The organism is Micromonospora orduensis (genome assembly GCF_006228125.1).
GTDB lineage: Bacteria > Actinomycetota > Actinomycetes > Mycobacteriales > Micromonosporaceae > Micromonospora > Micromonospora orduensis.
In genome coordinates, this window is record NZ_VDFY01000159.1 from 1 (window position 1) to 41,384 (window position 41,384).

General features: G+C 70.8%; 39 protein-coding genes. 32 read left to right on the forward strand and 7 right to left on the reverse strand.

What is annotated here, in order from left to right; all coding sequences use genetic code 11:
* Positions 1–476: hypothetical protein (locus FHG89_RS32995; protein WP_167517438.1), on the forward strand; the 476-nt coding region annotated here is incomplete at its 5' end.
* A gap of 2 nt (positions 477–478) precedes the next feature.
* Here the strand turns inward: FHG89_RS32995 and FHG89_RS15890 are convergent.
* Together FHG89_RS15890 and FHG89_RS15895 are read right to left on the reverse strand one after the other, a co-directional pair.
* Complete coding sequence (locus FHG89_RS15890) at positions 479–2,584, reverse strand: HelD family protein (RefSeq protein ID WP_139585169.1); 2,106 nt, start codon at positions 2,582–2,584, stop codon at positions 479–481.
* A gap of 388 nt (positions 2,585–2,972) precedes the next feature.
* The gene (locus FHG89_RS15895) at positions 2,973–4,223 is read right to left on the reverse strand and encodes an HNH endonuclease signature motif containing protein (RefSeq protein WP_139585170.1); all 1,251 of its coding nucleotides are present in this window, start codon (positions 4,221–4,223) and stop codon (positions 2,973–2,975) included.
* Positions 4,224–4,617: 394 nt separating this feature from the next.
* Between FHG89_RS15895 and FHG89_RS15905 the strand changes: the two genes are divergently transcribed.
* Positions 4,618–5,469 (forward strand): menaquinone biosynthetic enzyme MqnA/MqnD family protein, encoded by an 852-nt coding sequence (locus FHG89_RS15905; protein ID WP_139585171.1) that lies wholly within the window; start codon positions 4,618–4,620, stop codon positions 5,467–5,469.
* Positions 5,470–5,522: 53 nt separating this feature from the next.
* On the opposite strand, the gene FHG89_RS15910 is transcribed toward FHG89_RS15905, so the two are convergent.
* Both FHG89_RS15910 and FHG89_RS15915 read right to left on the reverse strand, forming a co-directional pair.
* Entirely contained in the window at positions 5,523–6,479 is a 957-nt protein-coding gene (locus tag FHG89_RS15910) for a serine hydrolase (protein ID WP_139585172.1), read from the reverse strand.
* Positions 6,479–7,468 carry a serine hydrolase gene (locus FHG89_RS15915; protein WP_139585173.1) on the reverse strand — a complete coding sequence of 330 codons (990 nt, stop codon included), beginning with the start codon at positions 7,466–7,468 and terminating at the stop codon, positions 6,479–6,481. The genes FHG89_RS15910 and FHG89_RS15915 overlap by 1 nt, the downstream gene beginning before the upstream one ends.
* 372 nt (positions 7,469–7,840) lie before the next feature.
* Between FHG89_RS15915 and paaA the strand changes: the two genes are divergently transcribed.
* From paaA to FHG89_RS15945, 7 genes are read left to right on the forward strand one after another with little or no spacing between them, the layout of a single operon-like run.
* On the forward strand, positions 7,841–8,920 hold the full coding sequence (gene paaA / locus FHG89_RS15920) for a 1,2-phenylacetyl-CoA epoxidase subunit PaaA (protein WP_139585174.1): 1,080 nt from the start codon (positions 7,841–7,843) through the stop codon (positions 8,918–8,920).
* Entirely contained in the window at positions 8,917–9,204 is a 288-nt protein-coding gene (gene paaB, locus FHG89_RS15925; protein ID WP_139585175.1) for a 1,2-phenylacetyl-CoA epoxidase subunit PaaB, read from the forward strand. The genes paaA and paaB overlap by 4 nt, the downstream gene beginning before the upstream one ends.
* Positions 9,201–9,365, forward strand: a complete 165-nt coding sequence (locus FHG89_RS33000) for a hypothetical protein (protein WP_167517439.1) — start codon at positions 9,201–9,203, stop codon at positions 9,363–9,365. The genes paaB and FHG89_RS33000 overlap by 4 nt, the downstream gene beginning before the upstream one ends.
* A complete protein-coding gene (gene paaC, locus FHG89_RS15930; RefSeq protein WP_139585176.1) occupies positions 9,362–10,087 on the forward strand; it encodes a 1,2-phenylacetyl-CoA epoxidase subunit PaaC in 726 nt (241 codons plus the stop codon). The genes FHG89_RS33000 and paaC overlap by 4 nt, the downstream gene beginning before the upstream one ends.
* On the forward strand, positions 10,081–10,557 hold the full coding sequence (gene paaD, locus FHG89_RS15935) for a 1,2-phenylacetyl-CoA epoxidase subunit PaaD (RefSeq protein ID WP_139585177.1): 477 nt from the start codon (positions 10,081–10,083) through the stop codon (positions 10,555–10,557). The genes paaC and paaD overlap by 7 nt, the downstream gene beginning before the upstream one ends.
* Positions 10,554–11,663 (forward strand): 1,2-phenylacetyl-CoA epoxidase subunit PaaE, encoded by a 1,110-nt coding sequence (gene paaE / locus FHG89_RS15940; RefSeq protein ID WP_139585178.1) that lies wholly within the window; start codon positions 10,554–10,556, stop codon positions 11,661–11,663. The genes paaD and paaE overlap by 4 nt, the downstream gene beginning before the upstream one ends.
* Positions 11,660–11,923 carry a hypothetical protein gene (locus tag FHG89_RS15945; RefSeq protein ID WP_139585179.1) on the forward strand — a complete coding sequence of 88 codons (264 nt, stop codon included), beginning with the start codon at positions 11,660–11,662 and terminating at the stop codon, positions 11,921–11,923. The genes paaE and FHG89_RS15945 overlap by 4 nt, the downstream gene beginning before the upstream one ends.
* Here FHG89_RS15945 and FHG89_RS15950 read toward each other — a convergent pair.
* Positions 11,913–12,308: a hypothetical protein gene (locus FHG89_RS15950; protein ID WP_139585180.1), complete on the reverse strand. Its 396-nt coding sequence runs from the start codon at positions 12,306–12,308 to the stop codon at positions 11,913–11,915. The two genes, FHG89_RS15945 and FHG89_RS15950, sit on opposite strands and share 11 nt — an antisense overlap.
* A 174-nt stretch (positions 12,309–12,482) precedes the next feature.
* Between FHG89_RS15950 and mqnC the strand changes: the two genes are divergently transcribed.
* The 20 genes from mqnC (at position 12,483) to FHG89_RS16050 (ending at position 35,572) form a co-directional block, all read left to right on the forward strand.
* Positions 12,483–13,673, forward strand: coding sequence for a cyclic dehypoxanthinyl futalosine synthase (mqnC, locus tag FHG89_RS15955; RefSeq protein WP_139585181.1), 1,191 nt, complete (start codon positions 12,483–12,485; stop codon positions 13,671–13,673).
* A 414-nt stretch (positions 13,674–14,087) separates the two neighbouring features.
* Positions 14,088–15,326 carry an LPXTG cell wall anchor domain-containing protein gene (locus FHG89_RS15960; RefSeq protein WP_139585182.1) on the forward strand — a complete coding sequence of 413 codons (1,239 nt, stop codon included), beginning with the start codon at positions 14,088–14,090 and terminating at the stop codon, positions 15,324–15,326.
* A 137-nt stretch (positions 15,327–15,463) separates the two neighbouring features.
* Positions 15,464–16,174: a demethylmenaquinone methyltransferase gene (locus FHG89_RS15965; RefSeq protein ID WP_139585183.1), complete on the forward strand. Its 711-nt coding sequence runs from the start codon at positions 15,464–15,466 to the stop codon at positions 16,172–16,174.
* 73 nt (positions 16,175–16,247) lie between these two features.
* Entirely contained in the window at positions 16,248–16,472 is a 225-nt protein-coding gene (locus FHG89_RS15970; protein ID WP_139585184.1) for a hypothetical protein, read from the forward strand.
* Between the two features lie 139 nt (positions 16,473–16,611).
* The gene (locus FHG89_RS15975) at positions 16,612–17,889 is read left to right on the forward strand and encodes a geranylgeranyl reductase family protein (protein WP_139585185.1); all 1,278 of its coding nucleotides are present in this window, start codon (positions 16,612–16,614) and stop codon (positions 17,887–17,889) included.
* A 135-nt stretch (positions 17,890–18,024) separates the two neighbouring features.
* On the forward strand, positions 18,025–18,390 hold the full coding sequence (locus FHG89_RS15980; RefSeq protein WP_007454588.1) for an NADH-quinone oxidoreductase subunit A: 366 nt from the start codon (positions 18,025–18,027) through the stop codon (positions 18,388–18,390).
* Between the two features lie 14 nt (positions 18,391–18,404).
* On the forward strand, positions 18,405–19,082 hold the full coding sequence (locus FHG89_RS15985; RefSeq protein WP_124772371.1) for a NuoB/complex I 20 kDa subunit family protein: 678 nt from the start codon (positions 18,405–18,407) through the stop codon (positions 19,080–19,082).
* Positions 19,079–19,816: an NADH-quinone oxidoreductase subunit C gene (locus FHG89_RS15990; RefSeq protein ID WP_139585186.1), complete on the forward strand. Its 738-nt coding sequence runs from the start codon at positions 19,079–19,081 to the stop codon at positions 19,814–19,816. Before FHG89_RS15985 ends, FHG89_RS15990 begins: the two co-directional genes overlap by 4 nt.
* A 55-nt stretch (positions 19,817–19,871) precedes the next feature.
* Complete coding sequence (locus FHG89_RS15995; protein WP_139585187.1) at positions 19,872–21,197, forward strand: NADH-quinone oxidoreductase subunit D; 1,326 nt, start codon at positions 19,872–19,874, stop codon at positions 21,195–21,197.
* Positions 21,194–22,372 carry an NADH-quinone oxidoreductase subunit NuoE gene (gene nuoE / locus FHG89_RS16000; RefSeq protein ID WP_139585188.1) on the forward strand — a complete coding sequence of 393 codons (1,179 nt, stop codon included), beginning with the start codon at positions 21,194–21,196 and terminating at the stop codon, positions 22,370–22,372. Before FHG89_RS15995 ends, nuoE begins: the two co-directional genes overlap by 4 nt.
* Positions 22,369–23,685: an NADH-quinone oxidoreductase subunit NuoF gene (gene nuoF / locus FHG89_RS16005; protein ID WP_139585189.1), complete on the forward strand. Its 1,317-nt coding sequence runs from the start codon at positions 22,369–22,371 to the stop codon at positions 23,683–23,685. The genes nuoE and nuoF overlap by 4 nt, the downstream gene beginning before the upstream one ends.
* Positions 23,685–26,192, forward strand: coding sequence for an NADH-quinone oxidoreductase subunit G (locus FHG89_RS16010; protein ID WP_139585190.1), 2,508 nt, complete (start codon positions 23,685–23,687; stop codon positions 26,190–26,192). The genes nuoF and FHG89_RS16010 overlap by 1 nt, the downstream gene beginning before the upstream one ends.
* Before the next feature lie 61 nt (positions 26,193–26,253).
* A complete protein-coding gene (gene nuoH, locus FHG89_RS16015; RefSeq protein WP_425280182.1) occupies positions 26,254–27,603 on the forward strand; it encodes an NADH-quinone oxidoreductase subunit NuoH in 1,350 nt (449 codons plus the stop codon).
* Between the two features lies 1 nt (position 27,604).
* Positions 27,605–28,246, forward strand: coding sequence for an NADH-quinone oxidoreductase subunit NuoI (gene nuoI, locus FHG89_RS16020; protein ID WP_007454597.1), 642 nt, complete (start codon positions 27,605–27,607; stop codon positions 28,244–28,246).
* Positions 28,243–29,013: an NADH-quinone oxidoreductase subunit J gene (locus FHG89_RS16025; protein ID WP_139585191.1), complete on the forward strand. Its 771-nt coding sequence runs from the start codon at positions 28,243–28,245 to the stop codon at positions 29,011–29,013. Before nuoI ends, FHG89_RS16025 begins: the two co-directional genes overlap by 4 nt.
* Positions 29,010–29,309 carry an NADH-quinone oxidoreductase subunit NuoK gene (nuoK, locus tag FHG89_RS16030; protein ID WP_030486270.1) on the forward strand — a complete coding sequence of 100 codons (300 nt, stop codon included), beginning with the start codon at positions 29,010–29,012 and terminating at the stop codon, positions 29,307–29,309. The genes FHG89_RS16025 and nuoK overlap by 4 nt, the downstream gene beginning before the upstream one ends.
* A gap of 11 nt (positions 29,310–29,320) precedes the next feature.
* Complete coding sequence (gene nuoL / locus FHG89_RS16035) at positions 29,321–31,246, forward strand: NADH-quinone oxidoreductase subunit L (protein WP_139585192.1); 1,926 nt, start codon at positions 29,321–29,323, stop codon at positions 31,244–31,246.
* Positions 31,247–31,310: 64 nt separating this feature from the next.
* A complete protein-coding gene (locus FHG89_RS16040; RefSeq protein WP_139585193.1) occupies positions 31,311–32,846 on the forward strand; it encodes an NADH-quinone oxidoreductase subunit M in 1,536 nt (511 codons plus the stop codon).
* On the forward strand, positions 32,843–34,396 hold the full coding sequence (gene nuoN, locus FHG89_RS16045; protein ID WP_139585194.1) for an NADH-quinone oxidoreductase subunit NuoN: 1,554 nt from the start codon (positions 32,843–32,845) through the stop codon (positions 34,394–34,396). Before FHG89_RS16040 ends, nuoN begins: the two co-directional genes overlap by 4 nt.
* Positions 34,397–34,486: 90 nt before the next feature.
* Entirely contained in the window at positions 34,487–35,572 is a 1,086-nt protein-coding gene (locus tag FHG89_RS16050) for a polyprenyl synthetase family protein (RefSeq protein ID WP_139585195.1), read from the forward strand.
* On the opposite strand, the gene FHG89_RS16055 is transcribed toward FHG89_RS16050, so the two are convergent.
* Positions 35,548–36,765, reverse strand: a complete 1,218-nt coding sequence (locus FHG89_RS16055) for an MFS transporter (RefSeq protein ID WP_139585196.1) — start codon at positions 36,763–36,765, stop codon at positions 35,548–35,550. The two genes, FHG89_RS16050 and FHG89_RS16055, sit on opposite strands and share 25 nt — an antisense overlap.
* Before the next feature lie 154 nt (positions 36,766–36,919).
* Here FHG89_RS16055 and FHG89_RS16060 point away from each other — a divergent pair, with 154 nt between their 5' ends.
* On the forward strand, positions 36,920–37,702 hold the full coding sequence (locus FHG89_RS16060) for an IclR family transcriptional regulator (protein ID WP_139585197.1): 783 nt from the start codon (positions 36,920–36,922) through the stop codon (positions 37,700–37,702).
* An 81-nt stretch (positions 37,703–37,783) separates the two neighbouring features.
* On the opposite strand, the gene FHG89_RS16065 is transcribed toward FHG89_RS16060, so the two are convergent.
* Positions 37,784–39,910, reverse strand: coding sequence for a PhoX family protein (locus tag FHG89_RS16065; protein WP_139585198.1), 2,127 nt, complete (start codon positions 39,908–39,910; stop codon positions 37,784–37,786).
* A gap of 225 nt (positions 39,911–40,135) precedes the next feature.
* Between FHG89_RS16065 and FHG89_RS16070 the strand changes: the two genes are divergently transcribed.
* Positions 40,136–40,651, forward strand: coding sequence for a sigma-70 family RNA polymerase sigma factor (locus FHG89_RS16070; protein WP_139585199.1), 516 nt, complete (start codon positions 40,136–40,138; stop codon positions 40,649–40,651).
* Positions 40,648–41,364 (forward strand): anti-sigma factor family protein, encoded by a 717-nt coding sequence (locus tag FHG89_RS16075; protein ID WP_139585200.1) that lies wholly within the window; start codon positions 40,648–40,650, stop codon positions 41,362–41,364. Before FHG89_RS16070 ends, FHG89_RS16075 begins: the two co-directional genes overlap by 4 nt.
* Positions 41,365–41,384: the final 20 nt, after the last annotated feature.

Here is a 41,384-nt window from a genome sequence, read left to right on the forward strand (position 1 = left end):
CACCCACCCGCCCCGGAGGCGTCGTCGCCAGTGCGCTGCTCAACCTGATCTCGCCGCTGGTCTCCTTCCCGGCGGGGGACCGGCTCGTCGACCGCATCACCCACGGCGTGGCCGGTCGTGGCGCTCCCGGCTCGGCGGCGTCCACTCTCCAGTACGCCCGCCGGCCGGTGCCGCCCGCGACCTCGATCAAGGACACCATCCTCGCTGTCACCGACAAGCGGTTCCTCGTCTGCGCGTCCGGGCCGGTCAAGCTCTGGTCGAGCCGGGCCGACGACGAGCGGGCGGCAGCCGAGACGACGATCGTCTGGTCGGCGCCCCGGGCCGAGGTCGCCGCCGCCCGGGTCGGTTGGCACCGGCTCAACCCGAAGCGACTCCGGGTCGATTTCACTGACGGCTCGTGGTTGGCCTTCACCGTGCCGATCGCCGACTCCGGCACGCCACTGCGCGAGATCGCCGCCGCTCTGAGCGCCCGCTGACCTCAGCCGTCACGGGGCTCGGCGAGCAGTGGCGCGGGCAGGGGCTCCTGGTGCAGCACCGACAGCCGCGAGACGGCGCGGGTGAGCACCACGTACAGGCGGTGCAGCCCGCGCGGTTCGGCCGCGACGATCGCGGCCGGCTCGACCACCACCACGTGGTCGTACTCCAGGCCCTTGACCAGCGTCGCGGGCACCACCGTGACGCGCTCCGCGGCCGTCACGTCGTCGGCGGTCGCGGTCACGACCCCGGCGGCGGCCAGCGCCGCGCGCAGCCCGTCGACGGCGTCGTCCGCGGCGATCACGCCGACCGAGCCGTCGTGCGCCAGGGCCGCGTGCACCTCGGCCACCGTCGCCGAGGTCAGGTCGGTCACCGTACGCACGGCCAGGCCGCCGTCGCGGCGCAGCGACTCGGCAGGCGGTACGTCCACGGCGAGCGCCGGCAGCAGGAGGTTGGCGAACGCGACAACCGCCGCGGGCACCCGGAATCCGACAGTCAGCGGAACCACCACGGCGTCCGGCTTGCCCAGGTGGGCAAGGGATTGCGCCCAGTCCGTGGCGGCCCACGGCGCGGTGCCCTGGGCCAGGTCACCGAGGAGGGTGATCGAGCCGTGCTCGCTGCGGCGGGCGATGGCCCGACACTGCATCGGGGAGAGGTCCTGCGCCTCGTCCACCACGACGTGCCCGAACCCGGAGGGTCGTTCGAGCAGCCCGGCCGCCTCGTCGAGCAGCACCGTGTCGGCGGCGGTCCAGCGGGTCGCCTTGGGGGTGCGTGCCGGCTTCGCCCAGATGAGCAGCGCCTGCTCGTCGTCGGTGAGCAGGCCGTCCGCCGCGGCGGCGAGCCGGGCCGGGTCGGAGAGCAGGCCGTGCGCCAAGCCTTCCGGGGTGAGCGCCGGCCAGACCGCGTCCAGGAAGTCGAGCACCGGCCGGCACCGGCCCATCCGGCGCAGCCAGGCGTCGCTTGGCGACTCCGCCCGCCGCGCCTCGGCCTGCCGTTGCAGCAGGCTCACCACCCGCGCCCGGACCCGCTCCCGGCCGGTGCCGTACGGCAGCCCCTCCCGGCGGGTCTCCTGGACGATTCGGTGCAGCGGCTCCACGCCGATCCGCCACCGGAACGAGCCGTCCGACACGGTGATCGAGTCCGTCGGCGTACCGATGTGTGCCTGCGCCGCGCGGTGCAGCACGCTCGCCATCCGCGCGTCGTGCTTGAGTGCGGCGACCGCCGGCGGCTCCACCGCCCGGACCGGCACCCGCGCGATCAGCTCCTCCACCGTCGCCTGCTCGACCTCGACCTCGCCGAGCGCCGGCAGCACCGCCGCGATGTACGACAGGAACGCCCGGTTGGGTCCCACGATCAGCACGCCGGCCCGCCGCAGCCGCTCCCGGTGCAGGTAGAGCAGGTACGCGGCCCGGTGCAGACCAACCGCCGTCTTCCCGGTGCCCGGCGCCCCCTGCACACAGATCGAGTCGGCCAGGTCGGCCCGGACCAGCTCGTCCTGCTCCGGCTGGATGGTCGCGACGATGTCCCGCATCGGCCCGACGCGCGGCCGCTCGATTTCGGCGGTGAGGATCCGACTGGTCGTACCCAGCTCCTCGCCCCGATCCAGCCGCTCATCCTCGAAGCTGGTCAGCACCCCGTTGCTGAACCCGAACCGCCGCCGGACCGCCACCCCCTGCGGATCCCGGGCGCTGGCCCGGTAGAACGACCGGGAGACCGGCGCCCGCCAGTCCAGCACCAACGGTTCGCCGAGCTCGTCGGTGACGTGCCGCCGCCCCACGTGGTACCGCCGACCGTCGTGATCGCTGGTGCTGGTGCTGTCATCGCCCGTCTCCTCCGCCCGCGGTGTCCCGGCGAAGTCGAGGCGGCCGAAGAACAGCGGCGTGGTCGGGTCGTCGGCTAGTTCGGCGACCCGGCGGGCCAGCGTGCGGCCGAGGGTCTCCGCGGCGTACGCGTCGCCGGCGACCTGGTCACCTGTCGAGAACAGGGCTTCGGCCCGCTCCCGCATCCGCCGCAGCGCCGCCCGCGACGTGTCCAGGTGTGCGCGCTCGGCGGCCAGGTCCGCGTCGAGGGGGGTGCCGTCCAGGTGGGTGTCAAGGTCAAGTGCGGGCATGCTGACGTCCCATCGTTCACATCTGCTGCTCGCTCGCGTGTCCGGGGGCGGATGGCCGGCCGCCCGGCGCGGGGACGTCCGTTCCGGTGCAGCTCACCTCGGCCGTCAAGCAAGCCTGCAACCCTACGCCCTTTCGGCCGCCCCTTCCATCGAATTACCGAAGCAACCACCCCTTCGTGATGGCGTGGCGCGGCCGTGGGCGGGCGGGCCCCGGGCGTGGGGTGGTCTTGGGCGGGCAGGCCCGGGCGTGGCGGGCCGGACCCTCGGGCGCGGCTCGTTCCGGTCGCGGCTCGTTCTGGGGGCGCGGCTCGTTTCGGGCGTGGCGTGGCGCTGGGTGGAGGCGTGCCCGGCCCGGCTCGCGCTCCGAGGAGAAGGCAGCTTCGTGAGCTCAGCAGCGCCGGTGGTAGAGGTTGCGGCGTGGGGTGCGGAGCGGGTCGAGCCAGCCGGGTGGGAGGAATTCGGGCTGGCCGTCCGGTGCGATGCGGACCGTCCAGTCGCCCTGGTGGAGAAGCCGGTGGTGATGCCCGCAGAGCAGGACGGCGTTGCCGAGCGCCGTCGCGCCACCGTCGGCCCAGTGTCGGACGTGGTGACCGTCGCACCACCGGGGTGGTCGGTCGCAGCCGGGGAAGGCGCAACCGCCGTCGCGCAGCACCAGCGCGCGTCGCAGGGGACCGGTGAAGAGTCGGCGCTGACGCCCGACGTCCAGGATCTGACTGTTGTCGCCCAGCACTGCCGGGAGCACCGAGGCGTCGCAGGCGAGGCGGCGGACCGCGCCCGGTGTGAGGCGCGCGCCGGTCTCCAGGGTGCCCGGGTGTACGCCGTTGAGCAGCGCGTCCAGCGACATGGTGACCACCAGTTGCGGCCGGTCGCCGCCGTTGTCGGGCAGAGTGCCGGTGCGTAGTGCCAGCCGGCAGATCTCACCGAGCGCGTCCGCCCGACGCTGGCCGGGACTGCGGTCGTCGTGCTCACCCGTCGGGGCGCAGAACGGATCGATCGCCTCGCGCAGCAGGCTCGCGGTTTCGGTGTCGAGGTTGCCGCTGAGGCGTACCTGCCCGTCCTTGGGCTCGGAGAGGGTGACGTGCCGGCGGGCCTCGGCCCGCTCGGTGGCCCGTTCGAGGGCGGTCAGCTCGGCCCGGTCGGCCAGCTCGGGTGCGACGTGCGTGAGGATGCGCTCGCCGAGACGGCTCAGGATGGTCGGGTCGAAGCGGTCGGCCCAAGCGATCAACAGCTCGGTGGCCTTGTCCGCCACCTCCGGGCCGACCTCGACCGGCAGGGCCGCGATCGTCTCCGCCACGACCCGGCCCTGCTCGACGGTGATGGTGCCGTTGAGCAGGGCCGCGCGGACCGGTGGTGGCGCGGCGTCGATCGTGGTGGCGAGCTGAACCATCTGGCGGGCCGATCGGCCCGAGAGTCGGAGCCGTTCCCGCAGCCAGACGGCGGTCGACGCGGCACCCCGGGAGACCGCGAGGCCACGGGCGTCCAGCTCACGCACGAGACCGAGCTGAACGGTCGCCAGCCGCTGCGCCACCGCGTGTGCCGCGTCGATCGATGCGAGCAACTCGTCGTCGGAAAGCGCCCACGAAGCGGCTTCGGCGCAGTCGTCGACGGCACCGCCCGCCTGCGCCAACGCCCCCAACATGGACCGACAATAGAACAGGTGTACGACACTTTTGCCCTGAAGATCAGGGCGCTGTCGAGAGTGCCGTCCAGGTCACCAGGGGACGACGCCCTCGTCGTCGAAGAAGCCGCCGCGCGGCCCGTCATCCGGGCAGGATGGCGAGCTTGATCGCGATCGCGGCACCCTGCTCGGGCGTCCGGGGCGCGTTGAACCCGGTGAAGTCGGTCGCGACGTAGCCGGGCAGGCGGCGTTCACGATGACGTTCATGTCGGTGAGTCGGCGGCCGGGCTGCACAGCGAAGCGTTGGCTGCGCCGACGGGCTGAGGACTCGGGCTGGTGGCGGCGCGGATGCGGGCTTGGCCACTCCGGGGCGGCCCGCCGAGCCCCGCCGGAACGCCGGGGATACGGTCGGGTCATGGCTGAGCGCATCGCACGCCCGCGAGTAGGGCACATCCAGTTCCTGAACTGCCTGCCGATCTACTGGGGCCTGATGCGCTCGGGTGCCCTTCTCGACGTCGACCTGCACAAGGACTCGCCGGACCGGTTGAGCGCGGCGCTTGTCGCCGGTGACCTCGACATCGGCCCGATCACGCTGATGGAGTATCTGCGGCACGCCGACGAGCTGCTCCTCCTGCCGGACCTGGCGGTGGGCAGCGACGGGCCGGTGCTCTCGGTCAACCTGGTCTCGACCAGGCCCCTCGCCGAGCTGGACGGTGCGAAGGTGGCGCTCGGCTCGACGTCCCGCACCGGCGTGATGCTGGCCCAGCTGCTGCTCGCCGAGCGGTACAACGTGCGGCCCGACTACTTCCGCTGCCCACCGGACCTGACCCAGATGCTGCTGGAGGCCGACGCCGGTGTGCTGATCGGGGACGTGGCGCTGCGGGCGCTCTACGACGCGCCGAAGCGCGGCCTCACGGTGACCGACCTCGGTCAGGCGTGGCGGGAGTGGAGCGGGCTGCCGATGGTCTTCGCCGTCTGGGCGGTTCGCCGCGATTTCGCCGCCGCCCATCCGGGCCTGGTCAAGGAGGTCCACGAGGCTTTCCTGCGCTCGCGTGACCTGTGCCTGGCCGAGCTGGACCAGGTCGCCGAGGCGGCGGCGCGTTGGGAGACGTTCGACGCCGCGACGCTTGCCACGTACTTCCGGACCCTTGACTTCTCGCTGGGCGACCGGCAGGTCGCCGGGCTGCGAGAGTTCGCCCGGCGGGTCGCGGCGCTCGGGGAGGTCCCGGAGCTGCCGGACGGCGGCCCCGAGTTCTTCGCCGGCTGAACCGGCGGGCACGCCAGCCGGCGCAGCCGGCCCGGCTGGCGCTGAGCTGCGGGTCAGGTGCTGGGGCGGAGCAGCGCCTCGGTGATCTTCTCGCAGTTCTTCATGCCGTAGTCGTAGCCCATGTTGATCGGGTACTTGACCATCACGCCCATCGTCCAGGTATCGCCGATGGCCAGGCAGTTGATGTGCATCTCCTGCTCCCTGGTCCGGTCGATCCACCCGTTCTTGATGGCGATCTGCTTCTGCTCGGCGGCCGGGAACGCCTTGCGGATGCCGAAGTCACCCGCGCCGCGCACCAGCTTCATCTCGTTGAGCAGCCACTTGGTCCACTTCGGGCCGGCGGCCGTGCCGGTGGCGATGCAGTTGCCCAGACGGGCGGTGTCGCGCGGGGAGAGCGCGGTCCGGGACCAGCCCTTGTCGGGGGCGACGCTGCTGTCGGTCAGCTTGCACATGGAGATCAGTCGTTCGATCGAGGCGTCCCGGCCAACCGTGTTGTAGAACTGCTCGGCGCGGGTGTTGTCGCTGTCCCGGATGATCCGCGTCGCGTCGGCGAGCTTCGCATCGCTCGGCGTCTGACCGCTGTCGGCCGCGCGGCGCAGGTAGTCGGCGACGATCCAGGACTTGATCATCGAGGCGGTGGTGCTGGTCTCGCCCATGTTCTTCGAACCGATGATCTTTCCGGTCCGGCGGTCGAGCACACTCCAGGAGTACCAGCCCTCGATGTCGAGCTTGAGGTCCTTCGCCACGAACGGCAGCGGCTCCAGCGACGGGCTGGGGCTGGGCGACGGCGCGGCCGGCTGGCGGGCGCTGCGGTCGGTGGCCGTACCGGTGGACCGGCCGGCTGGCGTACCGGAATCACCCCACCGGGCGGCGGCGGACGACTCGAACGGCGACCCGGGCAGCAGCCGCAGCGACACCAGCACCAGCCCGATCAGGATGATCGCGATGGCGATCAACCGAAGCGGAGACGCCTCGCCACCCCGCCGGTCGGCCCGACGGTTGCCGGCCATCAGAGCTTCCCGACCGGCTGCTGCGGCACCTTCAGCGCGGCGCCCGGCTGCGGGGTGACCAACTGGGTGGCGACGCTGGCGCAGACCTGCGCGCCGTAGTCCAGTCCACTCCTGATCGGGTAGCGCAGCATCACCGCGAGGCTCCACTTGCCGTTGACGGCCAGGCAGTTGACATGCCAGTTGCCGTCGTAGTTGATCGGGGTCCAGCCGTTCTTCATGCTGACCGGGCCCTGGGCGGTGATCGACTTGGGTAGGCCGTCGATGATCCCCCATCGGCCTCCGCCCGAGCTGGCCTTCTGGTCCTTGGCCGCGGTGGTGCCTCTGACCTTGCTCATCTGATCGAGCACCCACTTGGTCCACTTCGGGCCGGCGGCCTTGCCGTCGGCGATGCAGTCGCCGAGACGGACGGCGTCCCGGGGGGACATCCGGGTGAAGCTCCAGTAGCCGGTGTACGGCTTGATGTTGCCGCGCTTGGTGTCGGTCAGCCCACAGATCTTGATCGCCCGCTGGATCACCGCGTCGGGCGTGCTGCTGGTCGAGGCCCGGTACGAGCCACCGGCGGCGGCGTGGACCTTGTTGGCCGCGCCGTCGTTGCTGTCGATGATGGCGAGCCGGGACGCCTCCTTCAGCGCCGCGGGCGGCTCCTTGTCACCGAGCTGCCGTAGGTAGTCGGAGACGATCCACGCCTTGATCATCGACTCGGTGGAGCTGGTCGAGGTCATGTTGGGCGATCCGGAGATCTTGCCGGTCTGCCGGTCCATCAGCGCCCATGAGAAGAATTCGCCCTTGAAGCTCACCGATACCGGACCGGCCGCCAGGGTGGGCGGCGGTGGCGGGGTGGGTGCGGGCGCGGCGACGGTCGAGGCGGCGCCGCCGCCTCCGCCTCCGCTGGTGCCGTCGGCCAGTCGGGCGTACGCGGTGGGGACCAGAAGGACGCCACCGAGCAGGACCGCCGCGACGGCGAGCACCATGGTCACGCGAGATCGCATGAGTTGGGTGAGCTCCAGATGTCAGGGCCGGGGGACCGGCTTGTTGTCCGGGGCGATCGGTGCGATCGCCGAGGCCGGGGGAGGTGGCCTCTGTGGAGACGGCGATTCTGGGCAGCCGATCGATGTGACCGGCAGAAGTCTACGTCCGGACCGGCGGCTCGCCAGAACCCGACACCTGGCAACTTGCAATGAAGACGGAATATCGGGACGGTATGCGGCTTCTGCGAGGGCTCTTCTCTTCGTCGTGAGCTAGCTCATAGCGTGGTGGGTCGCGCAACGTGAGGAAATACCGCCTGTTCGTGACCGAAGGTGACTCCGGTTTCCTGTTACACCCCCTGGTGCATCAAGGCGCAAGCTGTAACACTTGTCCTCATGTATGGCAACGACTTCTCCGCGCCGGCGGACGCCCCGGACGACCCGCCCGGCGGCGGCCTGCTGGGTGAGGTCGAGGCGGCCGAGGCGGACCTACGCGCGGCCGCCGCGCGCGAGCGGCGCGGCGGGCCCGCGCCGGACGAGGACCTGGCCGCGTACTTCGCCGACGTGGTGGGGGCCGAGCAGAAGATCGAGCCGCGCGACTGGATGCCCGAGGCGTACCGCCGCACGCTGATCCGGCAGATCGCCCAGCACGCCCACTCCGAGATCATCGGCATGCAGCCGGAGGGCAACTGGATCAGCCGGGCGCCGTCGCTCAAGCGCAAGGCGATCCTGCTGGCCAAGGTGCAGGACGAGGCGGGCCACGGGCTCTACCTGTACGCCGCCGCCGAGACCCTGGGCATCAGCCGCGACGAGCTGGTCCAACTGCTCCTCGACGGGAAGCAGAAGTACAGCTCCATCTTCAACTACCCCACCCTGACCTGGGCCGACGTGGGCGCGATCGGTTGGCTGGTGGACGGCGCGGCGATCGTCAACCAGGTGCCGCTGTGCCGCTGCTCCTACGGCCCGTACGCGCGGGCGATGATCCGGGTCTGCAAGGAGGAGTCGTTCCACCAGCGCCAGGGCTACGAGATCCTGCACACCCTCGCGCACGGCACCCCGGCGCAGCAGGCCATGGCCCAGGACTCGGTGGACCGCTGGTGGTATCCGTCGCTGGCCATGTTCGGCCCGCCGGACGGCGACTCCACGCACTCCGCCCAGTCGATGGCCTGGAAGATCAAGCGTTTCTCGAACGACGACCTGCGACAGCGCTTCGTCGACATGTGCGTCGGGCAGGCCGAGGTGCTCGGGTTGCGCATTCCCGATGACGACCTGCGCTGGAACGAGGAGCGGCAGGCGTACGACTACACCCAGCCGGACTACGACGAGCTGATGCGGGTGATCTCCGGCAACGGGCCGTGCAACCGGGAGCGGATGGCGCATCGGCGGGCCGCCCACGCCGACGGCGCATGGGTACGCGAGGCCGCCGCGGCGTACGCCGCGAAGCGGGCGCAGAACAGGGAGAAGGTTGCCGCGTGAGTACCGAACACTCGCCGCTGTGGGAGGTCTTCGTGCGCGCCCGGCGCGGGCTGTCGCACACCCACGTCGGCAGTCTGCACGCCCCCGACGCCGAGCTGGCCCTGCGCAACGCCCGGGACCTCTACACCCGACGGCAGGAGGGCGTGTCGATCTGGGTGGTGCCGGCCGGCGCGATCACCGCGTCCAGCCCGGACGAGAAGGACGCCTTCTTCGACCCGGCCGCCGACAAGGTCTACCGCCACCCCACGTTCTACGAGGTGCCGGACGGGGTGGCCCACCTGTGAGCGAGCGGAGCGAGCGAACCAGCCAGCTCAGCAGCGGGGCGCTTCGCGTCGCCGCCGAGCGTAGCGAGGTGGTGGCGGGAAGCGAGCGGAGCGAGCGAACCAGCCAGCTCAGCAACGCGGCGCTTCGCGCCGCCGCCGAGCGCAGCGAGGTGGCGGCGTGAACGGGCCCTTCGACTTCGCTCTCGGCCTCGGTGACGACGCGTTGGTCGCCGCGCAGCGGCTGGCCGAGTGGACCACCAGGGCACCGGAGATGGAAGAGGACATCGCGCTTGCCAACATCGCCCTCGACCAGCTCGGCGCGGCGCGCCTGCTGCTGTCGTACGCGGGTGAGCTGGAGGGCGCCGGCCGCGACGAGGACGCCCTGGCGTACCTGCGCGACGACCGCGAGTTCCGCAACGCGCTAGTGGTCGAGCTGCCCAACGGCGACTTCGCGGTGACGATGGCGAAGCTGTTCTTCCTGGCCGCGTACCAGCTCCCGCTCTACACGGCGCTGGCCGGCTGTTCGGACGAGCGGCTGGCCGCGATCGGCGCGAAGGCACGCAAGGAGTCGGCGTACCACCTGGACCACGGCGCGCTGTGGGTGAAGCGGCTCGGCGACGGCACCGAGGAGTCGCACCGCCGGATGCAGTCGGCCGTCGACGAGGTGTGGCCGTACACCCATGAGCTGTTCACCGCGGACCCGGCGGCGCCTGTCGACCCGGCGAGCCTGCGGCCGGCGTTCGACGAGACCGTCGACCCGGTGCTGGCCGAGGCGACGCTCACCCGGCCGCAGAGCGCCTGGGCGCCGGCCGGCGGCCGGACCGGCGTGCACACCGAGCACCTGTCCTACCTGCTGGCCGAGATGCAGGTGCTGCACCGCGCCCATCCCGGGGCGACGTGGTGAACCCCAGGGACGCGGCCGCGTTGGTGGTGGACCCGGAGATTCGGGTGATCACCATCGACGAGCTGGGCATCCTGCGGGCGGTCGAGGAGGACCCGGCCAGTGGCCGGGTCACCGTCACCATCACCCCGACCTACACCGGCTGCCCGGCGATGGACGTGATCCGGGCCGACATCCGGCGGGCGCTCGCCGCCGCCGGCCACGCCGACGCGGAGGTCCGGACCGTCTACAGCCCACCGTGGAGCACCGACTGGATCTCCGAGGGTGGGCGGGCCAAGCTCGCCGCCGCCGGGATCGCCCCGCCGGAACCGGTACGCGCTCCCGGCGTCGTGTCGTTGACCCTCGCGGTCCGGTGCCCGCAGTGCGGCTCGCCGGAGACCGAGCAGGTCAGCCGGTTCGGCTCGACCGCCTGCAAGGCGCTGTGGCGTTGCCGCTCCTGCTCCGAACCCTTCGACCACCTGAAGGCACTGTGACAGTCACCATCACCCGGCCGGTCCGCCGCCGGCCGGTCTTCCACCCGCTGTCCGTCGCCGCCGTCGACCGGCTCACCGACGACTCCGTGGCGGTCACCTTCGCCGTACCCGAGGAACTGCGGGAGACCTTCGCGTTCCGTGCGGGCCAGCACCTCACCGTGCGGCGCGTGACCGACGACGGCGAGGACGTGCGCCGGTCGTACTCGATCTGCTCCACCCCGGACGACCTGACCCGGCACGGCCGGTTGCGGATCGGGGTGCGGGAGGTCCCCGGCGGCGCCTTCTCGGCGTTCGCCTGCGGGGCGCTGCGTGGCGGCGACACGGTCGAGGTGCTGCCGCCGCTGGGCACCTTCACCACGGCGTTCGCGCCGGACCGGGTGCGGCACTACGGCGCGGTCGTCGCCGGCTCCGGCATCACGCCGGTGCTCGGGCTGGTCGCGACCGCCCTGGCCGTCGAGCCGGCCAGCACCTTCACAGTGGTGTACGGCAACCGCACGGCGAACACGGTGATGTTCGCCGAGGAACTGGCCGACCTGAAGGACCGCTACCCCACCCGGCTGCACCTGGTGCACGTGCTGTCCCGGGAGCAGGGCGAGTCGCCGCTGCTCTCCGGTCGGATCGACGCCGAGCGGCTGAGCCGTCTGCTGGACACGATCGTGCCGGGCGACCTGATCGAGGAGTGGTTCCTCTGCGGCCCGTACGGCATGGTGGTCGACGTCCGGGACGTGCTGACCGCACGCGGGCTGCCCGAGTCGGCGGTGCGCACCGAGCTGTTCCACGTCGACACGCCGCCGGAGCCGGTGCGCCGACCCGTCGACCAGGCGGGCGCCGGGGCCGAGGTGACCATCGTGTTGGACGGAAGGTCGTCGAGCTTCACCATGGGCCGCGAGGAGCGGGTGCTGGACGCCGCGCTGAAGGTGCGCGGCGAGCTGCCGTACGCCTGCAAGGGCGGCGTCTGCTCGACCTGTAAGGCGAAGGTCGTCGACGGGGCGGTCACGATGGCCCGCAACTACGCCCTGGAGCCCGACGAGCTGGCCGCCGGCTACGTCCTGACCTGCCAGTCCAGCCCGACCACCGACAAGCTCACGGTCGACTACGACGCATGACGACCGTCGGCACGGCCTGGCGACCTGCCGACAGCCGCGATTATCTGCCGGCGCCTGTCGTCCTTCTCCTTGTGGAAGTGGATACGGCGCTGTCCAGGAAGAATCAGGTCGCGAATGGCTCGGCGGGCCGCGCCCACGTCCGCCGGGAGCACGACGGCGGCCGCGACGAGAGGCCCTCGCTCCTTTGTCTCGTCCACGAAGACGTGCGCACCCATGGAACGTGGACCTTCCTGTGCATGGTGAGCTCGGTCACGCGGTGACGATGTCCCGGATCCGATCGAGTCTCTGCTGGGGCGTCAATGCGGCCAGATTCTTGGTGCCGATGGTGTCCAGCTCCGCTCGAACGTCGCAGCCGTCGGGTTGGAGCACGGCGTCTATCACTCGTGCCCGCGGCCCACCGTCCCGAACGTAGATCCAGACCGTCTGCCACTGGCGTGGCTCGGTGTTGTGCTCAGCGTCGAGTCGCTCCGGAGGGAAGAAGCCGAGGCCCGTCGCCCTGAGCGTTTCGCCGATCTCCGCCAACACCCACCGGCCGAGCTTCCGGTAGCCCAACTCGTCCCGTAACTCACCGAGGGTTGCTTCCGTTAGCCCGCCGTCGGCCCTGCATCGCGCCGCAATACCCGGAGCAGTGTCGGGTTCGCTCATGTCCCGCCTCCCTCAAGCCACAGGCCCGAAACAGAATTTTCGCGCTCGTAATCTAACTTGTCAATGAGGGCAGAATCTTTTATTCTGATCTTGAAGATATGGTGGGCCTCCGGTGAGGTCACACCGGCCTCCCCGGCCCGGCGGGACCGATCCGGCGCGACGTACGCTCGGGGTGTGACGGTGAGCCGGGAGATCGACGACATCCTGCAGCGCGGCGCGGACGGCGGGCGGATCACGCCCGAGGAGGCCCTGCTGCTCTACACCGAGGCGCCCTTCCACGCGCTGGGCGAGGCGGCGGACGCGGTGCGCCGGCGGCGCTACCCGGACAACGTCGTCACCTACCTGATCGATCGCAACATCAACTACACGAACGTCTGCGTGACGGCGTGCAAGTTCTGCGCCTTCTACCGCGCGCCCAAGCACAAGGAAGGGTGGACCCACCCGACCGAGGAGATCCTGCGCCGGTGCGGCGAGGCGGTCGAGCTGGGCGCGACCCAGGTGATGCTCCAGGGCGGGCACCACCCGGACTACGGCGTGGAGTACTACGAGGAGCTGTTCTCCTCGGTCAAGCAGGCGTACCCGCAGCTGGTCATCCACTCGATCGGCCCGAGCGAGATCCTGCACATGGCCAAGGTGTCCGGGGTCAGCCTGGACGAGGCCATCGCGCGCATCAAGGCCGCCGGTCTGGACTCGATCGCGGGCGCCGGCGCGGAGATGCTGCCGGAGCGGCCGCGTAGGGCCATCGCGCCGCTCAAGGAGTCGGGCGAGCGCTGGCTGGAGGTCATGGAGCTGGCCCACCGGCAGGGCATCGAATCGACCGCCACCATGATGATGGGCACCGGCGAGACGCACGCCGAGCGGATCGAGCACCTGCGCATGATCCGTGACGTGCAGGACCGCACCCGCGGTTTCCGGTCGTTCATCCCGTGGACGTACCAGCCGGAGAACAACCACCTCAAGGGCCGCACCCAGGCGACCACGCTTGAGTACCTGCGCCTCGTCGCGGTGGCCCGACTGTTCTTCGAGACCGTCCCGCACCTGCAGGCGTCCTGGCTGACCACCGGCAAGGACGTCGGGCAGCTCTCCCTGCACATGGGCGTGGACGACCTCGGCTCGATCATGCTGGAGGAGAACGTGATCTCCTCCGCCGGTGCGCGGCACCGCTCCAACCTGCACGAGCTGATCGGCATGATCCGCTCGGCGGACCGGATCCCCGCGCAGCGGGACACGCTCTACAACCGGCTCGCCGTGCACCACACGCCGGCCGACGACCCGACCGACGAGCGGGTGGTCTCGCACTTCTCCTCGATCGCCCTGCCGGGTGGTGGGGCGGGCAGGTCGCTGCCGCTGGTGGAGGTCAACTGACCCGGCCGTTCGGCTGACCAAGGCTCGTGCTCCCGCCCGACCACGGTGGCCGGTACGGGTGGTCCCGGCCGTCGCAAGTCCGGCTGTCCCGTCCGGGGCTGGTGGAGATGATCGTCGGCGGCTAGCGTCCCGGCTCGTATCCGTCGCCACCGTGGATCGGCGAAATCGGCATGGTCCTGCTGCTGGCGGATGGTCTGATGGTCCTGGTCGGGGCTGTCCTCCATCGGCCCGTGAGGGTCGTCCACATAACGCACGGCGGTACGGGCGGGATGGGTGACCATCCCGCCCGAACCGTCTCCTCGGTCCGGACCGGACGGACGAAAGTGGCGTCCGCCGCTGGCGTGGGAGATCGACCTCCGATAACGTCCGCTCGGTTCCGCAACCACCCGATCTTCCCTATCCCCCGGGGGACTGATGACAGCGTTCCACCGCTCGGCGCTGGCTCGTGCCGGCGTCGTGGCCCTGCTGGCGGCCGGTGGCCTGGCCACCGTCGCCGCCCCGGCGCACGCCGCCGAAACGGCCGAGATCAGCCTGATTCCGATCAGTACGACCCTTGCCAAGGGTGTCGACGCAGCGCGCGCGAAGCCGTTCAAGTTCACCGTGACCAACTCCGGCTCCGCCGACGCCAAGGACGTCGTCGTCCGGGTGGACACCCGTGAGTTGAAGCGCAAGCGGGTCGGCCTGGTCCCTCCCGCCGACTGCGTGCTGAGCACCCCTGGCATCTACAGCTGTCCCCTCGGCGATCTGCCGGCCGGCACCAGCGAGGACTTCGGTATCCCGCTCCTCAGCACGGGCGGCCGTGGCAACGGCGGGGTGCTGGGCGTCGAGGTCAGCACGGTGACGCCGCAGAACAACGTCGAGGACGACACCGTCGAGGTGCCGATCACCGTCGCGAAACCCGGTTACGACCTGACCGCCTGGGTGCAGGATGTGCAGGCCAACGTCGTGGTCAACGGCGCGGTCATCGACGAGCCCAATCTCAAGCCGGTCCCCCGTGGGGCGACGGTGCCGCTCGACTGGGCCGTCTACAACGACGGCAGCCGCAAGGCGACAGGCGTCTTCTTCGGCCTGACCCTGCCGGTGGGCGTCACCTTCGCGAAGAAGCCACAGGGCTGCCTCGAGCAGGTGTACCTGGGCAAGCAGCAACTGTTCTGCGAGGACGCCGGCGCGGTCGTCAAGCCCGGGCAGTACTACACCGCTGACGTCCAGGTGAAGGTCGGCGACGGCGTGACCGAGCCGGTGCTGCACGAGGGTGATCTCTTCGCGTACGGGTTGGACGCCGCCGAGGGGCAGCCGGAGGAGGAGCCGAAGGTGGCCACCTCCGCGCAGCGCAAGACCTTCACGGAGGTCGACGTGCTGGACAACCACACGACCTTCGAGGCGTTCGTCGACCTCCGCGCCCAGCCGACCCCGACGCCCACGCCGACCGCGACGCCGACCCCCGGCGGGACGACGACGCCGGGCGCTACCACCTCGCCGACCACGGGCGGCGGCGGTGCCGGCGGCGGAGGACTGCCGGTGACCGGTGTGCAGGCTGGCCTGATCGGCGGCATCGGCGGTCTGATCCTGCTCGTGGGTGGGGCGCTGCTGGTGCTCTCCCGCCGGCGCAAGGTCGTCCTGGTCACCCCGGGCGACGAGAAGTCGACCGACTGACGTAGCAGCGACGCGAGGGCGGGGTGGACGACCACCCCGCCCTTTCGCGTCCCCGAACGGGCCGCGCCGGTCCCGCGCCCGCGGGGGTACGCGGACCCAGCGGCCGACGGTCCGAGCGTGGCTGGCAGAGTGGAGGGGTGAGCCGTACCCCGCAGGGCCAGCGAGCCAGCCTGGACAAGCAGCCGCACGAGGTCGCCGCGATGTTCGACGGCGTGGCGGAGCGTTACGACCTGACCAACACCGTGCTCTCCTTCGGCCAGGATCGTTCCTGGCGTCGGTCCACCCGGGCGGCGCTCGGGTTGCGACCGGGCGAGCGGGTGCTGGACGTGGGCGCGGGCACCGGCGTCTCGACGCAGGAGCTGGCGCAGTCCGGGGCGTACGCGGTGGGCGCGGACCTGTCGCTGGGCATGCTGTACGCGGGCAAGCGCGCCCGCCCCCAGGTGCCGTTGCTGGCCGGTGACGCGCTCCGGCTGCCGTTCGCGGATGCCAGCTTCGACGCGGTGACCATCTCGTTCGCGCTGCGCAACGTCAACGACACCGACGCGGCCCTGCGCGAGCTGGCCCGGGTGACCCGGCCCGGTGGGCGGCTGGTGGTGTGCGAGTTCAGCACTCCGGTCAACCCGGCCTTCCGGACGGTGTACCTGTCGTACCTGATGCGGTCCCTGCCCGCGGTGGCCCGCACGGTCTCCAGCAACCCGGAGGCGTACGTGTACCTGGCCGAGTCGATCCGAGCCTGGCCGGACCAGGCCGCCCTCGCCGGGCGGGTCGCCGCGGCCGGCTGGGGTCGGGTGGCGTGGCGCAACCTGACCGGCGGCGTGGTCGCCCTGCACCGGGGCATCCGCGAGTAGGGGTCCGCCACTCGGGCTTGGATAATTCGTGAATATCCGGCTTTAGTCCACTTTGCCCCGTACGCTCGTCCGCATGACCGGAGCAGACCGGGCCGACCCGGTGGCCGCGACCGACGACGACGCTGCCGAACTCATCGCGCAGCTCCGCGCGCTGGCCGGCGCCGACCCGGCGGAGGTCCGGCAGGTGGTCGCCGAGGTGCTGGCCGCGCTGGACCGGGCGGCCGGAGGCGCGCTGCGCGAGCACCTGCCGGAGGCCATCCGCGTCGACGCGGGCCTGGACGCGCCCAGCCCGGCCTGACACCCGACTGCTGTGGACGGTCCTCGACTGTCACATCGGCGAGTTAGGTACCCCTGATCCTGCGCAGGTATGACGCCGGTCATACACTCGTCCCGTCTGGCTTGTGAAGCATTTCACGAGCGTGCGGGAGGAGGCGCGAATGACCGCGGTGGAACATGACGCCGACGTCATCGTCGTGGGCGCCGGTCCCGGTGGATCGGCGACGGCGTACCACCTGGCCCGGCACGGCGTACGGGTGCTGCTGTTGGAGAAGACCGAGTTCCCCCGGGAGAAGGTCTGCGGCGACGGGTTGACCCCGCGCGCCGTGCGCCAGCTCATCCGGATGGGTGTGGACACCTCACCCGAGGCTGGCTGGCTGCACAACCGGGGCCTGCGGGTCATCGGCGGCGGCGTACGCCTGGAACTGGACTGGCCGGAGCTGGCGAGCTTCCCCAACTACGGGCTGGTGCGCACCCGACTGGACTTCGACGACCTGCTCGCCCAGCGGGCGGTGGCCGCCGGCGCCAAGCTGCGCACCAACGTCAACGTGCTGGGCCCCGTGCTCGACGGCGACGGCCGGGTGACCGGGGTCGAGGCGGAGGTGGGGCCCGGCAAGGAGCCGGCGACCTTCCACGCGCCGCTGGTCGTGGCGGCCGACGGGGTCTCCGGTCGGTTCCCGCTCGCGCTCGGGCTGGCCAAGCGGGAGGACCGGCCGATCGGCGTGGCCGTCCGCCGCTACTACCGCTCCCCGGTCAAGCACGACGACAACTACCTGGAGTCGTGGCTGGAGCTGCGCAGCAAGGACAGCGGCGACAACCTGCTGCCCGGGTACGGCTGGATCTTCGGGCTCGGTGACGGGCGGGTGAACGTCGGCCTCGGCGTGCTCAACTCGTCCTCCGCGTTCGGCAAGACCAACTACCGCCGGCTGCTCACCGACTGGCTCGCCAACACCCCCGCCGACTGGGGGATGACCGACGAGACAAACGCCGACGGCCCGATCCTCGGCGCCGCTCTGCCGATGGGCTTCAACCGGGTGCCGCACTACACCCGCGGCGTCATGCTGGTCGGTGACTCCGGCGGCATGGTCAACCCGTTCAACGGTGAGGGCATCGCGTACGCGATGGAGTCCGGTGAACTGGCGGCGGAGGTCGCGGTGCAGGCTCTCGCGCGGCCGGCCGGGCCGGAGCGCGAACGGGCGCTGATGGCGTACCCGAACGAGCTGAAGGCCCGCCTCGGCGGCTACTACCGACTCGGTGGCATTTTCGTAAAGCTGATCGGCCGTCCGGAGATCATGCGGATCGCCACGAAGCACGGTATGCCGCACCCCACGCTGATGCGTTTCGTACTCAAGCTGCTGGCCAATCTGACCGACCCCCGTGGCGGGGACGCGATGGACCGGGTCATCAATGCGATGACGAAGGCCGCGCCAGCTGTGTAAGTAGGACGGCGTCGGTGCTGGTCACAGCCCCGACGCCGACAAAGATCGACCCCCGCCGGCAGCCACCGCGAGGGACGTGAATAGTGTGATTTTCGTCAAGCACCGAGGGCAGGGAAGGACGAGCAGGAGAAAACGATGTCGCTCTCGCCTTACGCACCGATCATCGGGCTGTTCGCCCTCGCCGCGGCGTTCTCGCTGTTCTCCGTTGGCGCCGCCCGCTTCGCCGGTCCACGTCGTTACAACAAGGCCAAACTCGAGGCTTACGAGTGCGGCATCGAGCCCAGCCCCCAGCCGGTCGGCGGCGGGCGGTTCCCGATCAAGTTCTACCTGACGGCGATGCTCTTCATCGTCTTCGACATCGAGATCATCTTCCTCTACCCCTGGGCGGTCTCGTTCGACGCCCTGCCGATCTTCGGCTTCGTGGAGATGGTCCTGTTCATCGTCGCGGTCTTCGTCGCGTACGCCTACGTGTGGCGTCGCGGCGGCCTGGACTGGGACTGAGGAAGGAACGTCAGATGGGCATCGAGGAGAAGCTTCCCGCCGGCGTCCTGCTCACCTCGGTGGAGAAGCTGGTCAACTGGTCCCGGAAGTCGTCCGTGTGGGGCGCCACCTTCGGCCTGGCCTGCTGCGCCATCGAGATGATGGCCGCCGGTGGTCCGCACTACGACATGGGTCGCTGGGGTATGGAGGTCTTCCGGGCCTCGCCCCGGCAGGCCGACCTGATGATCGTCGCCGGCCGGGTGAGTCAGAAGATGGCCCCGGTGCTGCGGCAGATCTACGACCAGATGGCCGAGCCCCGCTGGGTGCTCTCGATGGGCGTCTGCGCCAGCAGCGGCGGCATGTTCAACAACTACGCGATCGTGCAGGGCGTCGACCACGTGGTGCCTGTCGACATGTACCTGCCCGGCTGCCCGCCCCGGCCCGAGATGCTCATCGACGCGATCCTCAAGCTCCGCGAGAAGATCATGTACGAGCCGCTCGGCCCGAACGGCCGCAAGATGCTGGCGGCCCGGCAGGAGCGCGGCGACGTCCCGGTCGTCCCCTACGGCTCCATGCCGTCCTCGTACCGCAACGACAAGGCCCGGCGTGCCGAGTGGACCAAGGCGGTCCGCGAGGGGCGCGAGGAGCAGTTGCGGATCGAGAACTGGATGAACGCCCAGAACCACCTCCACCCGCAGGTAGGCCCCAAATGACGTCACCCACCGACAGGAACAACGACGGCGGGGTGCCGCTGCCGGTGGTGCCGGCCGGCGCCAGCGGCACCGCCCCTGCCGAGTACCCGCCGGCCAGCCCGGCCGGCCGGGGGATGTTCGGCAACCAGGGCTCCGGTGACGTGTCCGGCTACGGCGGCCTGGTCCGCCAGCGCCAGCCCATCGAGGAGGCCGCCCGCCCGTACGGCGGCTACTTCGACGAGGTGCGCGACGCGCTGGAGGAGGCGTACCCGGCCTTCGGCGACGCGATCGAGAAGGTCGTGGTCGACCGGGGCGAGCTGACCCTGCACGTACGCCCGGAGCGGATCGCCGAGGTCTGCCAGGTGATGCGCGACGACATGGCGCTGCGCTTCGAGCTGTGCTCCTCGGTGTCCGGGGTGGACTACCTGGGCGCCGACGAGCGCCGGCTGCACGTGGTCTACCAGCTCACCTCGATGACCTACCGGCGTCGGGTGCGACTGGAGGCCGCGGTCTCCGTCGAAGCCCCGCACCTGCCCAGCGTGACGGCGGTCTACCCGACGGCGGACTGGCAGGAGCGGGAGGCGTACGACATGTTCGGCATCGTCTTCGACGGCCACCCCAACCTGACCCGGGTCCTCATGCCGGACGACTGGGAGGGCCACCCGCAGCGCAAGGACTACCCGCTCGGCGGCGTTCCCGTCGAGTACAAGGGCGCGGAGATCCCCCCGCCGGACCGTAGGAGGTCCTACCAGTGAGCGCGAGGAGTGCAGCGGAGCGGAGCCCCGCAGTCGCGAACGGAGGGCTGGCACTGTGACCACGTCGAACTACGCGACCGAGCGCGAGACCACCGAGGGTCGCGTCTTCACCGTCACCGGCGGTGACTGGGACACGATCGTGTCGGGCACCGACCCGATCAACGACGAGCGCATCGTCGTCAACATGGGTCCGCAGCACCCGTCCACGCACGGGGTGCTGCGACTGATCCTGGAGCTGGAGGGCGAGACGGTCCGCGAGGCCCGTTCCGTCGTCGGCTACCTGCACACCGGCATCGAGAAGAACCTCGAGTACCGCAACTGGGTGCAGGGTTCGACGTTCGTGACCCGGATGGACTACCTCGCGCCGATCTTCAACGAGACGGCGTACGCCCTCGCGGTCGAGAAGCTGCTCGGGATCACCGACGACATCACCGAGCGGGCCACCACCATCCGCGTGCTGATGATGGAGCTCAACCGGATCTCGTCGCACCTGGTCTGGCTGGCCACCACCGGCATGGAGCTGGGCGCCATCTCGATCATGCTCTACGGCTTCCGCGAGCGGGAGTACATCCTCGACATCTTCGAGACCATCACCGGCCTGCGGATGAACCACGCGTACGTCCGCCCGGGCGGTGTGGCGCAGGACGTGCCGGACGAGGCGATCGTCAAGATCCGCGAGTTCCTCAAGATGATGCCGAAGAAGCTCAAGGAGTACGAGGACCTGCTCTCCGGCCAGCCGATCTGGCTGGAGCGTACGAAGAACGTGGCGGTTCTCGACGTGACCGGCTGCGTGGCGCTCGGCGTCACCGGCCCGGTGCTGCGCTCCGCCGGCCTCGCCTGGGACCTGCGCAAGACGATGCCGTACTGCGGCTACGAGACGTACGAGTTCGACGTGCCTACCCACCCCGACGGTGACGTGTGGGGCCGCTACCAGGTGCGCCTCGCCGAGATCCGCGAGTCGATGAAGCTGGTCGAGCAGGCACTGGACCGGCTGAAGCCGGGGCCGGTGATGGTCGCCGATCGCAAGATCGCGTGGCCGGCGCAGCTGGCCATCGGCGTGGACGGCATGGGCAACTCGCTGGAACACGTCGCGAAGATCATGGGTCAGTCGATGGAGTCGCTGATCCACCACTTCAAGCTCGTCACCGAGGGCTTCCGGGTCCCGCCCGGCCAGGTGTACGTGGGCATCGAGTCCCCGCGCGGGGAGTTGGGCGTGCACGCGGTCTCCGACGGCGGCACGCGGCCGTACCGGGTGCACTACCGGGAGCCGAGCTTCGTCAATCTCCAGGCCCTACCGGCGATGGCCGAGGGCGGCCTGATCGCCGACGTGATCGCCGGTGGCGCCTCGTTGGACCCGGTGATGGGTGGTTGTGACCGATGAGTGTTGTTTTCACCGATGAGACCCGCGAGCGGGCGCGCGAGATCATCGCCCGCTACCCGGCGGACCGGTCCCGCTCGGCGCTGCTGCCGCTGCTGCACCTGGTCCAGGCGGAGGAGGGGTACGTCTCCCCGGCTGGTGTCGCGTTCTGCGCCGAGGTGCTCGGGCTGAACAAGGCCCAGGTCGGCGCGGTGGCCACCTTCTACACCATGTACAAGCGCAAGCCGACCGGTGACTTCCTGGTCAGCGTCTGCACCAACACCATGTGCAACGTGCTCGGTGGGCAGGAGGTCTACGACACCCTCTCCGAGCACCTGGGCGTCGGGCACGACGAGACGACCGCGGACGGCACGATCACGCTGGAGCACGCCGAGTGCCTGGCGGCGTGCGACTACGGCCCGGTGATGACCGTCAACTACGACTTCTTCGACGGGGTCGACCCGTCGACGGCGGTAGGCGTGGTCGACGAGCTGCGCGCGGGCGGTCGGCCGATGCCGACCCGTGGCGCCCGGCTCTGCACGCTCAAGGAGATGGCGGTGCAGCTCGCCGGTTTCGCCGACGAGCGGGACGGCGCGGTCGCCGACGGCGGCCCGGGCGAGCCCACCCTGCGCGGGCTGCGGCTGGCCCAGCAGCACGGCGTCTCGGTGCCGGGCTTCGACCCGAACACTCCGATCCGCAGCAAGGCGGAGGCGGACAAGGCCGCCGCCGAGGCCAAGGCGAAGGCGGAGGCCGCCAGGCCGGCGCCCGTCGAGGCCAGCGCGGCCCCGGTCAAGGGCGGCGACGGGGCGTCCGCCCCGACGGGCGCGACCGGCGTGGCGAAGCCGGCCGAGGCCACCGAGCCGGCGAAGCCGGTCGAGGCCACCGGCAGCACCGCCCCGGACGTGAAGGCGCCGGACGACAAGTCGCCGCAGGTGCGTACCGCCGAGACCCGGCAACCGGACGCGGACACCGCCGTGCCGGACGCACCCGGCACCAAGGTTCCGACGGAGACCTCGCCGCCGGCCTCGCGCGACGCGCAGGACGCGGAGGCCGCCGGCGTGGCGGCCAACGCGCCGGCCGGCGACGGGAAGCCCGCCGGTGACTCCACCGGTGCGCAGGAGCGCAACCTCAACGAAGCGTCGGCGGGCGCCGGTGACGCGAACCCCGCCGCCGCGAACGAAACGGGGGCCCAGAAGTGACCACTCCCCGCCCGGAGACGTTGGCCAAGCTGACGCCGGTGCTGACCAAGCGCTGGCTGTCGCCGGACGCCTGGCGGATCGGCACCTACGAGCAGCTCGACGGCTATGCCGCGCTGCGCAAGGCGCTCAAGGCCCACCCGGACGACCTGATCCAGCTGATCAAGGACTCCGGGCTGCGCGGTCGTGGCGGCGCGGGCTTCCCCACCGGACTCAAGTGGGGCTTCATCCCGCAGGGCGACGGCAAGCCGCACTACCTGGTGGTCAACGCCGACGAGGGCGAGCCGGGCACCTGCAAGGACCTGCCGCTGATGACCCACGACCCGCACGCGCTGGTCGAGGGCGTCATCATCGCCTCGTACGCGATCCGGGCCAGCCGCGCCTACATCTACATCCGGGGCGAGGCGGTGCACGCCGCTCGCCGGCTGCGCAACGCGGTCCAGGAGGCGTACGACAAGGGCTACCTCGGTCGGAACATCCTGCGTAGCGGCTACGACCTGGAGCTGGTGGTGCACTCCGGCGCCGGGGCGTACATCTGCGGCGAGGAGACGGCGCTGCTGGACTCCCTGGAGGGGTTCCGGGGTCAGCCCCGGCTGCGTCCGCCGTTCCCGGCCACCCACGGCCTGTACGCCAGCCCGACGGTGGTGAACAACGTCGGCACCATCGCCAGCGTGCCGCCGATCGTGCTCGGCGGCGCCGACTGGTGGAAGAGCATGGGCACCGAGAAGTCCTCCGGGCCGATGATCTACTCGCTCTCCGGCCGGGTCGCCAACCCCGGCCAGTACGAGTGCTCGATGGGTGTCACGCTGCGCGAGCTGCTGGAGCTGGCCGGCGGCATGCAGCCCGGTCACAACCTGCGGTTCTGGACGCCGGGCGGCTCGTCCACCCCGCTGCTCGCCGCCGAGCACCTGGACGTGCCACTGGACTTCGAGGGGGTGGCGGCGGCCGGCTCGATCCTCGGCACCACTGCCACCCAGATCTTCTCCGACCAGGACTGCCCGGTCTACGCGACGTACCGGTGGCTGGAGTTCTACCACCACGAGTCGTGCGGCAAGTGCACCCCGTGCCGTGAGGGCAACTACTGGATGGTCCGGGTCTACCGGCGGATCCTCGCCGGTCAGGGCACCCACGAAGACCTGGACACCCTGCTGGACACCTGCGACAACATCCTCGGCCGTTCGTTCTGCGGTCTGGGTGACGGCGCCACCAGCTCGGTGACCTCCTCGCTGAAGTACTTCAAGCAGGACTACCTCGACTACATCGAGGGACGTACCGCTCCCAAGCTGTCGGAGAAGACCCTGGTAGGGGCGCACTGATGACCGACGTAGCAAAGCAGACCGAAACCGTCACCCTCACCATCGACGGCGTCGAGGTCACCGCCCCCAAGGGGACGCTGCTGATCCGGGTCGCCGAGCAGATGGGCACCGAGATCCCCCGGTTCTGCGACCACCCGCTGCTGGCCCCGGCCGGCGCATGCCGGCAGTGCCTGGTCGAGGTGGAGGGGCAGCGCAAGCCGGTCGCCTCCTGCACCCAGACCGTCGCCGACGGCATGGTCGTGCGTACCCAGCTCACCTCCCCGGTCGCCAAGAAGGCGCAGGAGGGGGTGATGGAGCTGCTGCTGCTCAACCACCCGCTGGACTGCCCGATGTGTGACAAGGGCGGCGAGTGCCCGCTCCAGAACCAGGCGATGTCCACCGGCCGCACCGACTCGCGCTTCCATGAGCACAAGCGGGAGTACGAGAAGCCGATGGCGATCAGCAGCCAGGTGCTGCTGGACCGCGAGCGGTGCGTGCTCTGCCAGCGGTGCACCCGGTTCTCGGAGGAGATCGCCGGCGACAAGTTCATCGACCTGATGGGCCGGTCGTCCGCCGAGGAGATCAACATCTACCGGGACGACGCGTACGGCGAGGAGGGCGACGCCGGGGACGTGCCGTTCAACTCCTACTTCTCCGGCAACACAGTCCAGATCTGCCCGGTGGGTGCGCTGACCGGTGCCCAGTACCGCTTCCGGGCCCGCCCGTTCGACCTGGTGTCCAGCCCGAGCGTCTGCGAGCACTGCTCGGCCGGCTGCGGGCAGCGCACCGACTGGCGGCGCGGCAAGGTGCTGCGCCGGCTGGCCGGTGACGAGCCGGAGGTCAACGAGGAGTGGAACTGCGACAAGGGCCGCTGGGGCTTCCAGTACACCCGCGCCACCGACCGGCTGACCAACCCGCTGGTCCGCGACGAGCGCACCGGCGAGCTGCGGGAGGCGTCCTGGAGTGAGGCGCTCACCGTGGCCGCCGAGGGGCTGCACGCGGCCCGGGAGGGCGGGCAGGGCGCGGCGGTGCTCACCGGCGGCCGGCTGACCGTCGAGGACGCCTACGCGTACGCGAAGTTCGCCCGGGTGGCACTGAACACCAACGACATCGACTTCCGGGCCCGACCGGTCTCCCGCGAGGAAGCCGACTTCCTGGCCAGCTCGGTCGCCGGGGTCACCGACGTGACCTACACCGACGTGGAGAACGCGCCGGCGGTGGTGCTGGTCGGCCTGGAGCCGGAGGAGGAGTGCCCGATCCTCTTCCTGCGGCTGCGCAAGGCGTACCTGAAGAAGACCCTGACGGTGTACGCGCTGGCGCCCTTCGCCACCCGCGGCCTGGAGAAGCTCGGTGCCAAGCTGGCCCGGGTGGTGCCGGGCGAGGAGGCAAGCGTGCTCGCCGAGCACGCCACGGTCACCGAGGCGCTGAGCGCACCGGGCGCGATCCTGATCGTCGGCGAGCGGCTGGCCACCGTGCCGGGCGGGCTCTCCGCCGCGGCCGACGTGGCCCGGCGTACCGGCGCGAAGCTGGCCTGGGTGCCGCGGCGCGCGGGTGACCGCGGCGCGGTCGACGCGGGCTGCCTGCCCAACCTGCTGCCCGGTGGCCGGCTGGTCACCGAGCCGGCCGCGCGGGCCGAGCTGGGTGAGGCGTGGGACATCCCGGCCGGGGTGATCCCGAGCCAGGCCGGCCGGGACACCGACCAGATCCTGGCGGCTGCGGCCAACGGGCAGCTCGGCGCCCTGGTGGTGGGTGGTGTCGACCCGGCCGACCTGGCCGATCCGCGACTCGCCGAGGCCGCCCTGGACGCGGTGCCGTTCCTGGTCAGCCTCGAGCTGCGCGCCAGCGCGGTGACCCGGCGGGCGAACGTGGTGCTGCCGGTCGCGCCGGTGGTCGAGAAGGCCGGCAGTTTCCTGGACTGGGAGGGCCGGCTGCGTCCGTTCGAGGCGGTGCTGAACACCGCGGCGATGACCGACGGCCGGGTGCTCGACGCGCTGGCCGCGCTGCTCGACGTGCAGCTCGGCACCGCCGACGTGCCGAGTGTGCGTCGGGAGCTGGGCTCGCTGCCGGCCACCCGTACGACCCGGCCGGCTGCCCCGTCGGTGTCGCCGGGCACGGTGCCCCATCCGGGCGCCGGGGAGGCCGTGCTGGCCACCTGGCACCAGCTGGTCGACCTGGGCACCCTCACCGACGGCGACGAGCACCTCGCCGGCACCGCCCGCCCGCCGGTCGTCCGGCTGGGCAAGGGCACCGCCGAGGCGCTCGGTGTGGCCGACGGCGACGCGGTCACGGTCGGTACCGACCGGGGCGCGCTGACCCTGCCGGCCGAGCTCACCGAGATGCCGGACGGCGTGGTCTGGTTGCCGACCAACTCACCCGGTTCGACCGTGCGACGCAGCCTCGGGGCGACGTCCGGCACGGTCGTTCGGATCTCCGTTCCCGCACCGAGCGCGACCGTTCCGGCCGGGCGGGTCGCGGCGGACGAGGCCGGTCTCCCGGGTCCGCTGCTCAACACTGGGGGTAACCAGTGAGCGCGAGGAGTGAACGAGCGCAGCGAGTGAGCCCCGCAGTCGCGAACGAAAGGTGGGCATTGTGACTCTCCGCCTCGCCCAGGACCCGACGCTTGCCGACTTCGGTCGGGATCCGTGGTGGCTGGTCCTTGGCAAGATCGTCTTTGCGTTCGCCTTCGGTCTGCTGGCCACCCTGCTCGGCGTCTGGTTCGAGCGGCGCGTGGTGGGCTACATGCAGGTGCGGCCCGGCCCCAACCAGGTCGGCCCGTTCGGTCTGCTGCAGACCCTCGCCGACGGCCTCAAGATGGCCTTCAAGGAGGACATCCTGCCGAAGGCGGCCGACAAGGTCGTCTACTTCTTCGCCCCGACCATCTCGGTGATCTGCGCGGTCACCGCGCTGTCGGTGGTGCCGTTCGGCCCGATGGTGAGCATCGCCGGCCACCACACGCCGTTGCAGGTCACCGACGTGCCGGTGGCGGTGCTGCTGCTGCTGGCCTGCTCCTCGATGGGCGTCTACGGCATCGTGCTGGGCGGCTGGGCCTCCGGCTCGACGTACCCGCTGCTCGGCGGTCTGCGGTCCAGCGCCCAGATGATCTCGTACGAGGTCGCGATGGGTCTGAGCATCGTGGCGGTCTTCATGACCGCCGGCACGATGAGCACCAGCGGGATCGTCGCCAAGCAGGCCCACGGGACGCAGCTCAGCATCGGCGGGTTCGACCTGCCGGCGCCGGGCTGGTACGCGATCCTGCTGCTGCCCAGCTTCATCATCTTCTTCATCGCCACCGTGGGTGAGACCAACCGGGCGCCGTTCGACCTGCCCGAGGCCGAGTCCGAGCTGGTCGCCGGCTTCATGACCGAGTACAGCTCGCTGAAGTTCGCGCTCTTCATGCTCAGCGAGTACGTCGCGATGGTGACCATGTCCGCGGTCACCACCACGCTGTTCCTCGGCGGTTGGCGGGCGCCCTGGCCGATCACCCTGTGGGAGGGCGCCAACTCCGGTTGGTGGCCGATGCTGTGGTTCTTCGGCAAGGTGATCGCGCTGGTCTTCGTGTTCGTGTGGCTGCGGGGCACGCTGCCCCGGCTGCGCTACGACCAGTTCATGCGCTTCGGCTGGAAGGTGCTGCTGCCGATCAACCTGGTGTGGATCCTGGTCCTGTCGGGCCTGCGCTCCATCGAGGACTGGGACTCGCGCAGCAAGCTCATCGCGGTCGGCATCCCGGCCGGCGTGCTGCTGATCGCCACGCTGTTCTGGCCCAACCGCCGGCCGCAGCCAAAGCCGACCACGCAGGAACAGGTCGACAACCGGCCGTACGGGAGCTTCCCGCTGCCACCGATGGATCTACAGGTACCACCGAGCCCGCGTATCACGCGCGTGGTCGCCGAGCGGGAGCCGGCCAACATCGTCGCCGGCTCGGACTCCAGGGAGGTGTGACGTGGGCGCGATCACCGGAACGTTCAAGGGATTCGGTGTCACCTTCTCGCACATGTTCAGGAAGGTCGTCACGACCGACTACCCGTTCAAGCCGCCGGTGTCGGCGCCGCGCTACCACGGGCGGCACATCCTCAACCGGCACCCGGACGGCCTGGAGAAGTGCATCGGCTGCGAGCTGTGCGCCTGGGCCTGCCCGGCGGACGCGATCTACGTCGAGGGCGGCGACAACACCGACGAGCAGCGCTTCTCGCCGGGTGAGCGGTACGCCAGCACCTACCAGATCAACTACGCGCGGTGCATCTTCTGTGGGCTGTGCATCGAGGCCTGCCCGACCCGATCGCTGACCATGAGCAACGAGTACGAGCTGGCCCGGGACAACCGGCAGGACCTGATCTTCACGAAGGAGCAGCTGCTCGCGCCGCTGCTCGAGGGCATGGAGCAGCCGCCGCACCCGATGCGCCTGGGCGACAGCGAGAAGGACTACTACGTCGGCGCGCTCGACAACCCGGGCACCTCCGCCGGTGCCGAGACGTCCCCGATGGGCCCCGGCCGCTACCAGGTCGAGGAGCACCCCGGTGTGACATTCCCGGGTGCCGAGCAGGCCGCCCAGCGCGCGGCGGCCGGCAAGGGAGAGGGAGCATGACCACGTCTACGGTGCTGGCCGCGGCGGGTGGGGTGTCCGGCGGTGAGGAGGTCACCTTCTGGATCCTCGCGCCGCTCGCCCTGATCGGCGCGATCGGGATGGTGGCCGCCCGCAACGCGGTGCACTCGGCGCTCTGGCTGGTGCTCACCATGCTCTGCCTGGGCGTGTTCTACGTGCTCCAGGCCGGGCCGTTCATCGGCATGGTGCAGATCATCGTCTACACCGGCGCGATCATGATGCTCTTCCTGTTCGTGCTGATGCTTGTCGGCCGGGACTCCACGGACTCGCTTATCGAGACGCTGCGCGGCCAGCGGGTCGCCGCGATCGTGCTCGGGCTGGGCTTCGCCGGCCTGGTCGGCGGGGCGCTCTACCGGGCGCTGGAGGGCACCACCGCGGTCGGCCTGGAGCAGGCCAACGCGGAGGGCAACATGCAGGGCATCGCCCGGCTGCTCTTCACCAAGTACGTCTTCGCGTTCGAGCTGACCTCGGCGCTGCTCATCACCGCGGCGGTCGGCGCGATGGTGCTCGCGCACATCGAGCGGCGCAAGCAGGACAAGGTCGACCAGCCGTCGACAATGAAGGCCCGCTTCGCACCGGGCAACTACCCCGGCCCCAAGCCGGGCCCCGGCGTCTTCGCGACCTCATCCTCGGTGGCCACCCCGGCGCGGCTGCCGGACGGCCGGCTCACCGAGCGGAGCACGCCGGACATCCTGCCGGTGCGGGAGCTGACCGCGCAGGAGACCACGCTGAAGGGGACGGACCAATGACGCCCGACTACTACCTGGTCCTCGCTGCGGTGCTGTTCACCATCGGCGCCGCCGGGGTGCTCGTCCGGCGCAACGCGATAGTGCTCTTCATGTGCGTGGAGCTGATGCTCAACGCGGCCAATCTGACGCTTGTCACCTTCAGCCGGATCAACGGTGACCTCAACGGTCAGATCATGGCGTTCTTCGTGATGGTGGTGGCCGCGGCCGAGGTCGTGGTCGGGCTCGCGATCATCATGTCGATCTTCCGTACTCGACGCTCCGCGAGCGTCGACGACGCCAACCTGCTCAAGTACTAAGGGGCAAGCAAGTGGAAGAGACTGTGCAGTACGCCGGTGCCACGGGCTTGCTCGGCAGCGTCTGGCTGCTGGTGGCGATCCCGCTGGTCAGCGCGGCCATCCTGCTGCTGCTCGGCCGTCGGGCCGACCGCTGGGGGCACTGGTTGGGCGTCGCCGCCATCGGTGCCGCTTTCGTGCTCGGCCTGGCCTTCTTCTTCCAGCTGCGTGGCCTGGAGAACAAGTCGGTCGAGCTGAGCCTCTGGGACTTCATCGCGGTCGGTGACCTCCGCGTCGACTTCGGCCTGCTGTTCGACCCGCTCGCCGCGGTCTTCGTGCTGCTGATCACCGGGGTGGGTTTCCTGATCCACCTGTACGCGGTGGAGTACATGGCGCACGACGGGGGCCGCCGCCGGTTCTTCGCGTACTTCAACCTGTTCGTCGCGGCCATGCTGCTGCTGGTGCTCGGCAACAACTACGTGATGCTGTACTTCGGCTGGGAGGGCGTCGGTCTGGCGTCGTACCTGCTGATCTCCTTCTGGTACGGGCGGCCGAGCGCGGCCACCGCCGGCAAGAAGGCGTTCCTGATGAACCGGGTCGGCGACGCCGGTCTGGCCGTCGGCATCTTCATCATGTTCGCCACGCTGGGCACCACCCAGTACGACGAGGTGTTCAGCGGCGTCGGCGGGCTGACCGCCACCACGGTGCTGGTGCTCGGCCTGTTGCTGCTGCTCGGCGCGGCCGGCAAGTCCGGCCAGTTCCCACTGCAGGCGTGGCTGCCGGACGCCATGGAGGGCCCGACCCCGGTGTCGGCGCTCATCCACGCCGCGACAATGGTCACCGCGGGCGTCTACCTGATCGCCCGCTCCAACCCGATCTTCTCCGCGAACTCGACGCTCCAGCTCGTGGTGGTCAGCGTCGGCGCGCTCACCCTGCTGATGGGCTGCATCATCGGCGCGGCCAAGGACGACATCAAGCGGGTGCTCGCCTGGTCGACGGTGAGCCAGATCGGCTACATGTTCCTCGGCGTCGGCCTGGGCGGTGGGGCGTACGCGCTGGCCATCGTCCACCTGCTGGCGCACGGCTTCTTCAAGGCCAACATGTTCCTGGGCGCCGGCTCGGTCATGCACGGCATGAAGGACCAGGTCGACATCCGCCGCTTCGGTGGGCTCTCCAAGCACATGAAGATCACCTGGCTGACCTTCATGATGGGCTGGCTCGCCATCATCGGCATGTTCCCGTTCTCCGGCTTCTTCTCCAAGGAGCCGATCATCGTGGCCGCCTTCGAGCGGGAGGACTGGACCGCCTGGCTCTTCGGCGGCGCGGCGCTGCTCGGCGCCGGGCTTACCGCGTTCTACATGACCCGGCTGTTCGTGCTGACCTTCCACGGCCCGAAGCGGTGGACCGAGGACATCGAGCACCCGCACGAGTCGCCGAAGCTGATGACCATCCCGCTGATTCTGCTGGCGGTCGGCTCGGTCGGCGCCGGTTTCCTGCTCTCCACGTCCGTTCCGGACTGGCTGACGGCGACCGCCGGACTCGGCAGCGAGCACGCCGAGCACGAGGCGGTCCTCTCGCACGCCGTGATCACCACGCTGTCGCTGCTGGTCACCGTGCTCGGCGCCGGGCTGGCCTGGTTCCTGTTCCGGGCCGGTACGGCCACCGCGCCGCAGCCGGCCGGTGTGCTGGTCACCGCCGCCCGGCGCAATCTCTACACCGACGCGGTGAACGAAGCGGTCTTCGAGAAGCCGGGCATCTTCCTCACCCGGGCGCTTGTCTTCCTCGACAACCGGGGCATCGACGGGCTGGTCAACGGGCTCGCCGCCGCGGTCGGCGGTGGATCGGGCCGGCTCCGGCGGATGCAGACCGGCTTCGTCCGCTCGTACGCCACCTCGATCCTGGCCGGTGCGCTGCTGGTGATGGCGGCGTTCCTGGCGGTGCAGGCGGGGTGGTTGGCGTGATCGACCTCTTTCCGGCCGCCCCCGCCGGCGGACTACGCATCCACGACGGAGGTAAGGCCGCATAATGTCCAACTTCCCGTTCCTCTCGGTGCTCACGGTGGCGCCACTGGTGGGCGCCCTGGTGGTGGCCTTCCTGCCGCGCCACCGGCCGGAGCTGGCCAAGCAGGTGGCCTTCGCCTGGTCACTGCTCGTGCTGGTGCTGTCGGTGGTGATGTGGGTCAGCTTCAACGCCGGTGGTGACCGGTTCCAGTTCCGCGAGTCGTACTCGTGGATCCCGAACTGGGGTGTCAGCTTCACCTTCGCCGCCGACGGCATCGCGCTGGTGATGCTGATGCTGATCGCGGTGCTGGTGCCGCTGGTGATCCTGGCGTCCTGGCACGACGCCGAGTCGTCGAAGCGGTCGGTGCCTGTCTACTTCGCGCTGCTGCTGGTCCTCGAATGCACGATGATCGGCGTCTTCGCGGCCGCCGACGTCTTCCTGTTCTACGTGTTCTTCGAGGTCATGCTGGTCCCGATGTACTTCCTCATCGGCAGCTACGGCGGCCACCAGCGGCAGTACGCGGCGGTGAAGTTCTTCCTCTACTCGCTCGTCGGCGGTCTGTTCATGCTGGCCGCGGTGATCGGCCTGTGGGTGGTCGGCGGGAAGACGTTCGACTGGCAGGCGCTGTCGCAGGTCGACATCAGCACCGGCACCGAGCGTTGGCTGTTCCTCGGCTTCTTCCTCGCGTTCGCCATCAAGGCGCCGTTCTTCCCCTTCCACACCTGGCTGCCCGACGCCGGTGGCGCCGCCCCGGCGGGCGCCGCGGCTCTGCTCGTCGGCGTGCTGGACAAGGTCGGCACGTTCGGCATCCTGCGCTACTGCCTGCCGCTGTTCCCCGAGGCGTCGAAGTGGTTCGCGCCGTGGGCGCTGGCGCTGGGCGTGATCGGCATCGTGTACGCCGCGCTGCTGGCGGTCGGTCAGAACGACCTCAAGCGGCTGGTGTCGTACACCTCGATCGCGCACTTCGGTTTCATCGGGGTGGGCATCTTCGCGTTCACCACGCAGGCCGGTACGGGCGCGGTGCTCTACATGCTCAACCACGGCCTGGCCACCGGGCTGCTCTTCCTGGTGGTGGGCATGCTGATCGCCCGGCGTGGTTCGGCGCTGATCAGCGACTTCGGTGGAGCGGGCAAGCTGGTCCCGGTGCTCGCCGGTGTGCTGTTCTTCGCCGGTCTCGCCTCGCTCGCGCTGCCCGGCACCGCGCCGTTCATCTCCGAGTTCCTGGTGCTGATCGGCACGTTCACGGTGAACAAGCCGGTGGCGGTCATCGCCACGCTCGGCATCATCCTGGCGGCGGCGTACGTGCTGTGGATGGTGCAGCGCACCACGCAGGGCACGCTGAACCCGGCTCTCACCGAGGTCGACGGGATGCGCAAGGACCTCAACCTGCGCGAGAAGTTCGTGGTCGCTCCACTGATCGCGCTGATCGTGCTGCTCGGCTTCTATCCCAAGCCGGTCACCGACGTGATCAACCCGGCCGTCCAGGCGACCATGGACGACATCGGCAGAACCGACCCGGCGCCGTCCGTGGGCGGCACCGTCCAGGAGGCGGCAAAGTGACCGAGTTGAAACTGCCGTCGCTGGACTACGCGGCGCTCGCCCCGATCCTGATCATGCTGGGCACCGCGTTGCTCGGTGTGCTGGTCGAGGCCTTCGTTCCCCGGCGTTCGCGGCACGTGGTGCAGCTGACGCTGGCCCTGCTGGCGGTGCTCGCCGCGCTGACCATGGTGGTCTTCAACGCCGACGACCGGATCATCACCGCCGGTCAGGCGCTCGCGGTGGACGGGCCGACGCTCTTCCTCCAGGGCGCGATCCTCGTGCTTGCCGCGATGGCGCTGCTGCTGATCGGTGACCGCTCGGTGGAGCGGGGCGGCGCGTTCGTCGCCCAGGCGGCGGTGACCGCCGAGTCGGCCGACGACCGGCGGCAGGCCGAGGGGCGCAACGGACTCACCGAGGTGTACCCGCTCGTCACGTTCGCGATCGGCGGCATGCTGATCTTCGTGGCGGCGAACGACCTGCTGACCATGTTCATCGCCCTGGAGGTCTTCTCCCTGCCGCTGTACCTGCTCTGCGCGCTGGCCCGTCGCCGGCGTCTGCTGAGCCAGGAGGCGGCGATGAAGTACTTCCTGCTCGGCGCGTACGCGTCGGCGTTCTTCCTGTTCGGGGTGGCCCTGATCTACGGGTTCACCGCCGGGATGCCGGGTCGGACGGCGGGCGTCGACTTCGCCACCATCAACGCGGCGGTGACCGAGTCGCCGGCCAGCCCGGTGCTGCTCTTCGCCGGCATGGCGTTGCTCTCCATCGGTCTGCTCTTCAAAGCGGCGGCGGCCCCGTTCCACGTGTGGACCCCGGACGTCTACCAGGGCGCGCCGACCCCGGTCACCGGCTTCATGGCGGCCTGTACGAAGGTCGCCGCGTTCGGCGCGCTGCTGCGTGTCTTCCACGTCGCGTTCGTCGACGCCAGCTGGGACTTCACGCCGGTGCTCGGCGCGATCGCGGTCCTGACCATGCTTGTCGGCGCGGTGCTCGCGGTCACCCAGACCGACATCAAGCGGCTGCTCGCGTACTCCTCGATCGCCAACGCCGGCTACCTGCTGGTCGGTGTGCTGGCGCCGAGCAGGGACGGGCTGTCCGGCACGATGTTCTACCTGGTCGCCTACGGGTTCTCGGTGCTTGCCGCGTTCGCTGTGGTGACGCTGGTGCGCGACGCCGACGGGGAAGCCACGCACCTGTCCCGGTGGGCCGGGCTGGGCCGGCGGTCGCCGTTCTTCGCCGGGCTGTTCACGTTCATCCTGCTGGCCTTCGCGGGTATCCCGCTGACCAGCGGCTTCACCAGCAAGTTTGCGATCTTCGGGCCGGCCCTGGAGGAGGGGCAGGCCTGGCTGGTGATCGCCGGCGTGCTGACCAGCATGGTGCTGGCGTTCCCGTACCTGCGGGTCGTGGTGATGATGTGGCTGTCCGAGCCGGGCGAGTCCACCCCTACCGTCACCGTGCCCGGTGGGCTCACCTCCGCCGCGCTGATGATCGGCGTACTGGCGACCCTGGTGCTCGGTGTCGCCCCGGCACCGCTGCTCGATCTGGCCGCCGGAGCTGCCGAATTCGTGCGATGACGCGAGTCTCGACGACCGGAGGCCGGTACGCGTTCGCGTGCCGGCCTCCGGTGCGTATCCCCAACCCGGAGCAGGTAGAACGGGTGTGGCATGGTTGATGGCGTGGTGAATCCGGCTGGCGAGCGTTCAGGTGCCCCGGGCTCCGGCGGTCGTCGGGGTCGGGCGAGTACGAGTCAGTTCGGCGCGCTCGGCCTTCATCTCGCCGATCCCCGCGTCGAGGCGTCCGTGCTGGGTCTGCTGGACGCGGTGGAGGTCGAGCTGCGGGCCAGTGTGGCGAGCGCCGACCCCTTCGTCGAGGAGGCCGCCCGGCACCTGCTGGAGGCCGGCGGGAAGCGGTTCCGCCCCCTGCTGGTGGCGCTGGGCGCCCAGTTCGGTGATCCGAGCGGCCCGCAGGTCGTACCGGCCGCCGTGGTGATGGAGCTCACGCACCTGGCGACGCTCTACCACGACGACGTGATGGACGAGGCGGCCGTCCGCCGGGGTGCGCCGAGCGCGAACTCCCGCTGGACCAACTCGGTGGCCATCCTGGTCGGCGACTATCTCTTCGCCCGCGCGGCGGACATCGCGGCCGATCTGGGCCCCGAGGCGGTCCGGTTGCAGGCGCGTACCTTCGCCCGCCTGGTGCATGGTCAGATCGCGGAGACGGTGGGTCCGCGCGTCGGGGAGGACCCGGTCGCGCACTACCTGAGCGTGATCGCCGAGAAGACCGGGTCGCTGATCGCCACGTCGGTCCGGTTCGGCGGCCTGTTCGGTGGCGCCCCCGCCGAGCAGGTCGAGGCCCTCGCCGGCTACGGCGAGACGATCGGCGTCGCGTTCCAGCTCACCGACGACCTGCTGGACATCGCGTCCGAGTCGGTGCAGTCCGGCAAGACGCCCGGCACGGACCTGCGGGAGGGCGTTCCGACGCTGCCGGTGCTCTACGCCCGTGCGGCGGACGACTCCGACGCCTCCTCGGTGCGTCTGCGGGAGATCCTGGCGACCGGCCCGCTGACCGACGACGCCCTGCACGCGGAGGCGTTGGGGCTGCTCCGGGAGAGCCCGGCGCTCAAGCGGGCACGGGAGACCGTGCGCAGCTACGCCGAGGACGCCCGCGCCCGTCTGGCCCCCCTTCCGGCCGGCCCGTCGCGTCGCGCCCTCGAATCGCTCTGCGACTACATCGCCGACCGCACCAGCTGATCCCCGCTCCGGTCGTTTCCGGCGGCGGTCAGCAGCCGACTGCCGACGAGCATGAGCGCGGCGGCGAGGAGCATGGACACCGCCGCCGTGGACCACATCGCCGGGTAGCCGAGGTGGGCGGCGAGCGGGCCGAGGGTCAGCGGGCCCAGGCAGCCGCCCGCGTACACCCCGGTCTGGGTGATCGACGTGGCGGTGGCCGGTGCCTGCGGGTGTAGCCGCACCACCGCGAAGTTCATCAGACCGGGCCACGCCCAGCCCAGGCCGAAGCCGAGCACCACACCCGCGACCAGCGGCACCGCGCCGGTCAGCGCGAGCAGTCCCAGACCGACCGCGCCGACCACAAGCATCGCGGCGATCAGCGCGACGTGGCCGCTGGCGCGGCGGTCGGCCAGCCAGCCGGCGCCCACCCGGGCCACCACGCAGACGGCGCTGCCCAGGGTCAGGGTGAGGCCGGCCAGGCCCGGGGACAGACCTCGGGCGGCGGCGGAGTCCACCAGGAAGGTGCCGAGCGCGTTGGCCGCAGCGGCGGCCAGCGTCGCCGCCGCGCCGACGACCACCAGCGCCCCGGTGGCCCGGCCGGTGCGCCCACCGCCGGCCCTGCGGGCGAGGCCGGCCTCCTGCCGGGGTACGAGCGGCAGCGTCGTCAGTGCCGCGCCGGCGGCGACCACGAACGCCCAGCGCCAGCCGGCGGTGAGCGCGACGGTGGGCACCGCCGCGCCGGCCAGCAGTGTGGAGACCGGGATGGCCGCCTGCTTGACGCCGAACGACAGGCCCTGCCGGCGGGCCGGGACGTGCTGGGCGAGGGCCGCGTTGCTGGCCAGTTGACCGAGGGCGTTCGCGGCGGCGCTGAGTGCCAGCAACCCCACCAGCACCGGGTACGACCGGGCGAGCGCCGCCACGGCCAGCATCGACCCGGCGGCCAGCAGGATGCCACAGCGGGCCACCACGGCCGGTCCGTACCGTTCGACCAGGCGACCCGAGGGCACCGACGCGAGGGCGCTGACCCCGAAGTAGACGGCCACGGCCACGCCCAGGCCGGCCGGGGAGAAGCCGATGTCGGCGCCCATCTGCACGGCGAGGCCACCGAGCAGGAAGACGGGCAGGACGCAGGCCACTGTCGTGGCGACGGCACCGGTGCTGGCCCGGACGGGCCGGAGGCGGGCGGGGGCCGGGGTGAGGGCTGTGTCGTTCATCGTCCGGCAAACCTACGCGAGACGTACTCAGCGCACTCCTCGTGACCGTCAGGGCACAACGTGTGGATGGTGATCTGGCATCCTCGACCCGAACAGGCATTTCGCACCGGGCCTGTATTTCATATGGTGTAAGTCCCCGGCGGCGGAGGTGGTTGTGCGCGACCCCTTGGCAGAACCTTCGGACCTGATCCGCAGCGTCTCCAGAGCGCTGCGGGTGCTGGAGTCGGTCGGTCGCGCCCCGAAGGGCCTGACCGTCAAGCAGATCGCACGACGGTGCGAGCTGACCGTCGCCACCACCTACCACCTGGTGCGCACCCTGGCCTACGAGGGCTACGTGATCCGTCGCGAGGACGGCACGTACATCGTGGGGTTGGAGGTGGCCGACCGCTACCGCGAGCTGGTGACCGCGTTCCGGGGGCCGCCGGCGGTCGGTGAGGCGCTGCGCCGCGCCGCCCTGGACACCGGCTACAGCCACTACCTGGGCCGCTTCGTCGGCGGCCAGGTGGCCATCACGGCCGTCGCCGAGGGGCACCGGTCGCCCTACCTGGAGGACCTGGTCCCCGGATTCGACGAGGGGGCGCACGCCACCGCCCTCGGCAAGGCGCTGCTCGCCACCCTCACCGCCGACCAGCGCTTCCGCTACCTGCGGGAGTACGGCATGCGGCCGTTCACCAGCGCCACGTTGACCAGCAACGAGACGTTCGAGGCCGACCTGGCCGCCGGCGACCGGCGGGGGATGCAGCTGGAGCTGGGGCAGTTCCGTCAGGGCGTGGCGTGCGCGGCGGTGCTGGTCACACCGGACAAGGACATGGAACGCCGCGTCGTGCTGGCGTGCGCGTTGCCGGCCAGCGAGATGATGACCTCGGCCCGGGTGGTACGCGCCAAGCTGCTCACGGTCGCCCGCAGCGTCGCCGACGGCATCGCCGCCGACCACTGACCCGTACGACGCCGAAGGGCCCTCTCCCGGGTTGGGAGAGGGCCCTTCGGGGCGGTTCAGGGCCGGACCGCCGGAGTAACGTCAGCTGCCCACCGGGCCGCCGTCGAGGCGCCAGGTGACCACCACGCCCGGCTTGGCGTAGTCGCCGTCCGGCCAGTTCGACGCCGGGTTCTCCACCGAGGCGCCGGTGATCTCACCCGGGTGCTGTACGGCCACGAACACCGAGCGGTTGTCGCCGGTGATGAACGGGCCGCAGGTCTCCGCGCCGATCGGCACGGTCAGGAACTGCTTGAGGTGACCCCGCTCCGGGCCCTCCACGGCGGTGGCGAACAGGCCGTCGTTGCTGCCCAACGCGTTGCCGTCGGTGGAGATCCACAGGTTGCCGGTGGCGTCGAAGGCGACGTTGTCCGGGCAGGAGATCGGGGAGACCTTCGTCTTGTCGTACCCGGCGAAGAAGGTCGACGGGTCGGTCGGGTCACCGCAGACGATCGGCAGCGACCAGGCGAAGGCCTCCGCCGTGTTGTCGTTGCGGTCCTCCACCAGCTCCAGGATCTGCCCGTGCTTGTTGGCGTTGCGCGGGTTGGCCTCGTCGGCCGCGGCCTTGCCGGCCTTGCCACGGTCGGTGTTGTTGGTCAGCGCCACGTACACCTTGCCGGTGAGCTGACTCGGCTCGACGTCCTCGGGGCGGTCCATCTTGGTCGCGCCGACCTTGTCACCTGCGAGCCGGGTGAAGGTGAGCACGTCGGCGGCCGTCATCCCGTCGACGAACGACCGGTTGCCGCTGACCAGCTTGATCCAGCGGCCCCGGCCGTTGAACGCGCCGTCGCTGGGCAGCGCGCCCGAGCCGTCGATCTCGCCGGCGCTGGTCTGCTCCAGCTGCGCCACGTAGAGCGTGCCGGACTCCAGCAGCGTCAGGTTGTGCTGCCGGGCCGCCCAGGAGTTGCCCTTCAGGAACTTCTTGTCCGAGACGAACTTGTACAGGTAGTCGAACCGCTCGTCGTCGCCCATGTACGCGACCACGTGCCCGTCCCGGGCGATGATCACGTTCGCGCCCTCGTGCTTGAACCGGCCCATCGCGGTGTGCTTACGCGGGCGGCTCTCCGGGTCGAACGGGTCGATCTCGACGATCCACCCGAAGCGGTGCGCCTCGTTGGGGTGCTTCGCCAGGTCGAAGCGCTCGTCCGCCCGCTCCCACTTGCGGCTGCCGCTGGGGTAGCGGCTCGCGGTGCTGATGCCGTACCGGTCCAGCTTCGGCTTCAGCTCGGCGGGCGCGGCGTCGGCGCCGACGAAGTACTGGTTGAAGTTCTCCTCACCGGAGAGCACCGTGCCCCACGGGGTCACGCCACCGGCGCAGTTGTTGAGCGTCCCGACGACCGTACGACCCCTGGGGTCGGCGGCGGTCTTCAGCCACGCGGACCCGGCGGCCGGACCGGTCAGGTCGAACCTGGTGCTGAGCGCCGTGACCCGCCGGTTGTACGGCCGGCGGCCGCTGTCGACAGGCTTCCACTGCCCGGTGCCGGCGACCCGCTCCAACTCCACCACCGACATGCCGTGCGCCGCCATGGCGGTGCGCAACTGCTCGACGGACAGCCCGTCGAGGCCCGGGAAGCCCGGGAACATCAGGTCCTCGTTGGTGTACTCGTGGTTGACCACGAGCAGCGCCCGCCTGCCCTGCTTGTCCAGCGGCAGCACGCCCACGAAGTCGTTGTTGTAGCCGAACTGCCTGGACTGGGCGGCGGCGCTCTGGTGGTGCACGTCGAACGCCGGAGCGCCCGGCAGCACCGGGTCACCCCATTTGATCACCACGGCGTGGTCGTAGCCGTTCGGCACGACCAGGGTGTCCAACTTGTTCGGCGGGATCGGCTTGAACGTCAGCGCGCCGTTGCCCACACCGGTGCTCGGGCGGCCGAAGCCGAAGGCCTCCGGGACGTCCGGGGTGGTGGGGGCCGCCACGGCGGGAGCCGCGCCGGCCAGCGCACCGGCCGCCGCGCCGCCGAAGCCGAGGACCAGCGCGCCGACCGCACCGGCGCGGACCACTCCGCGCCGCGAGACCTCCGCGTTCACCACGTCACCGAAGTACGCGTTGTCGGAGGTGTTCGGGACCGGGTGGTCGCAGGCGTTTCCACAGCGGTACAGGCAGGTCATGGCGTCGCGGGTGCCGTGACGCGTGCCGGTCAACAGGGGGAGCAGCCGGGGGCGGTCGCTCATGGGAGAAGCCTCCAAGGAGTCGGTGCACGACAGGCGGCGTACCAGCCGGACGCTAGGAGGACGCGGTGAGCGCTCGTCGGCCGCAATGTGAACCGGGCGTGAACACCTCTCCGGTCGGGTATCGACCCGCGGCCGGTCTGACCTCGGGCTGAACCGTTCGGCGTCACCGCACGTATTCCCGAGCGGACGCACCGCCGGACGCGCGCCGGAAGCGAGGAGACCACCATCAGCGACCATGACGCCCAACTGCTGCGCGCGCTGCACGACGAGCACGCGGAGGCGCTGTACGTACATGCCCTGCGGCTGGTCAACGGCGACCGGCAGCGCGCCGAGGACCTGGTGCAGGAGACGCTGCTGCGGGCCTGGCGGCACCCGGAATCACTCGACCCCCGCCGGGGTTCGGTACGGGCCTGGCTCTTCACCACGGCCCGCAACCTGGCCATCGACGCCTGGCGTCGCCGATCCACCCGGGTCGGCGAGGTGTTCACCGACGAGATGCCGGAGCCGCCCGAGGTCGTCGACGAGGCCGAACGCGCGGTGGAGGCGTGGACCGTCGCCGAGGCGTTGAACCGGCTCAGCCCGACCCACCGGGAGGTGCTGGTCGAGTGCTTCTACCAGGGACGGTCGGTGGCCGAGGCGGCGTCGCGGCTGGGTGTGCCACCGGGCACCGTGAAGTCCCGCACCCACTACGCGCTGCGGTCACTACGGTTGGTCCTGGCTGAGATGGGAGTGACGGGATGACCCGGTGCGAGTTCGCGCACGACGACGGCGCGTACGTGCTGGGCGCCCTGGCCCCCGCCGAGCGGGCCGCCTACGAGCGGCACCTCTCCAGCTGCGCCGAGTGCCGGGACGCGGTCGCCGAGATCGCCGTCCTGCCCGGACTGCTCGGCCGCCTCGACCCGTCCGGGCTGGAGCAGTTCCTTCCGCCCCCGACCCCGCCCCGGGTGCCCGCGCTGCTCGAGGAGGCCCGCGCCCGCCGGCGCCGCGAGCGGTGGTCCAACCGCCGGGGGTACGCCGTGACGGGGCTGGTCGCGGCCACGATGGCGCTTGTGGTGGGCGTCGGCACGGTGACGGCGTTGCGGGGCGGGCCGAGCTCTCCGGTCACTCCGGGCGCGGTGGGGACACCTGGCGTACGGGTCTCGATGGTCGCCATGCGGCCGGTGGCCACGGCCGGGCCGGTGCACGCCGAGGTTGGGCTGAACAGCACGAAGTGGGGCACCGAGGTGACGATGCGCTGCGGGTACGACCCGCGGACGAGCTACGGCAAGGCGTACCCGTTCCGGCTGGTGGCGCACGGCCCGAACGGTGCCAGTGAACAGATCGGCTCCTGGCTCGCCGCGCCGGGCGACAGCCTCCAGTTCACCGGCGCCACCAGGTTCACCGACGCGGAGCTGGTAAGCGTCGAACTCCAGCGGGCCGACGGCACCCCCCTGCTGACCTACGACGTCCCCTGACCCCCGCACCACACCTGCGT

Excerpts from the sequence above, each read along its gene's own strand:
- FHG89_RS15915 (WP_139585173.1), bottom strand. The coding sequence starts at position 7,468 with ATGCGATCTCGCGTGACCATGGTGCTCGCCGTCGCGGCGGTCCTGCTC.
- FHG89_RS16040 (WP_139585193.1), top strand. The coding sequence starts at position 31,311 with ATGTCCAACTTCCCGTTCCTCTCGGTGCTCACGGTGGCGCCACTGGTG.
- FHG89_RS15945 (WP_139585179.1), top strand. The coding sequence starts at position 11,660 with ATGACGACCGTCGGCACGGCCTGGCGACCTGCCGACAGCCGCGATTAT.
- FHG89_RS15890 (WP_139585169.1), bottom strand. The coding sequence starts at position 2,584 with ATGCCCGCACTTGACCTTGACACCCACCTGGACGGCACCCCCCTCGAC.
- FHG89_RS16050 (WP_139585195.1), top strand. The coding sequence starts at position 34,487 with ATGGTTGATGGCGTGGTGAATCCGGCTGGCGAGCGTTCAGGTGCCCCG.
- FHG89_RS15980 (WP_007454588.1), top strand. The coding sequence starts at position 18,025 with ATGTCGCTCTCGCCTTACGCACCGATCATCGGGCTGTTCGCCCTCGCC.
- FHG89_RS15975 (WP_139585185.1), top strand. The coding sequence starts at position 16,612 with ATGACCGCGGTGGAACATGACGCCGACGTCATCGTCGTGGGCGCCGGT.
- FHG89_RS15960 (WP_139585182.1), top strand. The coding sequence starts at position 14,088 with ATGACAGCGTTCCACCGCTCGGCGCTGGCTCGTGCCGGCGTCGTGGCC.
- FHG89_RS15950 (WP_139585180.1), bottom strand. The coding sequence starts at position 12,308 with ATGAGCGAACCCGACACTGCTCCGGGTATTGCGGCGCGATGCAGGGCC.
- FHG89_RS15895 (WP_139585170.1), bottom strand. The coding sequence starts at position 4,223 with ATGTTGGGGGCGTTGGCGCAGGCGGGCGGTGCCGTCGACGACTGCGCC.
- FHG89_RS16065 (WP_139585198.1), bottom strand. The coding sequence starts at position 39,910 with ATGAGCGACCGCCCCCGGCTGCTCCCCCTGTTGACCGGCACGCGTCAC.
- FHG89_RS15985 (WP_124772371.1), top strand. The coding sequence starts at position 18,405 with ATGGGCATCGAGGAGAAGCTTCCCGCCGGCGTCCTGCTCACCTCGGTG.
- nuoE (WP_139585188.1), top strand. The coding sequence starts at position 21,194 with ATGAGTGTTGTTTTCACCGATGAGACCCGCGAGCGGGCGCGCGAGATC.
- FHG89_RS15970 (WP_139585184.1), top strand. The coding sequence starts at position 16,248 with ATGACCGGAGCAGACCGGGCCGACCCGGTGGCCGCGACCGACGACGAC.
- FHG89_RS16075 (WP_139585200.1), top strand. The coding sequence starts at position 40,648 with ATGACCCGGTGCGAGTTCGCGCACGACGACGGCGCGTACGTGCTGGGC.
- FHG89_RS15990 (WP_139585186.1), top strand. The coding sequence starts at position 19,079 with ATGACGTCACCCACCGACAGGAACAACGACGGCGGGGTGCCGCTGCCG.
- FHG89_RS15905 (WP_139585171.1), top strand. The coding sequence starts at position 4,618 with ATGGCTGAGCGCATCGCACGCCCGCGAGTAGGGCACATCCAGTTCCTG.
- FHG89_RS16055 (WP_139585196.1), bottom strand. The coding sequence starts at position 36,765 with ATGAACGACACAGCCCTCACCCCGGCCCCCGCCCGCCTCCGGCCCGTC.
- nuoK (WP_030486270.1), top strand. The coding sequence starts at position 29,010 with ATGACGCCCGACTACTACCTGGTCCTCGCTGCGGTGCTGTTCACCATC.
- FHG89_RS16025 (WP_139585191.1), top strand. The coding sequence starts at position 28,243 with ATGACCACGTCTACGGTGCTGGCCGCGGCGGGTGGGGTGTCCGGCGGT.
- FHG89_RS15910 (WP_139585172.1), bottom strand. The coding sequence starts at position 6,479 with ATGGCCGGCAACCGTCGGGCCGACCGGCGGGGTGGCGAGGCGTCTCCG.
- paaA (WP_139585174.1), top strand. The coding sequence starts at position 7,841 with ATGTATGGCAACGACTTCTCCGCGCCGGCGGACGCCCCGGACGACCCG.
- FHG89_RS16010 (WP_139585190.1), top strand. The coding sequence starts at position 23,685 with ATGACCGACGTAGCAAAGCAGACCGAAACCGTCACCCTCACCATCGAC.